Source organism: Vibrio sp. D173a, from assembly GCF_030248475.1.
Window position 1 is genome coordinate 1 of sequence record NZ_JAHGAH010000021.1, and the last position, 57,671, is coordinate 57,671.

General features: G+C 46.0%; 55 protein-coding genes and 2 tRNA genes. 42 read left to right on the forward strand and 15 right to left on the reverse strand.

Annotation, left to right across the window (positions count from 1 at the left end):
* Positions 1–74: 74 nt before the first annotated feature.
* The 5 genes from KIV40_RS03125 (at position 75) to KIV40_RS03145 (ending at position 2,668) form a co-directional block, all read left to right on the forward strand.
* Positions 75–151 (forward strand) — tRNA-Asp (locus KIV40_RS03125).
* Between the two features lie 35 nt (positions 152–186).
* Positions 187–263, forward strand: a tRNA-Trp gene (locus tag KIV40_RS03130).
* 574 nt (positions 264–837) lie between these two features.
* On the forward strand, positions 838–1,170 hold the full coding sequence (locus KIV40_RS03135; RefSeq protein WP_134977890.1) for a DUF1904 domain-containing protein: 333 nt from the start codon (positions 838–840) through the stop codon (positions 1,168–1,170).
* 12 nt (positions 1,171–1,182) lie between these two features.
* Positions 1,183–2,022, forward strand: coding sequence for a penicillin-insensitive murein endopeptidase (gene mepA / locus KIV40_RS03140; protein ID WP_285347953.1), 840 nt, complete (start codon positions 1,183–1,185; stop codon positions 2,020–2,022).
* Between the two features lie 337 nt (positions 2,023–2,359).
* Entirely contained in the window at positions 2,360–2,668 is a 309-nt protein-coding gene (locus KIV40_RS03145; RefSeq protein ID WP_103413558.1) for a hypothetical protein, read from the forward strand.
* A gap of 41 nt (positions 2,669–2,709) precedes the next feature.
* Here KIV40_RS03145 and KIV40_RS03150 read toward each other — a convergent pair whose 3' ends face one another.
* The 3 genes from KIV40_RS03150 to rdgC all read right to left on the reverse strand — a co-directional run bounded on the left by KIV40_RS03150 (position 2,710) and on the right by rdgC (position 5,449).
* Positions 2,710–2,964 (reverse strand): YfhL family 4Fe-4S dicluster ferredoxin, encoded by a 255-nt coding sequence (locus KIV40_RS03150; protein WP_005445273.1) that lies wholly within the window; start codon positions 2,962–2,964, stop codon positions 2,710–2,712.
* A 2-nt stretch (positions 2,965–2,966) separates the two neighbouring features.
* On the reverse strand, positions 2,967–4,367 hold the full coding sequence (gene yegQ / locus KIV40_RS03155) for a tRNA 5-hydroxyuridine modification protein YegQ (protein WP_005424818.1): 1,401 nt from the start codon (positions 4,365–4,367) through the stop codon (positions 2,967–2,969).
* 167 nt (positions 4,368–4,534) lie between these two features.
* Positions 4,535–5,449: a recombination-associated protein RdgC gene (gene rdgC, locus KIV40_RS03160; RefSeq protein WP_134977892.1), complete on the reverse strand. Its 915-nt coding sequence runs from the start codon at positions 5,447–5,449 to the stop codon at positions 4,535–4,537.
* A 224-nt stretch (positions 5,450–5,673) separates the two neighbouring features.
* Here rdgC and phoB point away from each other — a divergent pair, with 224 nt between their 5' ends.
* Genes phoB through KIV40_RS03175 form a run of 3 tightly spaced genes read left to right on the forward strand, consistent with a single transcriptional unit; the run spans position 5,674 to position 8,667 of the window.
* Positions 5,674–6,363 (forward strand): phosphate regulon transcriptional regulator PhoB, encoded by a 690-nt coding sequence (phoB, locus tag KIV40_RS03165; RefSeq protein ID WP_005424836.1) that lies wholly within the window; start codon positions 5,674–5,676, stop codon positions 6,361–6,363.
* 40 nt (positions 6,364–6,403) lie between these two features.
* The gene (gene phoR, locus KIV40_RS03170; RefSeq protein WP_005445279.1) at positions 6,404–7,702 is read left to right on the forward strand and encodes a phosphate regulon sensor histidine kinase PhoR; all 1,299 of its coding nucleotides are present in this window, start codon (positions 6,404–6,406) and stop codon (positions 7,700–7,702) included.
* Positions 7,702–8,667 (forward strand): phosphate ABC transporter substrate-binding protein PstS family protein, encoded by a 966-nt coding sequence (locus tag KIV40_RS03175; protein WP_285347934.1) that lies wholly within the window; start codon positions 7,702–7,704, stop codon positions 8,665–8,667. Before phoR ends, KIV40_RS03175 begins: the two co-directional genes overlap by 1 nt.
* 50 nt (positions 8,668–8,717) lie before the next feature.
* Here the strand turns inward: KIV40_RS03175 and ppx are convergent, their stop codons facing one another.
* Positions 8,718–10,223 (reverse strand): exopolyphosphatase, encoded by a 1,506-nt coding sequence (gene ppx / locus KIV40_RS03180; protein ID WP_228175288.1) that lies wholly within the window; start codon positions 10,221–10,223, stop codon positions 8,718–8,720.
* Entirely contained in the window at positions 10,207–12,297 is a 2,091-nt protein-coding gene (gene ppk1 / locus KIV40_RS03185) for a polyphosphate kinase 1 (protein WP_285347935.1), read from the reverse strand. Before ppk1 ends, ppx begins: the two co-directional genes overlap by 17 nt.
* A gap of 211 nt (positions 12,298–12,508) precedes the next feature.
* Between ppk1 and KIV40_RS03190 the strand changes: the two genes are divergently transcribed.
* Genes KIV40_RS03190 through phoU form a run of 4 tightly spaced genes read left to right on the forward strand, consistent with a single transcriptional unit; the run spans position 12,509 to position 17,965 of the window.
* Positions 12,509–14,713 (forward strand): ABC transporter permease subunit, encoded by a 2,205-nt coding sequence (locus tag KIV40_RS03190; protein ID WP_285347936.1) that lies wholly within the window; start codon positions 12,509–12,511, stop codon positions 14,711–14,713.
* Between the two features lie 27 nt (positions 14,714–14,740).
* The gene (pstA, locus tag KIV40_RS03195) at positions 14,741–16,414 is read left to right on the forward strand and encodes a phosphate ABC transporter permease PstA (RefSeq protein ID WP_285347937.1); all 1,674 of its coding nucleotides are present in this window, start codon (positions 14,741–14,743) and stop codon (positions 16,412–16,414) included.
* Positions 16,415–16,416: 2 nt separating this feature from the next.
* The gene (gene pstB, locus KIV40_RS03200; protein ID WP_005424834.1) at positions 16,417–17,235 is read left to right on the forward strand and encodes a phosphate ABC transporter ATP-binding protein PstB; all 819 of its coding nucleotides are present in this window, start codon (positions 16,417–16,419) and stop codon (positions 17,233–17,235) included.
* A gap of 31 nt (positions 17,236–17,266) precedes the next feature.
* Positions 17,267–17,965 carry a phosphate signaling complex protein PhoU gene (gene phoU / locus KIV40_RS03205; protein ID WP_005424791.1) on the forward strand — a complete coding sequence of 233 codons (699 nt, stop codon included), beginning with the start codon at positions 17,267–17,269 and terminating at the stop codon, positions 17,963–17,965.
* A gap of 2 nt (positions 17,966–17,967) precedes the next feature.
* On the opposite strand, the gene KIV40_RS03210 is transcribed toward phoU, so the two are convergent.
* The 6 genes from KIV40_RS03210 to KIV40_RS03235 form a co-directional block, all read right to left on the reverse strand.
* Positions 17,968–18,447 (reverse strand): hypothetical protein, encoded by a 480-nt coding sequence (locus KIV40_RS03210; RefSeq protein WP_105064825.1) that lies wholly within the window; start codon positions 18,445–18,447, stop codon positions 17,968–17,970.
* A 57-nt stretch (positions 18,448–18,504) separates the two neighbouring features.
* A complete protein-coding gene (locus KIV40_RS03215) occupies positions 18,505–19,143 on the reverse strand; it encodes a YadA C-terminal domain-containing protein (RefSeq protein WP_134977894.1) in 639 nt (212 codons plus the stop codon).
* Between the two features lie 151 nt (positions 19,144–19,294).
* A complete protein-coding gene (locus KIV40_RS03220; protein WP_285347938.1) occupies positions 19,295–20,230 on the reverse strand; it encodes a LysR family transcriptional regulator in 936 nt (311 codons plus the stop codon).
* Between the two features lie 9 nt (positions 20,231–20,239).
* Complete coding sequence (ppk2, locus tag KIV40_RS03225) at positions 20,240–21,016, reverse strand: polyphosphate kinase 2 (RefSeq protein WP_005424773.1); 777 nt, start codon at positions 21,014–21,016, stop codon at positions 20,240–20,242.
* A 66-nt stretch (positions 21,017–21,082) separates the two neighbouring features.
* Positions 21,083–21,826: a copper homeostasis protein CutC gene (locus KIV40_RS03230; RefSeq protein ID WP_134977897.1), complete on the reverse strand. Its 744-nt coding sequence runs from the start codon at positions 21,824–21,826 to the stop codon at positions 21,083–21,085.
* A gap of 275 nt (positions 21,827–22,101) precedes the next feature.
* Positions 22,102–22,710 carry a peroxiredoxin C gene (locus KIV40_RS03235; RefSeq protein ID WP_005424820.1) on the reverse strand — a complete coding sequence of 203 codons (609 nt, stop codon included), beginning with the start codon at positions 22,708–22,710 and terminating at the stop codon, positions 22,102–22,104.
* A gap of 206 nt (positions 22,711–22,916) precedes the next feature.
* Between KIV40_RS03235 and KIV40_RS03240 the strand changes: the two genes are divergently transcribed.
* The 3 genes from KIV40_RS03240 to aceA all read left to right on the forward strand — a co-directional run bounded on the left by KIV40_RS03240 (position 22,917) and on the right by aceA (position 27,538).
* Entirely contained in the window at positions 22,917–23,822 is a 906-nt protein-coding gene (locus KIV40_RS03240; protein WP_005424789.1) for a hydrogen peroxide-inducible genes activator, read from the forward strand.
* 606 nt (positions 23,823–24,428) lie between these two features.
* Positions 24,429–26,057 carry a malate synthase A gene (gene aceB / locus KIV40_RS03245; protein WP_181145874.1) on the forward strand — a complete coding sequence of 543 codons (1,629 nt, stop codon included), beginning with the start codon at positions 24,429–24,431 and terminating at the stop codon, positions 26,055–26,057.
* A gap of 167 nt (positions 26,058–26,224) precedes the next feature.
* Positions 26,225–27,538, forward strand: a complete 1,314-nt coding sequence (aceA, locus tag KIV40_RS03250) for an isocitrate lyase (protein ID WP_005424793.1) — start codon at positions 26,225–26,227, stop codon at positions 27,536–27,538.
* Positions 27,539–27,642: 104 nt separating this feature from the next.
* Here aceA and KIV40_RS03255 read toward each other — a convergent pair whose 3' ends face one another.
* Positions 27,643–28,089, reverse strand: coding sequence for a CBS domain-containing protein (locus tag KIV40_RS03255; RefSeq protein ID WP_306431768.1), 447 nt, complete (start codon positions 28,087–28,089; stop codon positions 27,643–27,645).
* A 234-nt stretch (positions 28,090–28,323) separates the two neighbouring features.
* Complete coding sequence (locus tag KIV40_RS03260) at positions 28,324–28,545, reverse strand: hypothetical protein (protein ID WP_043882818.1); 222 nt, start codon at positions 28,543–28,545, stop codon at positions 28,324–28,326.
* A 366-nt stretch (positions 28,546–28,911) separates the two neighbouring features.
* Between KIV40_RS03260 and queA the strand changes: the two genes are divergently transcribed.
* From queA to KIV40_RS03290, 6 genes are all read left to right on the forward strand, one after another.
* Positions 28,912–29,964 (forward strand): tRNA preQ1(34) S-adenosylmethionine ribosyltransferase-isomerase QueA, encoded by a 1,053-nt coding sequence (gene queA / locus KIV40_RS03265; protein ID WP_285347940.1) that lies wholly within the window; start codon positions 28,912–28,914, stop codon positions 29,962–29,964.
* 205 nt (positions 29,965–30,169) lie between these two features.
* The gene (tgt, locus tag KIV40_RS03270; RefSeq protein ID WP_005424899.1) at positions 30,170–31,306 is read left to right on the forward strand and encodes a tRNA guanosine(34) transglycosylase Tgt; all 1,137 of its coding nucleotides are present in this window, start codon (positions 30,170–30,172) and stop codon (positions 31,304–31,306) included.
* A 177-nt stretch (positions 31,307–31,483) separates the two neighbouring features.
* Positions 31,484–31,813 (forward strand): preprotein translocase subunit YajC, encoded by a 330-nt coding sequence (yajC, locus tag KIV40_RS03275; protein ID WP_005424903.1) that lies wholly within the window; start codon positions 31,484–31,486, stop codon positions 31,811–31,813.
* A gap of 21 nt (positions 31,814–31,834) precedes the next feature.
* On the forward strand, positions 31,835–33,691 hold the full coding sequence (gene secD / locus KIV40_RS03280) for a protein translocase subunit SecD (protein ID WP_285347941.1): 1,857 nt from the start codon (positions 31,835–31,837) through the stop codon (positions 33,689–33,691).
* 14 nt (positions 33,692–33,705) lie between these two features.
* A complete protein-coding gene (secF, locus tag KIV40_RS03285; protein WP_038890720.1) occupies positions 33,706–34,653 on the forward strand; it encodes a protein translocase subunit SecF in 948 nt (315 codons plus the stop codon).
* A gap of 193 nt (positions 34,654–34,846) precedes the next feature.
* Complete coding sequence (locus KIV40_RS03290; RefSeq protein ID WP_230674902.1) at positions 34,847–35,296, forward strand: hypothetical protein; 450 nt, start codon at positions 34,847–34,849, stop codon at positions 35,294–35,296.
* Between the two features lie 71 nt (positions 35,297–35,367).
* On the opposite strand, the gene suhB is transcribed toward KIV40_RS03290, so the two are convergent.
* Entirely contained in the window at positions 35,368–36,171 is an 804-nt protein-coding gene (suhB, locus tag KIV40_RS03295) for an inositol-1-monophosphatase (RefSeq protein ID WP_005424885.1), read from the reverse strand.
* Between the two features lie 231 nt (positions 36,172–36,402).
* Between suhB and trmJ the strand changes: the two genes are divergently transcribed.
* From trmJ to KIV40_RS03400, 21 genes are all read left to right on the forward strand, one after another.
* Positions 36,403–37,122, forward strand: a complete 720-nt coding sequence (trmJ, locus tag KIV40_RS03300) for a tRNA (cytosine(32)/uridine(32)-2'-O)-methyltransferase TrmJ (RefSeq protein ID WP_005424881.1) — start codon at positions 36,403–36,405, stop codon at positions 37,120–37,122.
* 125 nt (positions 37,123–37,247) lie between these two features.
* A complete protein-coding gene (iscR, locus tag KIV40_RS03305) occupies positions 37,248–37,754 on the forward strand; it encodes a Fe-S cluster assembly transcriptional regulator IscR (protein ID WP_005381720.1) in 507 nt (168 codons plus the stop codon).
* Between the two features lie 28 nt (positions 37,755–37,782).
* Entirely contained in the window at positions 37,783–38,997 is a 1,215-nt protein-coding gene (locus KIV40_RS03310) for an IscS subfamily cysteine desulfurase (RefSeq protein WP_038890722.1), read from the forward strand.
* Positions 38,998–39,034: 37 nt separating this feature from the next.
* On the forward strand, positions 39,035–39,418 hold the full coding sequence (gene iscU, locus KIV40_RS03315; protein WP_005424883.1) for a Fe-S cluster assembly scaffold IscU: 384 nt from the start codon (positions 39,035–39,037) through the stop codon (positions 39,416–39,418).
* A gap of 73 nt (positions 39,419–39,491) precedes the next feature.
* Entirely contained in the window at positions 39,492–39,815 is a 324-nt protein-coding gene (gene iscA / locus KIV40_RS03320; RefSeq protein ID WP_005440317.1) for an iron-sulfur cluster assembly protein IscA, read from the forward strand.
* A gap of 55 nt (positions 39,816–39,870) precedes the next feature.
* Positions 39,871–40,386: a co-chaperone HscB gene (hscB, locus tag KIV40_RS03325; protein WP_285347942.1), complete on the forward strand. Its 516-nt coding sequence runs from the start codon at positions 39,871–39,873 to the stop codon at positions 40,384–40,386.
* Positions 40,387–40,407: 21 nt separating this feature from the next.
* Positions 40,408–42,261, forward strand: coding sequence for a Fe-S protein assembly chaperone HscA (gene hscA, locus KIV40_RS03330; RefSeq protein ID WP_285347943.1), 1,854 nt, complete (start codon positions 40,408–40,410; stop codon positions 42,259–42,261).
* A gap of 13 nt (positions 42,262–42,274) precedes the next feature.
* Entirely contained in the window at positions 42,275–42,613 is a 339-nt protein-coding gene (fdx, locus tag KIV40_RS03335) for an ISC system 2Fe-2S type ferredoxin (RefSeq protein WP_005424889.1), read from the forward strand.
* A 44-nt stretch (positions 42,614–42,657) separates the two neighbouring features.
* Positions 42,658–42,852: a Fe-S cluster assembly protein IscX gene (iscX, locus tag KIV40_RS03340; protein ID WP_005424887.1), complete on the forward strand. Its 195-nt coding sequence runs from the start codon at positions 42,658–42,660 to the stop codon at positions 42,850–42,852.
* Positions 42,853–43,024: 172 nt separating this feature from the next.
* Complete coding sequence (gene pepB / locus KIV40_RS03345; RefSeq protein WP_005424879.1) at positions 43,025–44,323, forward strand: aminopeptidase PepB; 1,299 nt, start codon at positions 43,025–43,027, stop codon at positions 44,321–44,323.
* A 100-nt stretch (positions 44,324–44,423) separates the two neighbouring features.
* A complete protein-coding gene (gene ndk / locus KIV40_RS03350) occupies positions 44,424–44,849 on the forward strand; it encodes a nucleoside-diphosphate kinase (protein WP_005532589.1) in 426 nt (141 codons plus the stop codon).
* Positions 44,850–45,059: 210 nt separating this feature from the next.
* On the forward strand, positions 45,060–46,187 hold the full coding sequence (locus KIV40_RS03355) for a bifunctional tRNA (adenosine(37)-C2)-methyltransferase TrmG/ribosomal RNA large subunit methyltransferase RlmN (protein ID WP_005532587.1): 1,128 nt from the start codon (positions 45,060–45,062) through the stop codon (positions 46,185–46,187).
* 417 nt (positions 46,188–46,604) lie between these two features.
* A complete protein-coding gene (gene rodZ / locus KIV40_RS03360; RefSeq protein ID WP_038890725.1) occupies positions 46,605–47,570 on the forward strand; it encodes a cytoskeleton protein RodZ in 966 nt (321 codons plus the stop codon).
* 5 nt (positions 47,571–47,575) lie between these two features.
* Positions 47,576–48,694 carry a flavodoxin-dependent (E)-4-hydroxy-3-methylbut-2-enyl-diphosphate synthase gene (ispG, locus tag KIV40_RS03365; RefSeq protein WP_285347944.1) on the forward strand — a complete coding sequence of 373 codons (1,119 nt, stop codon included), beginning with the start codon at positions 47,576–47,578 and terminating at the stop codon, positions 48,692–48,694.
* Positions 48,695–48,749: 55 nt separating this feature from the next.
* On the forward strand, positions 48,750–50,018 hold the full coding sequence (hisS, locus tag KIV40_RS03370) for a histidine--tRNA ligase (RefSeq protein ID WP_010648375.1): 1,269 nt from the start codon (positions 48,750–48,752) through the stop codon (positions 50,016–50,018).
* A gap of 125 nt (positions 50,019–50,143) precedes the next feature.
* Positions 50,144–50,758, forward strand: coding sequence for a YfgM family protein (locus KIV40_RS03375; protein WP_005424701.1), 615 nt, complete (start codon positions 50,144–50,146; stop codon positions 50,756–50,758).
* 12 nt (positions 50,759–50,770) lie between these two features.
* Entirely contained in the window at positions 50,771–51,931 is a 1,161-nt protein-coding gene (gene bamB / locus KIV40_RS03380; protein WP_005424650.1) for an outer membrane protein assembly factor BamB, read from the forward strand.
* Positions 51,932–52,112: 181 nt separating this feature from the next.
* Positions 52,113–53,609 carry a ribosome biogenesis GTPase Der gene (gene der / locus KIV40_RS03385; RefSeq protein WP_012127091.1) on the forward strand — a complete coding sequence of 499 codons (1,497 nt, stop codon included), beginning with the start codon at positions 52,113–52,115 and terminating at the stop codon, positions 53,607–53,609.
* A gap of 94 nt (positions 53,610–53,703) precedes the next feature.
* A complete protein-coding gene (locus KIV40_RS03390) occupies positions 53,704–54,573 on the forward strand; it encodes an alanyl-tRNA editing protein (RefSeq protein ID WP_285347945.1) in 870 nt (289 codons plus the stop codon).
* Between the two features lie 294 nt (positions 54,574–54,867).
* Positions 54,868–55,872: a sensor domain-containing diguanylate cyclase gene (locus tag KIV40_RS03395; protein ID WP_079402550.1), complete on the forward strand. Its 1,005-nt coding sequence runs from the start codon at positions 54,868–54,870 to the stop codon at positions 55,870–55,872.
* A gap of 70 nt (positions 55,873–55,942) precedes the next feature.
* Positions 55,943–56,167, forward strand: coding sequence for a zinc ribbon domain-containing protein (locus tag KIV40_RS03400; protein WP_010446190.1), 225 nt, complete (start codon positions 55,943–55,945; stop codon positions 56,165–56,167).
* Here KIV40_RS03400 and xseA read toward each other — a convergent pair.
* Positions 56,160–57,491: an exodeoxyribonuclease VII large subunit gene (xseA, locus tag KIV40_RS03405; RefSeq protein WP_285347946.1), complete on the reverse strand. Its 1,332-nt coding sequence runs from the start codon at positions 57,489–57,491 to the stop codon at positions 56,160–56,162. The two genes, KIV40_RS03400 and xseA, sit on opposite strands and share 8 nt — an antisense overlap.
* Positions 57,492–57,671: the final 180 nt, after the last annotated feature.

A 57,671-nucleotide genomic window follows, 5' to 3' on the forward strand; every position in this document is an offset into this window, starting at 1 on the left:
CCAGGCTTGTATTTTATTTTCACTTTTTATGAAAAAGTGAAGACAAAAGCTTAGACTTTAGGTCTAACCAGTGCGGAGCGGTAGTTCAGTTGGTTAGAATACCGGCCTGTCACGCCGGGGGTCGCGGGTTCGAGTCCCGTCCGCTCCGCCACTTATTCGAGAGTCGTCTCATTAAACACGAATTACAGGGGTGTAGCTCCAATTGGCAGAGCAGCGGATTCCAAATCCGCGTGTTGGGAGTTCGAATCTCTCCACCCCTGCCATATTTAAGGCTCTAGCAGAAATGCTAGAGCCTTTTTCGTATATGAAGGAAAGAGTACCAGTCTAGTTGGAAGATCTACGGATTCCCTTAATGCCCAAATAGTGCGTGTTGGGAGCTGAGCCGCCAGCCTGCTTGGTAGCAAGCCATATCGAATCTCCGGAGTGCCGGTCTAATCCACCCCTGCCATATTCAAGGCTCTAGCAGAAATGCTAGAGCCTTTTTCGTATTTGAAGAAAAGAGTACTAATCTAGTTGGACGGCTGGAGCGTCAACCCGCTTGGTTGCAAGTCTTATCGAATTTCTAGAGTGCTGGTCCAATCCACCCCTGCCATTTTCTAAAGCCCCAGCAGAAATGCTGGGGCTTTTTTACGTTTGAACAAAAGAGCATCAACCTAGTTAAAAGAGTAGCGGATTCCCCTTATACCAAAATAGTAGTGTTGGGACGAAGCTTTCGAATCACCGCTATGGCTTTACGGTATCCACCAGTTTTGTGGCGGATAGCTTGCGCTCAAAGTGATTAGAAGGTGACTTCCTGTTATTATCGGCGCTGAATTCTAATAATTAGGAAGCAAGTCTATGCCACATCTTCGATTTAGAGCGGTAGAACCTCAAACGGTTCAAGCACTGTCAAAACCTCTTACTGATGAATTACTGCCATTAATGGACTGCCCTCGTGAAGATTTCACGTTTGAGTACATTTACACCACTTTTTTCAGTGAAGGTGAAGTAAGCAGCGCTTATCCTTTTGTTGAGGTGTTGTGGTTCGACCGTGGACAAGATACTCAGGACGAAGTTGCCAAAGCGATTACTAAGCAAGTACGTGGCATCGTAGGTGAAGATATCGACGTTGCGGTAATTTTCTCTGCACTCTCTCCTAAAGGCTACTATGATAATGGTGAGCACTACTAAGGAATGAGCGTGATGAAGCTGAGTCTTTCTTTTTGTTTAAGTTTTTTATTCTCAGCTTCACTCTATGCATCCCCGTGGGAGCAGGTCTCTGGTCCCACAAAAAACATTTCTTCTTCTATTGGCAGTTATGCAAACGGCTGCTTAGATGGCGCTTCTCCTCTCCCTCTTGATGGTATTGGTTATCAGGTACTACGAAGTAAAACGAAACGTTACTATGGGCACCCCCATACAATAAATTTCGTTGAAGAGTTAGCGCTGAAAGCAAACCAAGATCTGAATACAACGTTACTTATTGGTGATTTGTCACTAGCAAGAGGTGGGCGCTTCTCTTCTGGCCATTCTAGCCATCAAACAGGATTAGACATTGATATTTGGCTGCGTTTGGCTGATCAACCGCTTTCCTATAATGAGCTTCAACTTCCTAAGCCAATGAGTGTCGTGGATCTCAAGAAATACAAGATCCTAGAGCATCGCTGGGAGGCTCGGCATTTTGAGCTTATTCGTAGTGCGGCACAAAGTGAGGACGTGGCTCGTATCTTTGTTCATCCAGTGATTAAGGAGCAGCTATGTAAGCAGGAAGGAGATAATGACCGAGCTTGGTTGCGTAAGGTGCGTCCGTGGTGGGGACACCACTACCATTTTCATGTCAGGTTAACTTGCCCTGAGTCGAGCTCTAATTGTGTAAACCAAGCACCTCCTCCTGTGGGTGATGGCTGTGGTACTGAATTGGCTAGTTGGAAGCCTAAAGCGACGCCGCCTCCAGTGTCGAAGAACAAGCCTAAGGTGACACCAAAGCCGAAAAAACAAAAGGTGATACCAGCACAGTGTCAATCGTTGATCACTAAGAACTAAAGACCTTTGCCCCTCATTAATCTATAAATATGCCCTTTCCAGTTCTTTTCATGAAACTGGAGAAAGATCATTCTTTTGTCTACAGTGAATAATACCAGTATAAAAACTAACCTGATTAGTTTTGGTGGCATATTATAGAAATCTAACATAAACAAAAGGTTGCGTCAGTTCTCCTTACTCGCAACTTTAATTTCAAGAAAGATCTTTTCGTCGCGATTCTCTGATTTCTTAGCAATATGTCTGTTGGTTGGTGAAGGACAAACGACAACGCAGACTACTGTATTAAGGTGGGAAAGGAGGCGGTCTCCCCACCAAAGAGTTAATCAAGGACAAAACCATGACTATGATTTGTGCAAAAGAATTTGCAGAGTGGTTAAGACACAGATTTAGCAGTGATACTAAAGGGGTCTATTTGACTCGAGAGGATATTAATCACCTGACAGGGCGTCAGCGCCTTGATCCAGGTTTTGTTAATGATGTGCATTACGAACTGATGCAATACGGAATAGCTTTCGTTACTGATACGAGCCGTGAAAATTTTTATTTAATACCGGTATCTCAAGCTGAAAACTGGCGCGAAAAGTTAGAGTATCATTTCGAGAAAGAACTATTTTGCAACATCATTCCTATCGAAAAATCGGGTTAAAAAAAGGTTCAACTTTGGCTGCAAAGTTGAACCCCTTTTGATTACGCTAACCCTTGAATAATCACAAACTTCTCTAGCAATTGCTCTTCAGTCTCGACATGATTTGGGTCGGTAATAATGCACTTCGTAATTGGACACACCGACTGACATGTTGGTTTTTCGTAGTGACCCTTACACTCAGTGCATAGAGCAGGATCAATTTCGAAAATGCTGTCACCCATAGTAATTGCACCATTAGGGCACTCAGGGTCACACATGTCACAGTTGATACACTTGTCAGTAATAAGTAGTGCCATGATTACTTACCAGTTGGGTTACGGGTATCCTGACCAGCATTTAAGTTACGCATTAACAGACCGTATTCTAGATCCATATCTTCTGGAACTGGGATAAATACGAAGTGACCGTTACCTTTTGCGTCTTCAATTGATTCTGACTTACGGTTTTCCATTGCTTCTAGCGTGAAGATTACGTTGCCTTTTGGCGTCATTAGTTCAAGGCTGTCACCAACGATGAACTTGTTCTTCACTTCAACTTCAGCCATGTCACCACGACGTTTGCCAGTGAATTCACCAACGAACTGCTGAGCATCAGATACAGAGTAACCGTAATCATAGTTTTGGTAGCTGTCGTGAGTATGGCGACGTAGGAAACCTTCTGTGTAGCCACGGTGAGCTAGGCTTTCTAGCGTACCCATTAGGCTTTCATCAAATGGACGACCAGCAACTGCGTCATCAATCGCTTTGCGGTATACCTGAGCAGTACGAGCACAGTAGTAGAATGACTTAGTACGACCTTCGATCTTCAATGAGTGAACACCCATCTTAGTTAGACGTTCCACGTGTTGGATTGCACGCAGGTCTTTCGAGTTCATGATGTAAGTGCCGTGCTCATCTTCGTAAGCTGCCATCTTCTCTTCTGGACGGTGCGCTTCAGAAAGCAGAACGACTTCATCGGTTGGTTTGCCGCGACCGATGGTTGTCTCAGGGCGCTCGTCAGCAACTTCGATTGCTTGCGCTTCCGTTGGGTCAAATTTTTCTACGATATCGCCAGTGTCGTTTTCTTTGCCTTCTTCAACTTTGTACTCCCAACGACATGCGTTAGTACATGTACCTTGGTTAGGGTCACGTTTGTTGATGTAACCAGAAAGTAGGCAACGGCCAGAGTAAGCCATGCATAGAGCACCATGAACGAAAACTTCTAGTTCAGTTTCAGGACAGTGCTCGCGAATTTCTTCGATTTCTTCTAGAGAAAGCTCACGAGAAACGATCACACGCTCAACACCGTTAGCAGCCCAGAACTTCACTGTTGCCCAGTTTACTGCGTTCGCCTGTACAGACAGGTGGATTGGCATTTCTGGGAACGCTTCGCGAACCATCATGATAAGACCTGGATCAGACATGATAAGTGCGTCTGGGCCCATTTCTACCACTGGTTTAAGGTCACGGATGAAAGTTTTAAGCTTAGAGTTGTGCGGTTGGATGTTACATACCACGTAAAGCTTTTTGCCTAGGGCATGTGCTTCGTTGATACCGATTTGTAGGTTTTCGTGGTTGAACTCGTTGTTACGTACGCGAAGGCTGTAGCGAGGTTGGCCAGCGTATACTGCATCTGCGCCGTAGGCGAATGCGTAACGCATGTTTTTAAGGCTACCTGCTGGAGACAGTAGCTCTGGTACGAATGCTTTCTCTGTTGTCATTGCTCAATTCTCTTAATATCTGATCACAAGTCAGGCCAATTCCACCTCATGGAAATGGGGCGAAAATTTTACGTCAAAATGTGACCTGTGACTAGGAGAATTATGGTTTAGATAAACAAACGCCCTCAAAAAAAAGTGAGGGCTTTATGGTTAATCTTTGTACTAAATTAAGCGTTAGGGTTTGGCAGGCCGCCCAATGCTTCGTATAGATTTGGTAGGAAAGCGCTGAACTCGCCACACATTAGAGAGAAGTCTGCGTCGAAGCGAGCAGCTTGATCTTCGCGTGGGATGTCATCGTTTTGATCTTTTAGTTCATCAGAGAACTTCAGACGTTTGATGCCAGAATCTTCTGTCATGATGAATTCGATACGATCTTGCCAGTTCAGTGCTAGCTTAGTCACTACTTTATCTGCAGCGATGTGGTTGCGGATTTCATCGGTTGTCAGCTCTTGCTTCTTACAACGAATCACGCCGCCTTCTTCTAGCACAGACTTAAGCTCAGCTTCGTCCATCATAGAAATGCCTTGTGGCGTATCACCGCTTTTCACCCATTCCGTTAGCGTCGTTTCGATAGCCACTTCTGGGATTGCTGGTACAACAGGTAGGCTACCCATTGTTTTACGCAATAGTGCTAACACGTCTTCTGCTTTTTTGTAGCTGCTTGCATCAACAAGGATGAAGCCTTCTTTTGGCATGATAAGTACGTAAGTGTGGCTGCTGCGGCTGAATGCACGAGGCAGCAGATCCATTACGATGTCATCTTTAAGGTTGTCTTTTTCTTTCTTTTTAAGAGGACGACCTTCTTGTGCTTCCATTGCTTCTACTTTCGCGTTTAGTGAATCTTTGATCACTGAAGCTGGCAGCATTTTCTCTTCTTTCTTAGCGCAAATCAGAATGCGGTTTTCAGAAACGTGCGTCATCATGTCGCCATTTCTACCCATCGCGCTAACCCAACCAAACTTTTGCTTATCTTGGCTGCCACAAGGGGTGAATCGGAACTCGGCTAGTTGAGTTTCCAGTTGATCGGCGTTGAAGTTAACCTCGCGGTTAACGCGGTATACCAGACAGTTTTTAAACCACATAAATCTTCTCTAGGCTTGATGACAAGGGACTAATCATAGGGAATTTTCCCGCCGTTGTCCTAATTGAATTGAAAAAGATCATGATGAACCTCAAAAGAAACTTATATGAAAATTTGTTTTCAAAGGTCACAAAAGTGTCATAATTGGTAGTAATAATGCTTATGCATAGAGGGGCGCTTTGTCCTTTAAATTCATTAGCTCAACTCACATAAGGTTATTCAATTATGTCTAGAAGGATTCTGGTTGTTGAAGACGAAGCTCCGATTCGCGAAATGCTATGCTTCGTGCTTGAACAGAAAGGTTATCAAGCAGTAGAAGCAGAAGATTACGACTCTGCGGTAACCAAACTGGCTGAACCCTTCCCGGATTTAGTGCTACTAGACTGGATGCTACCAGGTGGTAGTGGTATTAACTTCATCAAACACATGAAGCGCGAAGAGTTAACTCGCAATATCCCCGTTGTGATGCTGACAGCTCGTGGTGAAGAAGAAGACAAAGTGCGCGGCTTAGAAGTTGGCGCGGATGACTACATCACCAAACCCTTTTCACCAAAAGAGTTGGTTGCTCGTCTTAAAGCCGTTATTCGCCGCGTAACACCGACTGCGCTTGAAGATGTGATTGATGTACAAGGTCTGAAGTTGGATCCTGTTTCTCACCGCGTGACTGCAAATGATGAAGCTGTAGATATGGGTCCAACTGAGTTCAAAATGCTGCACTTCTTTATGACGCACCAAGAGCGTGTTTACAGTCGTGAACAACTGCTAAACAACGTTTGGGGTACCAACGTGTATGTAGAAGACCGTACCGTTGACGTACACATTCGTCGCTTGCGTAAAGCGCTTGAGGCGGCAGGTCACGACAAACTAATCCAAACCGTTCGTGGCGCAGGATACCGTTTCTCGACGAAGGCATAACATCACTAGCAGCTTATCAATACCATTTATGGAGTAATGAGTGGTTGAAAGATTAACTTGGAAAAAGCTGGCCTGGGAGCTGGCTTTTTTTTACACCCCTTGGGTGATAATAGGTTGGATATTCGGTTACATGCCGTGGTTGCTTTTGGCGGCCACGGCTTTGCAGCTTGTATGGCATTTGCATAATCAGGTGCGCTTGTCGGCTTGGTTGTGGGATGAAAAGCGTCTTACGCCACCGTCAGGCAGTGGCAACTGGGAATCGTTATTCAACGGCTTATACCGATTGCAACAACGTCAGCGTCGTAAGCGTAAAGAGCTTACCAATTTGATTCGCCGTTTCCGTAATGGTGCTGAATCGCTGCCGGATGCGGTGGTGGTGTTTCGTGCTGAAGGTAACATCGTATGGTGTAACAAGCTCGCACAACACCTTTTGGGTTTCCACTGGCCGGAAGATTCTGGGCAACCTATTTCTAACCTCATCCGTACTCCAGACTTTATTAAGTACATCAATAAACAAGACTTCTCAGAGCCGCTAGAAATGCGTTCACCATTGAATGTCGAGCGAATGTTGGAATTGCGTATCGTACCTTACACCGAAGGGGAACATCTGATGGTGGTGCGTGATGTGAGCCAACTTAAACAGCTTGAAGGTATGCGTCGTAACTTCTTCGCTAACGTATCTCATGAGCTTCGTACACCGATGACGGTACTGCAAGGCTATCTTGAGATGACGGAAGACCCAGACATGATTGTTGGCCCGATGTGGACGAAAGCGCATGGGGTGATGACAGAGCAGCTCAACCGCATGAACAGCTTGGTTAATCAGCTTCTGACGCTGTCTAAGATTGAGGCGGCACCAATGCATGAGTTGGAAGATGTGGTCAATGTCCCTAGCATGTTAGAAGTGCTAGAGAAGGAAGCGGTAAGCTTAAGTGGTGATGATCAGCATCAGTTGAAGTTCGATGTTGATTCTAGTCTGCGCGTGCTTGGCGATGATGACCAACTGCGTAGTGCGATCTCTAACTTGGTGTACAACGCGGTGAAATACACACCACCCGGTGCACACATTAACGTTCGTTGGTATCAAACCGCACAAGGTGCTTGTCTAGAGGTTGAAGACAGCGGTGACGGTATTGAACCACAACACTTACATCGATTGACCGAACGTTTCTATCGCGTCGATAAAGCTCGTTCACGTGATACTGGTGGTAGTGGCCTAGGCTTAGCCATCGTTAAGCACGCGTTGAGCCACCATGACTCTCACCTCGAAATTTACAGTGAAGTTGGTGTCGGCAGTAAGTTCTCCTTCATCCTACCAAGTCGTTTGGTGGTGAAGTAATGAGTGTCGTATCCAAAGCAATCAAGAACATCACTCTAGCCACGTTAGTGCTTTCCAGCATGGCTGTTGCACAAGATGAACCGCTGCCGAATTATCAAAAGACAACGGGTATTGCGGGCAACTTATTGTCGGTCGGCTCGGATACACTGGCGGGCATGACCACGCTTTGGGTGGAAGAGTTTAAATCTATCTACCCGAACATTAATGCTCAGGTACAAGCTTCTGGCTCATCGACTGCGCCACCGGCGTTAACGGAGCAAACTGCGCAATTCGGTCAAATGAGTCGCTCAATGCGTATGCGTGAGATCGAAGCATTTGAGCGGGTGCATGGTTACAAGCCAACGGCGCTTCGTGTTGCGATTGATGCTATTGGTATTTTTGTGCACCAAGATAATCCAGTCAAAGGGCTTAACTTCCATCAGCTGGACGCGATGTTTTCCGCGACATTGCGCTGCGGTGAAAGTGAGTTCATCACTAACTGGCGTGAGTTAGGCATCAAAGCTGAATGGGCAAAGCGTAACTTGCAGCTGTTTGGGCGTAACTCGGTATCAGGTACGTACGGTTACTTTAAAAGTAATGCCTTGTGTGGTGGTGATTTTAAAACTCGCGTGAATGAGCAACCAGGATCGGCATCAGTAGTGCAGTCTGTAGCATCAACGATCAGTGGTGTTGGTTACTCTGGTGTGGGTTATCGCGTGGCGGGGGTTCGTTTAGTTCCTATTGCGAAAACAGGCACCGATTACGTTAGCCCAGTGCGTGAAAATATTATCTCGGGTAAGTACCCACTATCGCGTTACCTCTATGTATACGTGAATAAACATCCGGATTATCCGCTAAGCCCAATTGAAGCTGAGTTTATTCGCTTTATGTTCTCTGCCCAAGGGCAAGCGCTGGTTGCGAAAGACGGTTATGTTCCGATTACTGCTGATTTCGCTGCCGAGGAACTAAAAAAGGTCGGTTTATAAGCCGACCTTTTTCTTTGTCTCACTGAGTTCATAGTTAACTGAGTTTATAGTTAGAAACTCAATGCCCATCCTGCGCTTTCCCAGCGTTGTTGTTCTTCCTGCAAATCGGCATCGAGTAGTTTGTTACTCTCCAACCAATCTTCTTCTACGCAGGTAAGTACCCACTTCTCTTCTTTTATCGACAGTGTCAGCTTTGGTAGCGGGTCATCATTGCGTTGACCGTTGACCACAATGGCTAGACGTAGAATCTTAATTAAGTTGATGATGTCACTCTCTTTGTAGAGATTGAACTCTGGGAACTCATTCAGCTTAAGGGATTTACGTTGGAAGCGAGCTAAGGTCGCCAATACCAATTGCTGCTCGCGGTTAAAGCCCGGTAAGTTGGAATGCAGCAGAATGTAGAACGAGTGACGATGGAAACCGCGCAGACTGATACTCAAGCCGACTTCATGTAGCAAAGCCGCCCATTCCAGTAAATCAAACAGCTCACTCTTCTTCTTGATACCAAGTTCAGAACGAACATGGCACAGCATCTCTCTTGCATGACCTTTTACGCGTGCCGCGTGTTCGATATCAACGCGATGTTTTTTCGCTAGGTTTTCTGTGGTGCGCATACGAATATCAGAACGAGCGAAACGTTCTTCCATCTCGTAGAGCAGACCTTCTCGCAACGCGCCATCCGAGAAAAACATCTGGTTGATTTTTAGCGATTGGAAGATGGCAGCCAAAATGGCTACACCTGCTGCAAAGACTGGCTTGCGTTCATCGGTCAAACCAATAAGCTCGATATCATCAATGGACTCAAACTCGCACAATGTGTCGATGAGCTTACCCAAACGCTTGTTGGTGATCAGTCCATCTTCATGACCTAAACCAATCAAGACTTCGCGAATCGCTTTAATCGTACCAGAAGAGCCTAGGGCAATATCCCAACCTTTCTTGCGGTATTTTACAGAAATGGATTCAATACGCTGCTCTGCGGCGAGAATTGCTTTGCTGAAGTTCTTCCGTGACAGTTTGCCATTATTGAAGAACTGTTCGGTAAAACTCACACAACCCATTTGTTTACTGTTGAGAAGCTCTGGCTCAAACTCTTGACCAATGATCATCTCGGTACTGCCGCCACCGATATCGACAACTAACTTGGAGTTAGACTCCGCTTGGGTGTGCGCGACGCCGAGATAGATGAGGCGAGCTTCTTCTTCGCCCGGAATGATTTCAATTGGGAAAGGCAGCACCTTTTTTGCTCGTTTGATAAACAGATGAGCGTTGTTGGCACGCCTTAAGGTATGGGTCGCTGCAATTCTTACGTTTGACGTTTTAAAGCCTTGCAGGCGCTCGGCGAACATCGCGAGGCACTCAAGGCCTCGCTCCATCGCGGCGTGACTGAGGTTTAATTCTGAATCGAGCCCGGCAGCTAAGCGCACTCGCTGTTTATGGCGGCTGACTAATTGCAGGTCACTTCCAACAACTTTCGCCACCACCATATGGAAGCTGTTCGACCCAAGGTCAATGGCTGCAATATGGCGTACATCTTGTTCAAGTATCTGAGGCATCTGCTTTTTGTTTTCTTGTTTGTTTCTCTATATTTTTAAGATAGTCGTAGATGGCAACTTGTGATCGAACTTTTTTACGATTACCTCGCGGTACGTAGCTGTTGCTCATCTCTTTATCTATCAAACGAGCCTTTACTGTATCGGTAAAGTGAATGTTAGTTATATCAATAATACGTTGTTTCAAACGTGGGTCACGAACTGGAGCTGCAACTTCAATACGATGATCGATATTTCGTGTCATCCAGTCCGCCGATGAGATGTAAACTTGTGGATCACCATCATTGTGAGTGATGACGACGCGAGGGTGCTCAAGGAATCGGTCAACAATACTGATGATGCGAATGTTCTCGCTCACGCCTTCAATACCCGGTACGAGAGAACACATACCGCGGATAATCATATTGATTTTCACCCCGGCATTGCTCGCCCCATAGAGTTTATTGACGATGCCTTTGTCGACCAAGTTATTCACTTTGATCGTCAGCGCTGCTTTCTTGCCAGCTTTTGCGTTGGCAATCTCACCATCGATTAGACGATATAGCTGTGTTCGAGAGTTACGTGGAGAAACAATCAAATGGTTAAACTTAACTGGGCGGTACGGGTTTTCGATATATCCGAACACATTGCGTACCTCGTCGGTGATCTCCTGATCGGCTGTGAGTAAGGAAAAATCGGTGTAGATGCGTGCGGTTTTCTCGTGGAAGTTACCTGTACCGATATGCGCGTAACGTACGATTTCACCTTCTTCGCGGCGGCTAATCAAGAGCAGTTTTGAGTGAATTTTCAGACCAGGTGCACCAAAGATAACGTGCACGCCCGCATCGGTGAGAACTTTTGACCACTCGATATTGGCTTCTTCATCAAATCGGGCTTGCAGTTCCACCACCACAGTGACGCTTTTGCCATTGTGTACCGCATCGATCAATGAGTTCATCAAGCGCGAATCTTTGGCAACGCGGTAGATATTAATCTTAATTGCCAATACTTTAGGATCGAAGGAAGCTTGGCGAACCAGTTCAGAGATGTGATCAAAGGTGTGATAAGGGTAGTAGAGCAAAATGTCTTTGGCTTTGATCGCATCGAAACTGTTGGCGTAGCCTTCGAAGTCGGCACACTTCATCGGTGGCATGGGCTTGTTTTCTAAGTACTCACGACCAACATTTGGGAACCCAATGAAGTCTTTAAAGTTGTGGTAACGACCACCGGGAATCAAACTATCGTAGTTGGAGATTTGCAGTTTACGGCACAAGAAATCGAGCATCTCTTGCGGCATTTCACGCTCGTAAACAAAGCGCACTGGCATAGCGGTTAATCGTTGGTTCACTCCTTCAGACATCTGTTCGAGCAAGCTGTATTCGATCTCTAGGCGTAAATCGTATTCGGCATCGCGGGTCATTTTCATCGCGTAGCCATTTAGTTCGTCATAATCGAAGAAGCCTTTAAACAGCTCATCCAGACAGTAACGGATAATATTGTCGAGCAGAATGATGGTTTTGCGGCGTTTGCCTTTTTGCTCCGGTACCATAACGAAGCGAGGAAGGTGGTCAGTTGGTATTTCGAGTAAAGCATATTGAGAATGATCGTCTTTGCGCAGATCGACGGTAATGTAGGCGTATTCGTCTTTAAGAAACTGCAACACATCGATGTCATCTTTAATCAATAGCGGAGTGATGTGTGGCATGACTTCTTTGCGAAAGTACTTGGTGATCCAGCGTTTCTGCGTGTCATCCAGCTGGTTTTCGTTAACCAAGAAAATGCGGCGTCGTGCCATCTCTCGGATCAAATCACCGTACAGCTCGTCAAATTGTTCGTTAAGCTTCAATGCTTTGGTTTGCATCTTAGTTAACAAGTGCTTAGAGTTATCGCTTCCACCTCGTTCTTGGCTGATCAAGATCCGACGTTTTACATCTGCAAAGCGTACCTTGTAGAACTCATCTAAGTTATTGGAAAAGATCCCCAGAAAGCGAATACGTTCGATTAAAGGGACTGTTTTATCGGCGGCTTCTTGCAGTACTCTTTCATTGAAAGACAACCAACTAAGTTCTTTTTCTATATAGAGTTTTTCTGCGCTCATAACCTTACCTAGCCTAAAATGAAGTAAATCCGCACTCATCTGTGGGATAAAAAAGATGAGCCTGAACACTATGAGGTTTACGTTACAGTTTTATTTCATAACACGGCCTGCATAAGAGTTGTATTCTTTTCAGTTGTTTAATGTGATCTGTAATATAATTGTCATCTTAACGACATATTCTAGTACTAAGTCAAAAAGGGTAGAGAGATCAATGGCACAAGCCGAGTTTTCATTGCAGGAAAAAGATAAAAAACGATTGATCAAAGATCGTTTGGTTCGTTTTGCAGTGACATCAGGTGGTGTAGGCGTTCTTGCTGCTCTTGTGTTGATCTTCGTTTACCTTGCGATGGTGATCATTCCTCTGTTTTCTGATGCAGAGATCGAAACCAATTATGCCGCTCGTGCGACCCAAAGCGGGAAGCCACTCGCAATTTCCGTTGATGATTACTCCCAAATCGGTTTGGTTTTAACTCAATCCGGTGAAGTGCGTTTTCTACCTCTTGATGATTCTAGCAAGCCCGCGCTTTACACTCAGCAGATAGCTAATAACCCAGTGGCATTTTCTCAGTCTGCTCCAGGATTGGGTTGGTATGGTTTAGTCGATGGCCAAGGTAAAGCGCACATCTTCAAGCCGGAGTTTAACGCGACGCTGCGCGAAAACACTCGTCCACCAGAAGTGGTGCCGTTTAGAAACTCAATAGACATGCAACTGACAGATGCATCTGATCCAGTTAAGACATTTGTTTTTAGTACTTCCACACAAGCTCCAACCCTTGTTTGGCAAACACAAAGCGGCGTGCTAAAAGCACGTTGGCAAGTCCCTCAACTATTAGATGCATCACCTGTTAACCATGACTTCACCTTCTCTTCGGGCTTTGATGCGCCAGACCAAATGCTGCTGACGCCAGATGGTAATAACCTTTATTTGCGACATGGATCAGAGCTGATTGTTTTGGTGAAAGGTGACAATAAATTCTCAGTGCGCGAGGTTATCGATCTGACTCAGGGTGATAAAAAGCACTCAGTGAGAACGATGGATTTGCTGGCGGGGGCGTATTCTTTGCTCGTTACGCATAACGATGGTCGTGTATCACAATGGTTTGATACGTTGCAGGGCGACAAGCGTACTTTGACTCACATTCGCGACTTTAAGTTGGCGTCTGAGCTGAAGTATTTACTTCCCGATTCACACCGCAAAGGTTTCTACAGCTTTTACACCAACGGTACTTTGCAAAGCCACTACACCACCAGTGAGAAATTGGTACTGTTTAAGCGTGCCTATAAACAAGCGCCAGCGATGGCTGCAATGTCGAATAATGAGCGCTATCTGATTACGTGGCAAAACGACAAACTGACGGTCGCATTTGTTGATAACCCATATCCAGAAGTCTCTCTGTCCTCCTTGTGGCAGAAGGTTTGGTATGAAGGTTACCCAGAGCCCGAATTTGTGTGGCAATCCACCTCAGCTAGTGACGATTTTGAAGCGAAGTTCAGCTTAGTGCCAATTGCGTTTGGTACCATCAAAGCGGCGATGTTCGCGATGCTGTTTTCGGTACCACTGGCAGTTTTAGGCGCAATTTATACCGCCTACTTTATGTCGCCACGTATGCGTCGTGTGGTGAAGCCATCAATCGAGTTAATGGAAGCTTTGCCTACGGTTATCATTGGTTTCCTTGCCGGGCTCTGGTTCGCTCCGATTGTGGAAGACCATCTAATTACCGTTGTGGTGATGCTGTTTGTTTTGCCTTTGAGCACTATGGTGATGGGCGGCCTATGGGCACTGATCCCACAACCGATACGTAATCGCCTGCCAAACGGGTGGCATGCTTTGGTTTTAATGCCTTTGATTTTGCTACTGATCGGTTTGGGTGTGTGGGTATCACCAATGCTTGAGCAAGCCTTCTTTGGCGGGGACATGCGTTTGTTCCTGACTGACCATGGCATTGGCTTTGACCAACGTAACGCGCTGGTGGTTGGCTTGGCGATGGGCTTTGCGGTTATTCCAACGATTTTTACCATTGCAGAAGATGCGATTTTCTCTGTACCTAAGCACTTATCAGATGGCTCATTAGCGCTGGGTGCGACGCCATGGCAAACCCTGATTTATGTGGTCCTACTGACAGCCAGTCCGGGTATCTTCTCGGCAATCATGATGGGGCTTGGTCGTGCTGTAGGTGAAACCATGATTGTATTAATGGCGACGGGTAATACGCCATTAATGGATTGGAACGTACTAGAAGGCTTGCGTAGCTTGTCGGCGACCATTGCGGTTGAATTGCCAGAGTCGGAAGTAGGCAGTTCGCACTACCGATTGTTGTTCCTATCGGCATTAATTTTGTTTGTCTTTACCTTTGCGGTGAACGCCTTGGCGGAATGGGTTCGTCAAAGACTAAGAGATAAATATCGTGCGTTGTAATCAGTTAACGAAAGAGCGAGTAATAGCGTGTTAAATTGGATTCGTTCTGGCGCACCTTGGATTTGGTTAACCGGGGGAGCAGTAAGCATCAGTCTGCTTTCTGTCCTCGGTTTATTGCTATTGATTGGCTGGAAGGGGCTGACTTACTTCTGGCCTGCGCCACTTTATCAATGGAATGTTGCTGCGCTGACCCCGGTGCAGGGCGAAGTGCTGCATGAAAACTCGATTCTGGTTGGTCAGGTTTACGAGCGTAGTTTTGTGCCAAGAAGTTACCTACCAGAAGAAGCGGCGAATAAACTCGCGGATGACGAAGAATTTGCGACACGTTTGAACATCAAAATTGCCAACCGTGAGTTGTATCCAGCTGACTTTATCTCGGTTCTGAAAATGCAGTTGGATGAGCCGACGACACCCGGTGAATGGGCGGTGATTGAACGCAGCAGCGGTGGCTACTTCTTCGGTAAGTTTGTTGCTTTTCAAGATGGCGAAACGCGCTATGAAAACAACATTCCAGCGTTTTTGGACCAGAAGCTCGATGATGCAGAAACCTTGCACCATGAAATTGATATGCTGGTGGATGATCAAGTAAAAGACTTAGGTTGGAAGCTAGAACAGCTTCGCTTAGACAAGCGCAAGCATGAGCTTAATGACACCATCATTGAAGAGTTTTTGGCAAATAACAGCCAACGCAAAGCAGAAATTGAAGCAGAGTTAGCCAAGCTAGACATGCAACTTGACGGGTTGCGCCTAGGCTTCTCGGATTATGCTCTCATTGTTGAAGACATGACTGGGACTCAAGTTTCGATTCCATTAGAAGACATTTTGGACTACTGGTACCCAAACCAAATGTCACTGCCTGAAAAGGTTGCCCATTGGGGGAAGCAGGTTTGGAAGTTCTTATCCGAAGACCCTCGTGAGTCGAACTCAGAAGGTGGTGTTTTCCCCGCGATTTTCGGTACGGTTTTCTTGGTTATCATCATGTCGATCATCGTGATGCCATTAGGTGTAGTTGCGGCGATCTATTTGCATGAATACGCCAAGAATAATGCTCTAACTCGGGTGATCCGTATTGCTGTGATTAACCTTGCAGGTGTTCCTTCTATCGTTTACGGCGTATTTGGTTTGGGCTTCTTTGTTTATACCATTGGTGCCTCAATCGATAACCTGTTTTATGCCGAGCGATTACCCGCTCCAACCTTTGGTACGCCGGGCTTGTTGTGGTCTGCATTGACGCTAGCGGTCTTGACTCTACCAGTGGTGATTGTTACCACAGAAGAAGGTTTAACCCGCATTCCAAGCTCTGTTCGTCATGGTTCGCTAGCCTTGGGGGCAACACAGTTTGAAACGCTTTGGCGAGTGGTTTTGCCTATGGCAACCCCTGCGATAATCACTGGTTTGATTCTCGCAATTGCTCGCGCTGCGGGTGAGGTAGCCCCCTTGATGTTGGTGGGGGTCGTGAAGTTAGCTTCGAGCTTACCGGTGGATGGGCAATTCCCTTACGTGCATTTAGACAGAAAGTTTATGCACCTAGGCTTCCACATTTATGATGTTGGATTCCAGACCTCGAATATCGAAGCTGCGCGTCCGTTGGTTTACGCGACTTCCTTCTTACTCGTGACGGTTATTGTCGGGCTAAACTTAACAGCAATCAGTATTCGTAATAATCTGCGAGAGAAATACCGAACTTTAGGACAAGATTAAGCATGTTTAACTTTGATAATACATTAGGTTATGAGCCACCATTGGATGTGCATAACCTGACGGATGAACAAACGGCTATCTCGATCGAGAACCTTAATCTTTTCTATGGTCAGGCTCAGGCGCTGCATGATATCTCCATGCGTATCCCGAAAGGGCGCGTAACCGCATTCATCGGACCGTCAGGTTGTGGTAAATCCACATTGCTGCGCTGTATCAACCGCATGAACGATTTGGTCGAAGGTTGTAAGGTGACGGGGAAAGTACGTTTGCACGGTAAGAATGTTTACAACCCAAGTGTGGATGTGGCAACACTGCGCCGCCGAGTAGGTATGGTGTTTCAGCGCCCAAACCCATTCCCCAAGTCGATTTACGAAAACGTGGTTTACGGTCTTCGTTTACAAGGTGTGAAGAACAGTCGCATGTTGGACGATGCGGTCGAGCGTTCACTGCGTTCTGCGGCATTATGGGACGAAGTAAAAGATCGTCTACATGAAAATGCATTCGGACTTTCTGGAGGCCAGCAGCAGCGTTTGGTGATTGCTCGCGCCGTCGCGATTGAACCTGAAGTACTATTATTGGATGAACCAACATCGGCTTTGGATCCAATCTCAACTTTAACTATTGAAGAGCTTATCAACGAGCTCAAGACTCAATATACTGTGGTTATCGTTACCCATAACATGCAGCAAGCGGCGCGCGTCAGTGACCACACGGCATTCATTCATATGGGTAAACTGATTGAATACTCGGATGCGGATTCGATCTTCACCTCTCCAATGAAGAAACAAACCGAAGATTACATTACCGGTCGTTACGGCTAAGCCGCGATCTTTCAAGGATTAAAGGAAAGCCATGCACTTTGGACGTCACATCTCAGGACAATTTAACGTAGAGCTAGAATCGATTCGTACCCATGTACTCACCATGGGAGGCTTGGTAGAACAGCAGTTGTCGTATGCTATTCAAGCTTTGCACAAAGAAGACATCGAACTAGCGCGTAAAGTTGTGCGTGATGATCACAAAGTTAATGCGATGGAAGTGTCGATTGATGACGCTTGTACTCGCATCATCGCCAAGCGTCAGCCTACGGCAAAAGACTTACGCTTAATCATGGCGATCATTAAGACCATCACAGATCTTGAGCGCATTGGTGATGTTGCAACGCGTATTGCCTATGTGGCGATTGAAAGCCCGTCATCGCAAGAGCGTCAATTCCAAGTCTCATTAGAGCCTTTATGTCGTCAAGCGATTCAAATGCTGCACCAAGTGCTCGATGCGTTTGCGCGTATGGATGTCGAAGCAGCAGCAGAAGTGCACAAGCTGGATGATAAGTTGGATGCTGAATACGAAGCGGTGATTCGTCAGTTGATGACTTACATGATGGAAGATCCGAAAAACATCCCACACATTCTGCAAGTGATGTGGTCAGCGCGTGCCATTGAACGCGTAGGTGATCGATGCCAGAACATTTGTGAATACATTATCTACTTCGTGAAAGGGAAAGATGTACGCCACCTTGGCGATCAAAGCATTGATGACGTACTGAAGTAACCTTATAAGCGCAGACCAAAACCCACAGAGAAGTTGACGGCTGTATCGGTAAACGTGTGGGTTTTGTCGTCTTTAAAGATATCCAAATCCGCCCCCGCTCTGACCGAGAGAATCGGATTTACCTGATACACATAAGCACCACCGATACTCAATCCTGTGGTATCTCTTTTTTCCTCTCTGTAAGTGCCATCATAGCTGGCTATACCAAGACTGGCTTGAAAGCCCATTTGTGGCTGGTGGTCAAACATATGCTGAAAGCCAACGCGATAGGCATCGATAGTTTCGTCAAAGTTTCCACTGGTGTAGGTCACTCGTGAGTAATCAAAATAGAGGGCATCAAAACCAGCGACGTCATTAGTGCCAAGCTGAATACCAGCACCGCGAAATGAGCCAACTTTCACTTCTGGAGAAACAAATACACCAGAAGCTTGGGCTGAAAGCGGCGCGATAATCAGGGCAATAAGAGAGAGGGTGTGTTTCATAGGTCTACCTAAAATGATGCCTTCCTTGGCAAATGGACTTACTAACTGAACTTGTGTTTACTTAAAGCTGATTTGAACACCAACGCCGCCAGCAACGTCAGAGGAAGAGTACTTACCCGATGATTCGTAGTGGAAGGTGCCTGATAAGCTAACTTGGTCTGTTAGGCCGTAAGCACCGCCAACCGCGACCGCTTCTTTGCTACCTGAGAAGCCAACACCTGCACCGATGGCCAGTTCACCATGAGTCGCATAAGGACGAGCGTTGGTGACAGCGTGTAGACTTGCGCGAATACCATCCATTTGTTCTGCTTGTTGACTTAGGCGGTAATCGTATTCAGCTGCCAAGCCTTCTAAATGGTTGAGACGATCATCCGTCGGATTATTTTCAATAGGGTTCGATGGCAGTTGCGGTGTTGGACGCTCTGGGACTTCAGGAATCCCGTTGTCTGGTTCAGGAAGCGTTGGATGTTCTGGTGCTGCTTCGATTGGTGGCGTTGGTGATTGATCTGGGCGTGGACGATCTGGCACACCAGGAACACCATTATCAACTTCAGGCAGAACAGGTTGCTCTGGCACACCTTGAATTGGGTTGGTTGGAATGCCAGGGTTTGGACGATCTGGGACGACTGCTGCAATTGAGCTAAAAGAAACAAGTAGGGTGCTAGCAGCGGTAAGCTTTACAATTTTTTTAATCATGTCTGAACTCTCAATAAGTAAACGAGGAACAGCATCCTTACTGTAAGCAATCGCTCTTTCTAAACTCCCTTAAAAGCAGGGCTATCTTATTGAGAAGTAAGGTTTATGACTAAATGGTTATCATTATCTAGGTGATAACTAAAACTTATCGTTAAGAGACCTTGTCAGCTTGCTGTACTAGGCCTTGTTGAATTAAATCGACCAGCCATTTTACAAGTGGGTTGTTTCGATTTCTAACATGTATATGAGCATGGACAGACTTCATTTGTGGCTGTCCATCAATCGTGACATCGACAGCTCTTAGTCCTTGAAATTGCTCTATTGGGAATAAGTCGGAGTGTGGAAGGTACATATCAGTATGTTTCACCACATCTATGATTGCCATGACTAACTCAGAACGAAATCCAACAGTATGCTCGATCCCTAAATCAGTCAGTAACTGCGAAGCATAGCTGAATTTGTCGTTCCAGCCAGGGGAAATCAAAGATGCGATAGGGTAGCCACTCAAGTCATGCGGTTTTACGTGAGACTGTTTGATTGGGTGGCCTTCACGAACAAGAATCCGTCCCTTTAAATCGATTAGCTTAGGCGTGTAGATCTCTTTATTTGCTAGAAGTAACTCGTAATTTACCCCTATCAGCGTTTCGCCTTTCAAGATTTCATCAACCGTGCTGTTCGACCAACTGACTAATTCAAGTTGCGCGTTAGGGGCTAACGCTCTCAGTTGTTCGAAGAGGAAACCGGGCAAGCAAGTCATTGTGATTGGTGCAAGTGCAATTCGAATTTTGTTGTCCACTTCGGCAGGATCAAACTGATGAGAGCGGTTAACCGCTGCCGCTAAACCATCGAGGTGGGGCGTAATATCGTTGGCGAGAGATTCTGCGAAAGGTGTCGGTTCAAGACCTGTTTTAACCTTTACAAACAGCTCTTCATCGAAGTGATTACGTAGCTTTTGTAACGCTTGACTGATGGCGCGTTGAGAGACAAATAAGCGCTGAGAAGCTTTACGCATGTTTTTCTCTTGCATCAAAACCATAAAGGTTTTGAGCAGATTTAGGTCAAGGGTATGAAACAGGTCTTTCGCCATGGTACATCTCTAGTATTTATCAGGAACGAAGGTTTGGTCGTCTATGGGTGCTCGGACGTAGCCTTCCTTATTCAGCTCTGGCAATTCGATAACTGGATGCTCAAGTTCTTCGTATTCGACTTGACTGAGCAGATGGCTGATACAATTCAAACGTGCTTTCTTTTTATCATCAGAAGGCACTACCCACCAAGGGCAGTTTTTTGTATCTGTGTAAGCAAACATTTTGTCTTTTGCTTGTGAATATTCCGCCCAGCGATTACGTGACTCTAAATCCATCGGGCTGAACTTCCAGCGTTTGATAGGGGTATTGATGCGCTCCAGAAAGCGCTTTTCTTGCTCTTCATCGGAGACCGAAAACCAATACTTAATTAAGATAATGCCAGAGCGTTGCAGCATGCGCTCGAACTCTGGGCAAGAACGGAGAAACTCCTCATATTGTTCCGGGGTACAAAAGCCCATGACTTTCTCGACGCCAGCACGGTTGTACCAACTGCGGTCAAACAGCACTATTTCCCCAGCAGCAGGCAGATGTGCCACGTAGCGCTGGAAGTACCATTGTGTTTTCTCTTTCTCTGTCGGGGCAGGAAGAGCCGCGATACGGCAGACACGAGGGTTGAGTTTTTCAGTGATGCGTTTGATGGTGCCTCCTTTGCCAGCGGCGTCACGTCCTTCAAACAGTACCACGACTTTAAGCCCTTTGTGTTTAACCCACTCTTGGAGCTTAACCAACTCAATTTGCAGCTGTTCTAGTGCTTCTTCGTATTCCTTTTTCTTTAGTTTCGCCATGTTTCCTCCCGTCCTTAGTTATCAATATGTTAGCACTCAATAACCCAAGACGGGATTTGAAAGCGCTTAATTGAGAGCTGTTACCATGTTCGCGATAGCATCGGTGTTAGTGACAGGAATCGAGAAATCATCCACATCGGCAGCGCCCATTTTGCTTTGCTCGGCAATAAAGGTCATGTGACTTGGGCGAGTTGTCTTGCCAGATAAATGCACTTCGGTGACTTTAGCTTGCTCAACGATCTGACCAACACTGTCTGCATTTACACCGGCGCCTGCCATGATCGCAATGCGTCCTTGCGCTTGTTCAACTAAGGCTTTAAGCACATCGATCCCTTGCGGTGCAGAAGGTGCAAGGCCGGAAGTCAAAATACGCTCACAGCCTAAATTGATCACTTCTTCTAACGCTTTTTCAGCGTCACGACACTGGTCAAAGGCACGATGGAAGGTCACGCCTAAGCCAAGCGCTTGAGCAAATTCACACAGCGCAGTTGCGTACGGCATATGAATATCGCCGTCTTGAGTGAGCACGCCGAGCACGACACCGTTCAAGCCCGCTTGCTTGGCAGCTTCAATATCCCAGTGCATCATTTCGATTTCTTCCTCACTGTAGAAGAAGTCGCCTTGGCGCGGGCGAATCATCGCGTAAACCGGAATAGTAGAGCGTCTAGCTGCTTGCTGCATAAAGCCATAGCTTGGCGTTAAGCCCCCCAAAGCAAGTGAAGAGCAGAGTTCGATGCGGGTTGCACCACCAGCAATCGCGTTATGGAGAGATTCAATGTTATCAATACAGACTTCAAGTTGAGTGTTCACGAGGTTGTCCTGAATTATTGTAATTACAGCAAATACTAGCAGGACGAAAGGGGAGAATCTGTACTGAGGGCGAAGAAAATAGAGGTAAACTTTTTGCGCGATGCTTGCCTCTTTTGCTTTTCAAAACCGCAGATAAAAAGAAAGCCCAGAGCGAACTCTGGGCTTTTTTATGACTTTACTTAGACTGATTGGCGTTTGCGGTTTTTCCGCTATAGCTTTTTGCTTTATATATACATCCAACCAACACGCCCGTTGAGCTTGGGCGGCAGTGTCTATTACTTGCTTAGGTCGTCTGCGTGCTCAGATAGGAACGCTGCAACACCTTTTGGAGATGCGTCCATACCTGCTTTACCTTCTTCCCATTGTGCCGGACATACTTCGCCGTGCTTCTGGTGGAAGTTTAGTGCATCAACCATGCGTAGCATTTCGTCGATGTTACGACCTAGTGGTAGATCGTTAACTACTTGGTGACGTACAAGACCGTCTTCGTCGATTAGGAAAGAACCACGGAAAGCAACGCCTGCTTCTGGGTGCTCTACATCGTACGCTTTGCAGATTTCGTGCTTAACGTCAGCAACTAGAGGGTATTTAACTTGACCGATACCGCCATCTTCGATAGCAGTGTTACGCCATGCGTTGTGAGAGAACTGAGAATCGATAGAAACACCGATTACTTCAACACCTTTAGCTTGGAAATCAGCTAGACGGTTGTCGAATGCGATTAGCTCAGATGGGCAAACGAAAGTGAAATCTAGTGGGTAGAAGAATACTACTGCTTTCTTACCTTTAGTGAATTCTGCAAAGTTGAAGTTTTCAACGATTTCACCGTTACCTAGAACAGCTGCTGCAGTAAAGTCAGGGGCTTGACGACCTACTAGTACCATTTTTTTGCTCCTAAAAAATTTGGTTTGATCCAAACCTACATTCAGTTATTTAGGTTTGGTCCTTGTTTGTGCGAGACAAACTATAGTACAGATTGTAGTATTGAAAAAAGCGAAATAAATAGATTGAGTTCATCGAAAAAAGCGATAATAACGAAACTATTATCTCGATCACTGGAACAGCAATAGATACAAATACAAATAGAATTATGAATAAATGGCCTAGCTTGAAGCAGTTACACTATTTGGTCACTCTGCATGAAACTCGACATTTTAGTGATGCTGCTGAGCGTTGTTTTGTCAGTCAATCTACCTTGAGTAAAGGCATCCAAAACCTTGAAGAGTTGATTGGTTGTCCACTTTACGAAAAGAAAGATAAGAAAAGCCCACTGGTTTTCACTCAAGCGGGTGAAATGGTCGTGCAGCAAGGTCGCGAACTGCTCGCTAAAGGGCAAGATCTTGTTGAACTGGGTCGTCTATGCCAAGGCGATGATATGGAAGGGCAGCTAAAAGTAGGCTGTATTCCGACCATTGCTCCTTTCTTATTGTGCGACCTTGTCCAAGAGGTGAACTACCGCTTCCCTCAACTAAACCTTCTATTAAGAGAAGATACGACGACCAACTTGCTGCAAGCACTTCGCCACGGTGAGTTGGACGTGTTGATTCTGGCTCTGCCTGTAGAGATAGAAGGAATGGAAAGCCGAGTAGTCGGTCAAGACCCATTCCGCATGGTGATCAGCGCCAATCAAGCGGATTCCGTACCTGTGCCGATCCGTTATGCAGATTTGCCAGATGAATCCGTCTTCTTATTAGAGAAAGAACACTGCCTTACTGAGCACGCGGTTTCAGCGTGTAAGTTGACGGACAAAGAGAAGATCAACCCATTTACCGCGACCAGTCTTCATACCTTAGTGCAGATGGTGGCGAATGGTCTGGGCACCACGTTTATCCCACAAATGGCGATTGATCATGGTTTGCTACACAACCAGAACTTAGTGGTAATCGACCCTCCTGGTCAGCAAGCATATCGCGATATTGGTTTGGTTTGGCGTCCAAGCTCGTCACGATCAAACACTTTCAATCAATTGGCAGAAGTCGTCTCTGAACTGCTTTAGCTATTAGTATTAGCCTGCTACTCCCGATCTAATATCAAAAAGCGCACTAGAAACAGTGCGCTTTTTAGCATTTTATTCTGCGCGTGAACTTTGACTTGTAAAATTTTACAGATGAACTTTCATGAAGCTTTCATAAAATAGTGAAATTTCACAATGTTAATTTTACACAACTTCCTGTGTAACGCGTTTAAGTCGCGTTTGATTTCCTCTTCCTAGCCCTTGTAAATACAAGGAATTTTCTCCTGCCTCACTATTCATACGCTTGTTTGAATTCAAAAATAACCTGCAAAATTGATGTAATTAAATTACGTAATAACTTACAAATTGAACTCAAAAATCAAACACTTGTTTGATACCGAATAAAACTTTGAATTTAACGTTTTGTTTACTTGAGGGGTTTCGCTTAAACCTTTGTTGGGTTAGCTTAATTAAAGGCTTGTAAGACTTATGTCTAGATTGAAAAAGCAATTTAGGTTGCGCAAGGTATAGACACAACGAAGCGAAGTGAACACCAAATCGAAGGATGTAATTTGTTGTTCATAACTTACAAATGTAGCTTTAGGCTGACTGCCCAAGATGGATAAAGCACGTTAAGGATGAATGATTATGCTTGCTCAGACAGAACAAAAAACACAACAACTAAAGCAAACCCAAGGCATGCTTGAGGTGAATGGAGTCGTTGCTCCTGAACATCAAGCAATTTTCCCTGTTGAAGCCCAAACCTTTTTATCTCTACTGTGTGAAAAATTTGCCGGACGTGTTGAGCAGTTGCTGGAAGCACGAGAGGAGAAGCAAGCACGTATCGACGCAGGTGAACTGCCAGACTTTCTACCAGAGACACAAGATATTCGTGAAGGAAGCTGGAAGATCCTTGGAATCCCGCAAGATCTGCAAGATCGCCGAGTGGAGATTACGGGACCGACTGATCGCAAGATGGTGATTAACGCACTGAATGCGAATGTAAAAGTGTTCATGGCCGACTTCGAAGATTCGATGTCCCCTGCGTGGAGTAAAGTTCTAGATGGTCAAATCAACCTGCGCGACGCTGTTAATGGCAGCATCAGCTACACCAACCCTGGCAATGGTAAACACTATCAGCTGGCAGAAGACCCAGCGGTGTTGATCTGCCGTGTTCGCGGACTGCATCTAAAAGAAAAACACGTAACGTGGCATGGTCAGATCATTCCAGGTGCGCTATTCGATTTCGCTCTGTACTTCTACAACAACTACAAAGCGCTACTGAAAAAGGGAAGCGGTCCTTACTTCTACATTCCAAAACTGCAATCGCATCATGAAGCGAAGTGGTGGAGCGAAGTGTTCCATTTCACTGAAGAATATTTCGGTTTGGATACAGGCACCATCAAAGCGACTGTGCTGATTGAAACCTTACCAGCCGTATTCGAAATGGATGAGATTCTGTTCTCACTGAAAGAACACATAGTCGGTTTGAATTGTGGTCGCTGGGATTACATCTTTAGCTACATTAAGACACTGAAAAACCACCCAGATCGCGTACTTCCGGATCGCCAAGTGGTGACCATGGACAAGCCATTCCTCAACGCTTACTCAAGATTGTTGGTACGAACTTGTCATAAACGTGGCGCATTTGCGATGGGCGGCATGGCAGCCTTTATTCCGGCTAAAGACCCACAAGAAAACCAAAAAGTGCTGGATAAGATCCACAACGATAAATCGTTAGAAGCGAATAACGGTCATGACGGCACTTGGGTTGCTCACCCTGGTTTGGCAGACACGGCGATGGAAGTGTTCAGCGCCACACTGGGGCAGCGCAATAACCAATTGGATGTGAGCCGCTCAGAAGACGCACCAATCACCGCCGCTGAACTGCTTGAACCGTGCGAAGGTGAACGTTCAGAAGAGGGCATGCGCCATAACATCCGCGTTGCGTTGCAATACATCGAAGCTTGGATCTCTGGCAACGGTTGTGTGCCGATTTACGGACTGATGGAAGACGCAGCAACGGCAGAAATCTCACGTGCTTCTATCTGGCAATGGATTCAACACGGCAAGTCGCTCGACAACGGATTGAAGGTCACTAAAGAGCTGTTCGAACTGTATCTGAAAGAAGAGATTGAAGTCGTGAAGCAAGAAATTGGCGAGCAGCGTTACCAAGCAGGTCGATTTGAAGAAGCGGCAGACTTGATGGCAAGGCTCACCACCAGTGATGAGCTGACCAACTTTTTAACCATTCCAGGTTATGACTACTTGGATTAACCCAAAGATTTAGAACACTCCATTTATTTAACTAATACATGTTTATTTAACTAATACGTGTTTGTTTAACGACTACGTGAAAGATTCGAGGCAGATAAGGATGTACTGCCTGAGAACGGAAAACTCAACGCACATGCACAAGTGCACATTATAAGAGGGATAGACCAATGACTAACTTAACTCGCCGCCAACAAATTGAAGCTCTGGAAAAAGATTGGGCAACCAACCCACGCTGGAAAAATGTAAAGCGTACTTACACAGCAGAAGAAGTAGTAGAACTGCGTGGCTCTATGGTGCCTGCGAACACAATCGCACAACGTGGTGCTGACAAACTTTGGTCACTGGTCAATGGTAGTTCAAAGAAAGGCTACGTAAACTGTCTTGGTGCACTAACGGGTGGTCAAGCCGTACAGCAAGCGAAAGCGGGTATTGAAGCGATTTACCTATCAGGTTGGCAGGTAGCAGCGGATAACAACACCGCTTCTACAATGTACCCAGACCAATCTCTGTACCCAGTAGATTCGGTACCGTCGGTAGTAAAACGCATCAACAACTCATTCCGTCGTGCAGACCAAATTCAGTGGTCAGCAGGTAAGTCACCAGAAGACGAAGGCGGTATTGATTACTTCCTACCAATCGTAGCGGATGCAGAAGCAGGCTTTGGTGGTGTATTGAACGCCTACGAGCTAATGAAATCGATGATCGACGCAGGTGCGGCAGGTGTTCACTTTGAAGACCAACTGGCATCCGTGAAGAAGTGTGGTCACATGGGCGGTAAAGTACTGGTTCCAACTCAAGAAGCAGTGCAAAAACTGGTAGCAGCTCGCCTAGCAGCAGACGTTGCTGGCACGACAACACTAGTAATCGCACGTACAGACGCAAACGCAGCAGACCTACTAACGTCTGATTGTGACCCATACGATAAAGACTTTATTCAAGGAGAGCGTACGCCAGAGGGGTTCTACCGTGTACGTGCAGGTATCGACCAAGCTATCTCTCGTGGCCTAGCTTACGCGCCATATGCGGATCTAATCTGGTGTGAGACAGCAACGCCTTGTCTGGAAGAAGCACGCAAGTTTGCAGAAGCAATTCATGCAGAGTACCCAGACCAATTGTTGGCATACAACTGTTCGCCTTCATTCAACTGGGAGAAGAACCTAGACGCAGAAACCATTGCTAAGTTCCAACAAGAGCTGGCTAACATGGGCTACAAGTACCAGTTCATTACGCTAGCAGGTATCCACAACATGTGGTTCAACATGTTCGAACTGGCACACGCTTACGCACAAGGCGAAGGCATGCGTCATTACGTTGAGAAGGTTCAACGTCCTGAGTTTGAAGCGGCAGAAAAAGGTTATACGTTCGTAGCGCACCAACAAGAGGTTGGTACGGGTTATTTCGATAGAATGACCAACACAATTCAAGGCGGTAACTCGTCAGTGACAGCACTGACAGGTTCTACTGAAGAAGACCAATTCTAATCAGCACTGAGTCCACAATTACTACGTTAGTAATGACATCTTTGAGCGGCGATTGAGCCGCTCTTTTTTGCTTGCGATTTGAGAGAATGAAACCTAGTAGCGAATTAATCCGCTTCGATCTCTTCCGGCTCGGTCTCTTCTTGTAATTCCAGCAAGTTAATTGCAATAGTTACAAAATCGGTATCGGTGATGATGCCGACCAAGTGACCTTTATTGACCACTGGTAAACAGCCGACTTTGTGCTTTTGCATATAGGTTGCGCTTTCCTTTAAACCTGCTCTTGGTTCGGCAGTCATGATGTTGGTGTGCATCATTTGGTAAAGCGGAGTATCGAGGGTAAAAGATTGTTCAGCCTCATCTGGGTGCAAGCAGGATTCTTGTGCAGCAAGAATATCGCGTTGAGTCACCAAGCCTTTTAAGTGTTTATTGGCATCAACAACCGGAATATGTCGAATATCAAGCGCTTCCATCATGCTTTTTGCGTCACGTAATGTGTGCTCACGCAGCAAGGTATGAGGGTTGCGAGTCATCATGTCTTCAACCTTGATCATAGAGACCTCCAGCGGCATTGTCCTTCTCTTAAATATAGAGAATATTTTGCTGCATATCTGGGAGCTAACTCGTTTTTCACTAATAAAATAAAACGATTAGATGGAGATCAATCAGAGGTGAAAATGGACTGGTGTTTTCTATAATTCCAGCTACTCATTCGGGGTGAGTCTAGGATGTAAGCGCTATCATAAGTAACCAAAGCTAAGGCGTTTAAACCTTAGCTTTGGTTACTCTTAACTTTGCTTAAAATGCACACAGATAAGACCATAAGCTTTCGCATCGACACAGCGACCGATGTAGCTTTTATCCGGCAGGTTGACGGCACATAAGCGAGGAACCTGTTTTAGGTAACAGGCATCTTGCAACACTTTGAGTCGATCATTGCTGGAACTTGCGATTGCTCCAGATGAAAACGCGAGTACGGCAGCACTCAGCGCTAGAGTTAACATCTTCATACTTACCTCAATAAATGTCTAAAGAGCAAATGCTCACCTTCAATATAGTCTATAGCACTTGCTATTGATTAGTTTGTTTTTAGCTAAGGGGGCAAGAGAGTGTTGAGTTAGTCTTGGCTATATTTCTGACTGACCGAGTTAAATGCGTCGCACAAATTTGGACATTAAACTCCGCTACTTTTCTTATGTGTGTCTATTCTGCATCTTTCACGTTTTATTACACTCTTAATGAAAGCTTTTACAGTCAATCTAAGGGGATTTGCTTGCTATTGCAGCATGTAAACATATACTAGTCTGCTGCGAAAAACTCGTCGCAATTTTATCGTCGTCTTTGACGTGATTTGACCAATAGATAAGACAAGTAACATGCAAGTATCAGATTTCCATTTCGACCTTCCAGATGAACTCATCGCTCGCTACCCTCAATCAGAGCGTACCGCTAGCCGACTGCTGCAAATGGACGGCAATACTGGTGAACTTATTGATGGCACGTTTACCGATGTGCTGGAGCAAGTTCAAGCCGGTGACCTAGTGGTTTTCAACAATACTCGCGTTATTCCTGCGCGTTTGTTTGGTCGCAAAGAGTCAGGCGGCAAGCTAGAAGTGCTGGTGGAGCGTATGCTCGATGAGAAAAGCATCCTGGCACACGTTCGTTGCTCTAAATCGCCAAAACCAGGCACAACGATCTTGGTTGGTGAAAACGATGAATACTCAGCGCAAATGGTCGCTCGTCATGATGCACTGTTTGAACTGAAATTTAACTCTGATAAGACGGTACTCGAGATTCTGGAAGAAATTGGTCACATGCCACTTCCTCCATACATCGACCGCCCAGATGAAGACGCGGATAAAGAGCGTTACCAAACGGTTTATAACCAAAAGCCAGGTGCGGTTGCAGCACCGACGGCGGGTCTTCACTTTGATGATGTTCTGCTTGAGAAAATCAAAGCGAAAGGCGCTGAGTTTGCGTACGTTACTCTGCACGTAGGTGCAGGTACGTTCCAGCCAGTTAAAGTGGATGACATCAACGATCACCATATGCACGCAGAATACGTAGAAGTTCCGCAAGACGTAGTGGATGCGATTAGCGCAACCAAAGCGCGTGGCGGTCGTATCGTCGCTGTGGGTACTACGTCAGTGCGTTCACTAGAAAGTGCAGCGCAAGACGCGTTGAAGAAAGGGACAGAATTGGTTCCATTCTTTGGTGATACGGAAATCTTTATCTACCCTGGTTACGAGTACCAGCTGGTGGATTGCTTGATCACCAACTTCCACTTACCAGAATCAACGTTAATTATGTTGGTGAGCGCGTTTGCTGGTTACGAGAACACCATGAATGCTTACAAGCACGCGGTGGAAAACAAATACCGTTTCTTCTCGTACGGTGACTCAATGTTTATTAAAAAGAAGACAGCATAATGTTTTAAGCCCTCTCTAGCCCTCTTCCTTGTGACGGGGTCGGTTAGGAGGGGTTAGAAAGCTAACGATTTACGAGTGCTAGCAGTAGGCTAGGAAACAGAGCAGAACCTCTGCTTTGTCTCTCGCACGGAAGGCGACCGCTCCTTAAAGTGGGGGAAACCCCAAGATACATAGTCAGACTGTTTCTCTGACACTCGGAGGCATCGTGAAATTATCATTCGATCTTAAAAAGAAAAACGGCAATGCGCGTCGTGGTCAATTGACCTTCGAACGTGGCACTGTTCAAACTCCAGCATTCATGCCAGTAGGTACTTACGGTACGGTTAAAGGCATGACTCCGGAAGAAGTAAAAGGCACGGGTGCAGAAATCCTGCTAGGCAACACTTTCCACCTATGGTTACGTCCTGGTCAAGAAGTGATGAAAATGCACGGTGACCTGCACGATTTCATGAACTGGCACGGTCCTATTCTTACTGATTCAGGCGGTTTCCAAGTATTCAGCCTAGGTAAAATGCGCAAGATCACTGAGAAAGGTGTTCACTTCCGTAGCCCAGTAAACGGCGACAAGATTTTCATGGACGCTGAAAAGTCGATGGAAATCCAAAAAGACCTAGGTTCTGACATCGTAATGATCTTCGACGAGTGTACGCCATACCCAGCGACACACAACGAAGCGAAAAAATCGATGGAAATGTCACTACGTTGGGCACAACGCTCACGTGACCACTTCGATAAGCTAGAAAACCCGAACAACCTATTTGGTATCGTTCAAGGTGGTGTTTACGAAGATCTGCGTGATGTGTCTATCAAAGGCCTGACGGAAATCGGTTTTGATGGTTACGCGGTTGGTGGTCTTGCAGTAGGCGAACCGAAAGAAGACATGCACCGTATCCTTGAGCACACGTGTCCACAGCTTCCAGAAGACAAGCCTCGTTACCTAATGGGCGTAGGCAAACCGGAAGATTTGGTTGAAGGTGTTCGTCGTGGTATCGACATGTTTGACTGTGTAATGCCAACGCGTAACGCGCGTAATGGTCACCTATTTGTGACTGGTGGTGTGATCAAGATCCGTAATGCGAAACATAAAACGGATACAACTCCGCTAGATCCGCACTGTGACTGTTACACTTGTCAGCACTACAGCAAATCGTACCTTCACCACCTAGAGCGTTGTAACGAAATCCTAGGTGCTCGTCTGAACACTATCCATAACCTACGCTACTACCAGCGTCTGATGGAAAGTATTCGTAAGGCGATTGATGAAGATCGTTTCGATGAGTTCGTTACTGAGTTCTATGAGCGTCGTGGTCGTGAAGTGCCACCACTAGCAAAAGAGCAGTAATTAACAGATTAAAAGAATTAAAGCCTTTGGCATGTTGCCAGAGGCTTTTGCTAATAAAGTAGGCTAACGTACGTTATTTTTGAGAAGGTGATCTCTATTACTTAATCTCAAACTTGAATCTAAATTACGAAAGCCCAACTTGTTGGATTATCAATAAAATATAATGAGGATGTTTTAATGTTTATTTCTCAAGCTCACGCAGCAGCAGAAGGCGCACCAGCAGGCGGCGGTTTTGAAATGCTAATCATGCTAGGCATGTTCGCGGTGATCTTCTACTTCATGATCTACCGTCCACAATCTAAGCGTGTTAAAGAACACAAGAACCTAATGTCTTCTATGGGCAAAGGCGATGAAGTTCTAACAAGCGGCGGCCTAGTGGGTAAAATCACTAAGATTGCTGAAGACAACGATTTCATTTCAATTGAGCTAAACGCAAACAATGAAGTTGTAATCAAGAAAGACTTCGTAACTGCAGTGCTACCAAAAGGTACGCTGAAGTCTCTATAAAACAGCTAAAGGATCCTCGCTGTGCTAAACCGTTATCCATTATGGAAGTACTTGATGGTATTTTTTGCCATCATCACCGCTGCGTTATACGCACTTCCAAATATCTACGGTGAAGATCCGGCTATTCAAGTTACAGGGGCGCGTGGCGCCTCTGTAGATATGTCAACGCTGGATGCTGTCACCAAAGCTCTTGATAAAGAGCATCTTTCTCATAAATCCATTGCTCTCGAGAATGGATCAATCCTTGTTCGTTTCAATGACACTGACACTCAAATCAGTGCCCGCGATATCATCAGCGAAGCGCTTGGCAAAGATAAAATTGTTGCACTAAACCTTGCTCCATCTACGCCAGATTGGCTAGAAGCAATCGGTGCGTCGCCACTTAAGCTGGGTCTTGACCTACGTGGTGGTGTTCACTTCCTAATGGAAGTTGACATGGACGCGGCGATGGAGAAGTTAGTTGGTCAGCAAGAAGAAGCTTTCCGTAGCGAACTTCGTGAAGCTAAGATTCGTTACCGTGCAATCCGTCCTTCTGGTACAGAAGGTGTGGAAGTATTGCTACGTAATGAGGAGCAGCTAGCGGAAGCGAAAGCAACGCTAGAAAAGAATCACCCAGACATGAACTTTGTCGACTCTGATTCTAATGGTCGTTACGCGTTGATTGCCACCTTTACCGAGCAACGTTTACAAGAGATACGTAACTACGCAGTTGAACAAAACATCACGATTCTTCGTAACCGTGTTAACGAACTGGGTGTTGCTGAGCCACTGGTTCAACGTCAAGGTGCTAGCCGCATCGTAGTTGAACTACCAGGTGTTCAAGACACAGCTCGTGCGAAGGAAATTCTAGGTGCTACGGCAACACTAGAGTTCCGCGAAGTTGACGATAAAGCTGACCTATCAGCGGCGGCAAATGGTCGTGCGCCAGCAGGTAGCGAAATCAAGATGGACCGTGATGGTCGCCCAGTTGTGCTTAAGAAGCGCGTTATTCTTGGTGGTCAAAGCATTACGGATGCAAGTTCAAGTGTTGATGAATACGGTCGCCCACAAGTTAACATCTCGCTAGACAGCGAAGGTGGTAACAAGATGTCTGCGTTCTCTAAGAAGAACATCGGTAAGTTAATGGCTACCGTGTTTGCAGAATACAAAGACAGTGGTCGTCGTACGCCAGAAGGCAAAGTTATCCTTGATAAGCACGAAGAAGTCATCAACCAAGCAACGATTCAATCGGCTCTTAGTCGTAACTTCCGTATCACTGGTATCGACTCTGCAGCAGAAGCGCACAACTTAGCACTTCTACTACGTGCTGGTGCTCTAATCGCACCGATCTCTATCGTTGAAGAACGTACCATTGGTCCATCAATGGGTCAGCAAAACATCGATATGGGTATCCAAGCATGTATCTGGGGTATGGTTGCGGTAATGCTGTTTACGCTGCTTTACTACCGTGGCTTCGGTCTGATTGCTAACATTGCATTGATGGCAAACTTGGTTCTTATCATTGGTGTTATGTCGATGATTCCGGGTGCTACCATGACGCTGCCTGGTATTGCCGGTATCGTATTAACCGTCGGTATGGCGGTCGATGCGAACGTATTGATATTTGAGCGTATCCGTGAAGAGCTTCGAGATGGACGCAGTCCTCAGCAAGCGATTCACCAAGGCTACGCAAACGCATTCAGCACTATTGCCGATGCGAACATCACAACGCTTATCACTGCGATCATTCTATTTGCAGTGGGTACAGGTGCGGTGAAAGGCTTCGCAGTAACACTATCTATCGGTATCTTAACTTCAATGTTCACCGCTATTGTAGGTACACGTTGTATCGTGAACCTGATTTACGGTGGCAAACGCGTTGATAAATTGTCGATCTAAGGCTGGGAATTAATATGTTTCAAATTCTAAAAGCAGAAAACACGATCGGCTTTATGCGTTGGTCGAAAGTCGCGTTCGTATTCTCTATCTTTATGATCGCTGCTTCTATCTTCACGCTATCAACCAAATGGTTGAACTGGGGTCTAGACTTTACTGGTGGTACGCTCATCGAGGTAGGTTTTCAACAACCTGCAAACCTTGAAGAGATTCGTGCAGCGCTAGATTCAAAAGGCTTCGGTGATGCGACAGTACAAAACTTTGGTAGTGCTCGCGATGTAATGGTTCGTCTTCGTCCTCGTGACGATATGTCTGGTGAAACACTAGGTAACCAAATCATTGGTGCTATCAAAGAAGGTACGGGTGAAAGCGTAGAAATGCGTCGTATCGAGTTTGTAGGTCCAAACGTTGGTGATGAGCTAACAGAAGCGGGCGGTCTAGCGATCCTTGTGTCGCTGATCTGTATCCTGATCTACGTATCGATGCGATTTGAATGGCGTCTAGCGGCTGGTGCGGTAATGGCACTAGCACACGATATCATCATCACACTGGGTGTGTTCTCGTTCCTACAAATCGAAGTTGATCTTACCATCGTAGCGGCGCTACTAACGGTAGTTGGTTACTCGCTCAACGATACCATCGTTGTATTCGACCGGATCCGTGAAAACTTCCGTAAGATGCGTAAGGGTGAACCTTCAGACATCATGGATGCCTCAATCACTCAAACATTGAGCCGTACATTGATTACGTCTGGTACGACATTGTTCGTGGTTATTGCACTATTCATGCAGGGTGGTGCGATGATTCACGGTTTCGCGACCGCGCTTCTACTAGGTATCACTGTAGGTACTTACTCTTCTATCTATGTAGCATCAGCACTTGCGCTAAAACTGGGTATCCAGAAAGAGCACTTGATGCCACCTCAAGTAGAAAAAGAAGGTGCAGAGTTCGACGAGATGCCATAAGGCAGATTGAGAACCGAAAACAAAAACCGCTGAGCAGTCAGCGGTTTTTTTGTATCTAAAATTCTGCCTTTCAATTTTCTTTGAACTGTTTCGAGGCTCTGGTGACCTATTTTGAACGGTGAAATAGGAATCGCTATGTTGCTTTATTTCAAGGCCAATAGGAGAGTTGGGCTTCTTAAAGCTCGATATGAAAATGATGATGAAGTTCGGATTGTTTTCTTTCTGCTTGGTTACCATGAATGCACCTGCTGTTTCCGGGCAGCTTTATGATACCTACCTAACGATTAGAAACGACTTGTATCAGATGCAATATGCCGAGGTGTTGAAGGTGGTTGCAGAGCTAGATCTTTCTGCCAAAGAAAAACGAGAAATTCAGTCTCATCCAATAAAATTTGGTCATCAATTCCCATTTTTATCATCCATCCCATCAAGTTTGGTTACGGAGCTGTCTTACTTTGAAGCATACAGTGAGAATGGAGGAGTTGGGTGTCTTTCCGTAAACGGCTTTGGTGATGTATACCAGCCAGTCACGGTTTCGTTGCAGTTTCTAATGAAAGAACAAGTATGGAAGGTTAAGCACGTAAAAATAGACCACTTACCTGACTACGACCGTTTCTATAAACAGGCAGATTGTTCGATATAAAAAAGCCCCGCTCAATGAGCGGGGCTATTCAAAAGTCATCAGCGTGACGGGCTTAGTATGACTTGAGAATCTTACTTAAGGATCGCGCTGTTGCCGTTTTCGCGAACGTGCTTAAGGATAGATTTCACGCCACGAGCGCTAGAAGCAACAATGTTACCAGACTTCATGTACTCAGTACCGCCAGCGAAGTCAGTTAGGATTGCGCCAGCTTCACGAGCGATAAGCTCACCAGCAGCCATTTGCCAAGGTTTTAGGCCTAGCTCAAAGTAACCATCTACACGGCCAGCAGCCACGTAACATAGGTCAAGAGCAGAACAACCGCTACGACGGAAGTCAGCACACTCAGTGAATAGAGAACCTACGATCTTGATGTAAGACTCAGAGTGTTGCTTCTGTTTGAATGGGAAACCAGTCGCTAGAACAGTACCGTGTAGGTCTTTAAGTTGAGTAACACGGATACGAGCGTTGTTTAGCTGAGCGCCAGCACCACGTTGTGCAGTGAATAGCTCGTTTTGCATTGGATCGTATACACAAGCCACTTCAGTTTTACCTTTGAAGCGAACCGCGATAGATACTGCGAAAGTAGGGTAACCTTTTACAAAGTTATTAGTGCCATCCATTGGGTCGATGATCCATTGTACGTCTTTATCTTTACCTTCGATAAGACCAGCTTCTTCAGCAACGATGCAGTGCTCTGGGTAAGAGTGCTTGATAGTATCGATGATGATAGCTTCTGCTTCTTTGTCTACATTAGTAACAAAGTCATTAGTGCCTTTTAGCGTAGATTCAATTTTATCTGTGTTTTCTAATGATTTAGCAATGTGATTGCCTGCCTTTCGCGCAGCGCGAATAGCAATGTTTAGCATTGGATGCATACGAATTTCCCAACGGATGTTAAAGAACAATTTAAAGCGGCGGCGAGTATACCAGAGTCAAAGCAAAAGGGAAGTGGTTATTTTTTGCTCGTTAGAGAAAGGCGTTGTGATAGCTCTCTCGATAGAGAGGAAAACAATTGATGAGAATGCGAATAGAAACCTGCTTCGCTATAGGGTGTATTAGAAAATTATGATAATATCCCTCGGTTTTAATTCAGGTAGCAAACACAGATGTTGGATCAAGTAAAAATCGTACTCGTCGGGACTTCTCATTCAGGCAACATTGGCTCGGCTGCACGAGCAATGAAAGTCATGGGTTTAAGCCAACTTGTATTGGTGGATCCGCAATGTGAAGTGGATGACCAAACTCTTGCTCTTGCCGCTGGTGCTGGTGATATTGCTCAAAACGCAACAGTCGTAAGTACGCTAGAGGAAGCCATTGAAGACTGTGGTCTTGTCGTCGGTTCTAGTGCTCGTTCACGCACACTTGAATGGCCAATGCTTGAGCCACGCGAATGTGGTGAGAAATTTGCTGTTGAAGGCCAAAAACACCCTGTTGCATTAGTCTTCGGCCGTGAGAGAACTGGCCTAACTAATGACGAATTGCAGAAGTGTCATTACCACGTTTGCATTCCAGCTAATCCTGAATACAGTTCACTCAACTTAGCGATGGCGGTACAAACGCTGAGCTATGAAGTTCGTGTTGCACACCTCAACCTAGAGCAAAGCCAATACGCGCCAAGTGAACCTGAAGAGTACCCACGCCATAAAGAGCTAGAAATGTTCTTTGAGCACCTTGAAAAGGTGATGATTGATACCCAATTTATCAACAAAGAGCAGCCAGGTCAGGTGATGAACAAACTACGTCGTTTGTACTCACGTGCACGACCAGAGGCGCAAGAATTGAATATTCTGCGTGGTGTTTTGACAGCGATCGAAAAGAAACTCTGAACAAATAATAACCATCTTAGGTGTAAGGATGAATACCTGACTAAAATAGTCAAATAAATACTTGACCGTTTTAGTCGGGTATGGAAAAATCCTAATCATTACAAACCATGTGGATACGGTGTGGTATGAAACTTACATCTAAAGGAAGATATGCGGTGACAGCCATGCTGGATGTGGCACTGCATTCGCAACAAAACCCAGTACCTCTTGCAGATATCTCAGAGCGTCAGGGTATCTCGCTCTCATACTTAGAGCAGCTTTTTTCAAAATTGCGTAAAGCAGGCCTTGTAGCCAGCGTTCGTGGTCCTGGTGGTGGTTACCGACTTGGTGCAGACGCGCACAGCATTGCCATTGGCACTGTGATTGCTGCGGTTGATGAGTCAGTAGACGCAACCAAATGCCAAGGTAAAGGCGATTGCCAAGGTGGCACTCGTTGCTTAACTCACACACTATGGCGTGACCTGAGCTCTCGTATTAGCGACTTCTTGAACAACATTACGCTCGGTGAGCTAATGACAGACAACGAAGTTTTAGAAATTTCTGACCGTCAGGACATTGATCTGGCGGTAACTCATGGGCTTTCAAACAAAAATACAACCGCCGCGCCCATCGGTGTAAACGTCCGCTCTTAGCGGTCAGCATTTTACATTGGAGTAGAGAATGAAACTGCCGATTTATCTTGATTATTCCGCTACATGTCCAGTAGATCCACGTGTTGCTGAAAAAATGGTTCAGTACATGACAATGGATGGCACATTTGGCAACCCAGCTTCGCGTTCGCACCGTTACGGCTGGCAGGCAGAAGAAGCTGTAGATACTGCTCGTGAGCAAATTGCTGACCTTCTAAATGCAGATCCTCGCGAAATCGTATTCACATCTGGTGCGACAGAGTCTGACAACCTTGCTATTAAAGGTGCAGCACATTTTTACTCTAAAAAGGGTAAACACGTAATCACTTGTAAAACAGAGCACAAAGCGGTACTTGACCCATGTCGTCAACTAGAACGCGAAGGCTTTGAAGTGACTTACCTAGAGCCAGAATCAAACGGTCTGGTTGATCTAAACAAACTTCAAGCAGCAATGCGTGAAGACACTGTTCTAGTTTCAATCATGCACGTCAATAACGAGATAGGTGTCATTCAAGACATCGCAGCAATTGGCGAGCTATGTCGTGAACGTAAGATTGTGTTCCATGTGGATGCTGCACAGTCTGCGGGCAAACTGCCAATCGACGTTCAAGAAATGAAAGTTGACCTAATTTCACTGTCTGCGCACAAAGTATACGGTCCTAAAGGTATTGGCGCACTTTACGTACGTCGTAAGCCTCGTATCCGTCTTGAAGCGCAAATGCACGGTGGCGGTCATGAGCGTGGCTTCCGCTCGGGCACACTTCCAACCCACCAAATCGTGGGTATGGGTGAAGCGTTCCGCGTAGCGAAAGAAGACATGCAAAAAGATTACGATCACGCGCTAGCACTTCGTAACCGTCTTCTAGATGGCGTTAAAGATCTAGAAGCTGTAACGGTGAACGGTGACCTAGAGCAGCGTGTTCCGCACAACTTAAACGTGAGCTTTGCATTCGTAGAAGGCGAATCTCTACTGATGTCACTGAAAGACCTAGCAGTATCTTCTGGTAGTGCTTGTACATCAGCGAGCCTAGAGCCATCTTACGTTCTTCGCGCTCTTGGTCTAGACGACGAATTAGCACACAGCTCAGTACGTTTCTCATTTGGTCGTTTCACGACTGAAGCAGAAATTGATTACGCAATTGAACAAATCCGCGTTGCAGTGACTAAGCTACGCGACATGTCTCCTCTATGGGATATGTACAAGGAAGGGGTTGATCTGAGCACTGTTGAATGGGCTCACCATTAATCTCACGGACTGAATAGAGGATTCGAGGTAATTTATCATGGCATACAGCGAAAAAGTAATTGATCACTACGAGAACCCACGTAACGTTGGTTCGTTCGATAAAGAAGACCCATCAGTAGGTAGCGGCATGGTTGGCGCACCAGCTTGTGGTGACGTAATGAAGCTTCAAATCAAAGTGACACCAGAAGGCATCATTGAAGACGCGAAATTCAAAACATACGGTTGTGGTAGTGCAATCGCTTCAAGCTCACTAGTAACTGAGTGGGTAAAAGGCAAGTCTATCGACGAAGCGGCATCCATCAAAAACTCTGAGATTGCAGAAGAGCTAGAGCTTCCACCAGTGAAAGTACACTGCTCAATCCTAGCGGAAGATGCAATCAAAGCAGCCGTTGCTGACTACAAGAAAAAACACCAGGAATAATTATTCCGTATATAATGGGAGCCCTTAAAATGCTCCCATTCCAAAACGTAATTTAGACAGACTAAGGTGCAGTATGGCCATCACAATGACAGAATCAGCGGCAAGTCGCGTAAAAGCATTCCTAGATAACCGAGGCAAAGGTATCGGTTTGCGTCTTGGAGTGAAGACGACAGGCTGTTCAGGCATGGCTTACGTTCTTGAGTTTGTGGATGATCTAAACGAAGAAGACGAAGTTTTTGAACTGTCTGAAGTGAAAATCATCATTGATAAGAAAAGCTTGGTATACCTAGACGGTACTGAGTTGGATTACGTTAAGGAAGGGTTGAATGAAGGTTTTGAATTCAACAACCCTAACGCAAAAAGTGAATGTGGTTGCGGTGAAAGCTTCAACGTCTAATTGACTGTCCTTCTGGACAAACGAGTCCAGAAGGCTTTACTAGGACCCGATCTTAATGAATCACTTTGAATTATTTGGGCTACCAAGTCAGTTTCAGCTGGATGGTAGCCTTCTTTCTTCTCAGTTCCGAGAACTACAAAAACGCTTCCACCCAGACAATTTTGCGACCGCCTCTGAGCGCGACCGCTTGATGGCTGTCCAAAAAGCAGCGCAAATCAACGATGCGTATCAAGTACTTAAGCATCCTATCTCTCGCGCTGAATACATTCTGGCAGAAAACGGCACAGAAATTCGTGGTGAGCAACAAACCATGCAAGACCCGATGTTCTTAATGGAGCAAATGGAATTGCGTGAAGAACTGGAAGACATTGCTGACAGCTCTGATCCTGAATCAGCGCTTTTTGACTTCGATTCTAAGGTCAGCAAAATGTACAAACAGCATTTGGCGAGTGTAGAACAAGAACTTGACCAAGGTCTTTGGGCGGAAGCTGCAGACCGAGTTCGTAAACTCAAATTCATTGCCAAGCTAAAGAACGAAATTGAACTGGTTGAAGATAAACTCCTCGACTAGTTAGCGCGACAAGGACCCATCATGGCACTACTTCAAATCGCAGAACCGGGCCAAAGCTCGGCACCTCATGAGCACAAGTTAGCAGCAGGTATCGACTTAGGTACCACCAACTCTTTGGTTGCATCTGTTCGCAGCGGCGACGCAAAAACACTGACAGATGACCAAGGTCGTAGCATTTTGCCGTCTGTGGTGAACTACGCACAAGATACGGCGTTAGTTGGTTACGAGGCTAAAGCAAAAGCAGAGCAAGAACCAGAAAACACCATTATTTCGGTAAAACGTCTAATTGGTCGTTCATTAAAAGACATTCAAGCTCGCTACCCATCTTTGCCTTACCAATTTAAAGAAAGCGACAACGGTCTGCCTATTCTGCAAACTGCGCAAGGTGACAAGAACCCGATTGAAGTGTCTGCTGACATTCTTAAATCACTAGGCAAACGTGCAGAAGAGACTCTAGGTGGCGAGTTAGCTGGTGTCGTTATTACTGTTCCTGCTTACTTTGATGATGCTCAACGTGCTGGTACAAAAGATGCGGCGAAATTGGCGGGTCTTCATGTACTGCGTCTGCTTAACGAGCCGACAGCTGCAGCGATCGCTTACGGTCTAGACTCTGGTCAAGAGGGCGTGATTGCGGTTTACGATCTAGGTGGTGGTACATTCGATATCTCTATCCTACGTTTGTCGAAAGGTGTATTTGAAGTATTAGCAACAGGCGGTGACTCTGCGCTAGGCGGCGATGATTTTGACCACCTATTAGCGGATTACCTAATGGAGCAGGCTGGTCTAGAAGCGCCGCTTTCTGCTGAGAAAAACCGTGCACTACTGAACATTGCAACAGCAACTAAGATTGCTTTTTCTGAGCAAGACAGCGTTGATGTTGATGTATTTGGCTGGAAAGGCTCAGTGACTCGCGAACAGTTCGAAGATCTGATTCGTCCGCTAGTGAAGAAAACCCTAATGTCTTGCCGTCGTGCGCTGAAAGATGCGGATGTGGATGCGGAAGATGTACTTGAAGCGGTCATGGTCGGCGGTTCAACACGCACATTGCTTGTACGTGAAATGGTCGGTGAATTCTTCGGTCGTACACCACTGACAAGCATTAACCCAGATGAAGTAGTTGCAATCGGCGCAGGTATTCAAGCAGATATCCTGGCGGGCAATAAGCCTGACTCGGAAATGTTGCTTCTGGACGTTATTCCTTTGTCCCTTGGTATTGAAACCATGGGTGGTTTGGTTGAGAAAATCATTCCACGTAACACCACCATCCCTGTAGCTCGCGCACAAGAATTTACGACGTTCAAAGATGGTCAAACAGCAATGAGCGTTCACACCGTACAAGGTGAGCGTGAAATGGTGGATGACTGCCGCTCATTGGCTCGTTTCTCATTGAAAGGCATTCCACCAATGGTGGCAGGTGCTGCGCACATTCGCGTGACGTACCAAGTGGACGCTGATGGTCTATTGTCTGTCACCGCGATGGAAAAGAGCACGGGTGTTCAGGCTGAAATCCAAGTGAAACCTTCTTACGGCCTAAGCGATGATGAAGTCGCAAACATGCTGCGTGACTCGATGACTTACGCGAAAGAAGATATGCAGGCTCGTGCATTGGCTGAGCAGCGCGTAGAAGCGGATCGTGTGATTGAAGGCTTGATTGCAGCGATGCAAGCTGATGGTGATGAACTACTATCAGACCAAGAGAAACAAGACCTAGTTAAAGTGATTGAAGCGCTGATTGAACTGCGCAACGGCGAAGATGCAGACGCCATCGAGCAAGGCATCAAAGACACCGACAAAGCAAGCCAAGATTTTGCGTCGCGCCGTATGGATAAATCGATTCGAGCTGCACTGTCAGGTCAGTCAGTTAATGATATATAAGAGATAAGTAGTTATGCCTAAGATTATTGTATTACCACACGAAGATTTGTGCCCAGAGGGTGCCGTGTTGGAAGCAAACACTGGTGACACCGTTCTAGACGTAGCGCTAAAAAATGGCATTGGTATTGAACACGCATGTGAAAAGTCATGTGCATGTACGACTTGCCACGTGATCATTCGTGAAGGTTTTGATTCGCTAGAAGAGAGTGAAGAGCTAGAAGATGACATGCTAGATAAAGCATGGGGTCTTGAGCCTGAATCTCGTCTTGGTTGCCAAGCAAAAGTAGCGGATGAAGATTTGGTTGTTGAGATTCCAAAATACACGCTAAACCACGCGTCGGAAGATCACTAATACTATCTCCCCAATATAGGGGCGAAGCAAAAGGAAGACGAGCAATGAAATGGACAGATTCTCGCGATATCGCGATTGAGCTTTGTGACAAGTTTCCCGACTTAGATCCTAAAACCGTACGTTTTACCGATCTTCACCAATGGATCATGGAATTGGATGAGTTTGACGATGAGCCAAACCATTGTAATGAAAAGATTCTAGAAGCGGTCATCTTGTGTTGGATGGACGAAGCGGATTAATGCTCGATTCGGCGGTAAAACGCAGCAGAGTTAACAATTCTCACTAAAAAAAGCGGACCTTAAGGTCCGTTTTTTTATCAAGTTGACATTTTTACCCTACATAATGCTAACATCCGGTAGTTATTAAAAAAGAAGAGGCGTAGGCAACGCCGTTATAAGACAAGGAGAAACCATGTCTACACAGATGTCTGTATTTCTAAGCCAAGAACCAGCGGCACCACATTGGGGCGACAAAGCACTGCTTTCTTTCGCTGAGAATGGCGCAACCATTCACCTAGGTGAAGGTCACGATCTTGGTGCGATTCAACGTGCAGCGCGTCAACTCGATGGCCAAGGAATTCGTTCAATTTTACTTGCTGGTGATAACTGGGATTTGGAGAGCATTTGGGCATTCCACCAAGGTTACCGCAACCCGAAAAAACACGGCACGCTAGAGTGGGTTGCGCTATCTGAGCAAGACCAAGCAGAGCTGCACGCTCGTATCACTTCTACGGACTTTACTCGCGATATCATCAACAAAACAGCTGAAGAAGTGGCGCCACGTCAATTGGCAACCATGGCGGCTGAATTCATCAAATCAATCGCACCACAAGGCACAGTAACGGCTCGCATCGTTAAAGATAAAGACCTGTTGTCAGAAGGTTGGGAAGGCATTTATGCAGTGGGTCGCGGCTCTGAGCGCACATCAGCAATGCTGCAACTTGATTACAACCCAACAGGCGATGAAAACGCACCAGTGTTTGCGTGTCTAGTGGGTAAAGGCATCACCTTTGATTCAGGCGGTTACAGCCTTAAGCCATCAAACTTCATGACAGCAATGAAAGCGGATATGGGCGGTTCAGGTACGATTACCGGCGGTCTTGGTCTTGCTATTCTTCGCGGCCTTAACAAGCGTGTAAAACTGATCCTTTGCTGTGCAGAAAACATGGTTTCGGGTCGTGCACTTAAGCTTGGCGACATCATCACTTACAAAAATGGTAAGACAGTAGAAATCATGAACACTGACGCAGAAGGTCGTTTGGTTCTTGCTGATGGTCTTATCTACGCTAGTGAACAAAACCCTGAGCTGATCATTGACTGTGCAACCCTTACGGGCGCAGCGAAGAATGCACTAGGTAATGACTACCATGCACTGATGAGCTTTGATGATGAGCTTTCTCATCAAGCGCTAACGGCGGCAAACCAAGAGAAAGAAGGTCTATGGCCACTGCCTCTTGCTGATTTCCACCGTGGCATGCTGCCATCAAACTTTGCTGACCTATCTAACATCAGTTCTGGTGATTACTCGCCAGGCGCAAGTACAGCGGCGGCATTCTTGTCTTACTTTGTTGAAGATTACAAGAAAGGTTGGTTGCACTTTGACTGTGCAGGCACGTACCGTAAGTCAGCGTCTGATAAATGGGCTGCTGGCGCGACAGGCATGGGTGTCCGCACACTTGCTCGTTTCCTGAACGAACAAGCCGCAAAATAACACTTTTACCAGTGCAGACACCCTGTCTGTACTGGTATAACTTAGAGAGACGCAAGTCACTCATATAAAACTATTATTACAAGTACAAAAAGGAAACCTTATGGCTCTAGAAAGAACGTTTTCAATTGTTAAGCCTGACGCTGTAGAACGCAATCTGATTGGTGAAATCTACCACCGTATCGAAAAGGCGGGTCTGCGTATTGTTGCTGCAAAAATGGTTCATCTGACAGAAGAACAGGCGAGCGGTTTTTACGCAGAACATGAAGGCAAACCTTTTTTCCCTGCACTGAAAGAGTTCATGACATCTGGCCCTATCATGGTTCAGGTTCTTGAAGGTGAAGATGCAATCGCTCGTTACCGTGAGCTAATGGGCAAAACAAACCCAGAAGAAGCGGCATGCGGTACAATCCGTGCAGATTACGCACTGAGCATGCGTCATAACTCTGTTCATGGTTCAGACAGTCCTGAATCAGCGGCTCGTGAAATCGAGTTTTTCTTCCCAGAGTCAGAGATTTGCCCTCGTTAATCTTGTACTAGTTTGATTACCAAGCCTCGTTTTTTTCCGGGGCTTTTTATTATCCGTTACTCAGAAAGAGTGAAGAAGAATGATTGGCTAAAATTTAATCATTAAGATTTTAATGCCTTAGCGAAGTCAGGGTCTTACAGCCCTTGTTGTAGCTGCATAAAGGCTGTACAATTCGCGCCCTTATTCTTGTTTCAGTCATTGAGAGGCAACATGACCACTGAAAAAATCAATCTACTCGACTTTGATCGCAAGGGCATGCGTCAATTTTTCGCGGATGAGCTAGGCGAAAAAGCGTTCCGTGCTGATCAGGTTATGAAGTGGATCTACCATTTCGGTGTTGATGACTTCGACAACATGACGAACATCAACAAGAAGCTACGTGAAAAACTGCAGCACAAGTGTGAAATCAAAGCACCTACCGTGGCAGAAGCTCAGCACTCTTCAGACGGCACAATCAAGTGGGCGATGAAGGTTGGTGACCAAGACGTAGAAACGGTTTACATCCCAGAAGATGACCGAGCAACCTTGTGTGTGTCTTCTCAGGTAGGTTGCGCGTTGGAATGTAAGTTCTGTTCAACAGCACAACAGGGCTTCAACCGTAACCTAAAAGTATCTGAAATCATTGGTCAGGTATGGCGTGCAGCACGTGAAATCGGTTTGCAGAAAGAAACAGGCCGTCGTCCAATCACTAACGTAGTGATGATGGGCATGGGTGAGCCACTTCTTAACATGAAGAACCTAATCCCAGCACTAGAAATCATGCTTGATGATCTGGGTTTCGGTCTTTCTAAACGTCGTGTAACCGTATCAACTTCAGGTGTGGTTTCTGGTCTTGATCAGATGACGGGCAAAATCGACGTCGCATTGGCGATTTCTCTACACGCGCCAAACGACGAACTACGTAGCCAAATCATGCCAATCAACGACCGTTGGGATATCCAAGACTTCCTAGCGTCTGTTCGTCGTTACATTGCGTCTTCAAATGCGAACCGCGGTAAAGTAACCGTTGAGTACGTACTGCTTGATCATGTGAACGATGACATGGACCACGCACGTGAATTGGCTGAATTGATGAAAGATACCCCATGTAAGATCAACCTGATTCCGTTTAACCCGTACCCGGGTTCTCCTTACAAGAAGCCAAGTAACTCGCGCATTGACCGTTTCCAGAAAACGCTAATGCAATACGAGCACACAGTAACGGTTCGTAAAACGCGCGGTGATGATATCGATGCAGCATGTGGTCAGTTGGTTGGTGATGTTATTGACCGCACAAAACGTACCGCAGCTTTAAAAGCAGCACGTGGTGCAGAAACCATCGACGTAAAAGCGGTGTAATTCGCAAAGAATAGAAAAATAGCCAGAGCCTTTTGCTCTGGCTATTTTGTTTTTCGAAGGTGGAATGTAATCTGACACTGACAATCGTATCGGCGATAATTTCGCGTTACTGTGTCAATTTTTGGACAAAAGCTTGAGCTATCTGTTAATTTGAGAGCAAAGAGTTTTTGTCTTCGTTAAACATTCGCTTATCATGGTAAGTGAAATAAAACTACGACTCTGACTATTCTCAGTATTTTTCCAATACGTTTTGCTGAACCATTGCAAAACGAGCATTCTTACTCTGACTACTGAGAATTTCTAAAAGATTATTTTGGTTAACGCGTTTAGGCTAGCTATCTTTAAGTAAGGCTTAATTAGAACAAAAACGAAAATAAATAACTGCGTTAGCCACCAAACAGATTAAATACCGCCATTATGACAGAATACGAAAAAACCAATGAAGTGCCACTTTCGATGGAAGCGGGCACGTTACTTAAAAACAAACGCGAATCTCTAGGCATGACTCAGAAGCACGTTGCTGATCGCCTTAGACTTCGCGTTTCTGTTATTGAAGACATTGAAAACAATCGATTTGAAGAGCAACAGGTGACAACGTTTACACGTGGGTACTTGCGTTCTTATGCCAAGCTTGTTGGCCTTGATGAAAAGATTGTTTTGGCAGCTTTAGAGCAGACATCTGAAGTGCATGTTAAGCCACAAGAGACAGAGATGCAGAGTTTCTCTCGTAAAACCAAACACGAGAAACACAACAGCCGCATCATGTTACTCACTTGGGCGATTGCTATCGTGATCACCGGTATTTCGGGGGCATGGTGGTGGCAGAACCAACAAGAAAACAGCCTTGCGCAGTTAAGTGCAGAAACTGCGGAAACAGAGCAAGTTGCTGATGATGCAGACATCGACCAAATGAGTGCCGATGAGCTTATTGCTAGCACTCCTGCTGAGATTGCGCCAGTATCGGCTGCGCTAACCGTGGTTTCTGAAGCTGATACGGCGATGAGTGCGGCGGGTGATGTGACAGAGCCAGTCGTTGCTGCAGTAGCGGCAGAAGTGACAGAAGAAGCCACTCAAGAACCTGTCGCGGTGATTGAAGACGCGCAAGAGGCAGAAGAACCAGCAGCCCCAGTTGTGCCAGAAGGCATGACACTGCTAACTATGAAATTCAAAGCGGATTGCTGGATTCAAGTCAAAGACGCGAATGGCAAAACGTTAGTAAGCGGTACTCGTAAACCGGGCCAAGACGTAGAACTTGCCGGAAAAGCACCGTTTAAAGTGATATTAGGCGCACCTGAAGGCGTCACAATGACATTTGCAAGTGAACCTGTCGACCTTTCTGGGTATACTTCAGGCAAAGTAGCTAGATTCACTTTACCGTTATAAATATTATGCAACACGAATCTCCAATTATTCGTCGTAAATCGACGCGTATTTATGTGGGTGATGTGCCAATTGGTGATGCTGCACCAATTGCAGTACAGTCAATGACAAACACTCGCACGACTGATGTGGAAGCCACAGTCGCACAAATCCGAGCATTAGAAAAAGTGGGTGCAGACATTGTACGTGTTTCTGTTCCTACTATGGATGCTGCGGAAGCCTTTAAGCTCATCAAACAGCAAGTGTCTGTGCCGTTAGTTGCGGACATTCACTTTGACTACCGTATTGCCCTGAAAGTGGCCGAGTACGGTGTTGATTGTTTGCGTATCAACCCAGGCAATATCGGTAACGAAGAGCGTATTCGCTCTGTTGTTGATTGTGCCCGTGACAAAAACATCCCTATCCGTATCGGTGTAAACGGCGGTTCTTTGGAAAAAGATCTGCAGATGAAATACGGTGAGCCAACGCCAGAGGCATTGGTCGAGTCGGCGATGCGTCACGTGGATCATCTAGACCGTCTTAACTTTGACCAGTTCAAAGTCAGTGTGAAAGCGTCAGATGTGTTCCTAGCGGTGGATTCATACCGTCTATTGGCCAAACAGATTGACCAACCTTTGCACCTTGGTATCACCGAAGCGGGTGGTGCTCGCGCTGGTGCAGTGAAATCATCGGTTGGTCTTGGTATGCTTTTGGCTGAAGGCATCGGTGATACGCTGCGTATCTCGTTGGCGGCAGATCCGGTAGAAGAGATCAAAGTTGGCTTTGATATTCTTAAGTCTCTGCGTATTCGCTCACGAGGTATCAACTTTATTGCTTGTCCAAGCTGTTCACGTCAGGAATTCGACGTGATCAATACAGTGAACGCACTAGAAGAGCGCCTAGAAGACATCATCACACCTATGGATGTGTCTATCATCGGCTGTGTCGTAAACGGCCCTGGTGAAGCTGAGGTTTCACACCTAGGCCTAGCTGGCAGCAACAAGAAGAGCGCATTCTACGAAGACGGCAAACGTCAGAAAGAGCGTTTCGACAACGATGATCTAGTGAACCAGCTAGAAGCGAAAATCCGTGCGAAAGCGTCTGTATTAGACCAAGCTAACCGCATCGATATCAAACAAGAAGATTAATCTCATAGCTTGAGCACGCTAAGTGTGCTCGGGTTACTAAGCGACGGTAATAATTGTGGCAAAGAAAATCCAAGCAATCCGAGGCATGAACGACTGCCTTCCAACTCAGTCTCCGCTGTGGCAGAAACTTGAAAACGCAGTAAAAAGTACTGTGAGCGCATACGGCTACAACGAAGTGCGCATGCCAATCGTTGAAGAAACAAACCTATTCAGCCGCGCGGTTGGTGAAGAGACTGATGTCGTTTCAAAAGAAATGTACACCTTTGATGATCGTAACGGAGACAGCCTAACTCTTCGCCCTGAAGGTACGGCGGGCTGTGTACGTGCATGTATTCAAAACAGCCTGATTAACCGTGATGAACAACGTCTATGGTACATGGGCCCTATGTTCCGCCACGAGCGTCCGCAGAAAGGTCGTTACCGTCAATTCCACCAGTGTGGTGTTGAGGTGTTCGGTCTAAATGGTCCAGATGTTGATGCTGAGCTTATCATGATGACAGCACGTCTATGGCGTGAGCTGGGTATCAATGAACATGTTCGTCTTGAGCTTAACTCTATCGGTTCTCAAGAAGACCGCGCAGACTACCGCACGGCACTGGTTGCATTCCTTGAGCAACATATCGATGTGCTAGACGAAGATTGTAAGCGTCGCATGCACACGAACCCACTGCGAGTTCTGGATACGAAGAACCCTGAAGTTCAGGCTATTTTAGGTGATGCACCTCGTCTTTCTGAGTACTTAGGTGAAGAATCTAAAGCACACTTCGCAGGTCTATGTGAACTTTTAGACGCTGCAGGTATCGAATACACAGTTAACGAGCGTCTAGTTCGTGGTCTGGATTACTACAACCGCACGGTATTTGAGTGGATCACTGAGAGCCTAGGTGCTCAAGGCACAGTATGTGGCGGTGGTCGTTACGATGGTCTTGTAGAGCAATTAGGCGGCAGTGCAACACCAGCTGTGGGCTTTGCTATGGGTCTAGAGCGTCTTGTACTGATGCTAGAAACACTAGAGCTAACAGACGTTCGTCGTAGTGTCGATGTTTACGTAGTGACAGCAGGCGAAGGCACAATGATGGTGGGTATGAAGCTAGCAGAACAGCTTCGTGAAGCAATCCCAGGCGTTCGCGTGATGAGCCACTTCGGTGGTGGTAACTTCAAGAAACAGTTTAAGCGCGCAGATAAAGTGGGTGCTGTAGTAGCATTGGTTCTGGGCGAAAATGAAGTTGCAGAAAACACCGTAGTACTAAAAGACTTGGTGGGTGGTGAGCAAGAGACTTACAACCAAGCAGAAGTTGCTGAGAAGATCGCAGCACTGATTTAAGTCTTTTAATAAGCTAAAGATTAAACCCTAATTCGTAATAGTAAGGCTCCCAAGATAGGAGCCTTTCGCCGAAATAGGAACAATGGCAGCCTCGCTGTCATTTACATGTTTTAAGAGGACAGGAAGTGGAACTTTACGATACTGAAGAACAACAAGTTGAAGCCATTAAAGACTGGTGGAAGGAAAACGGCAAAGCCGTCATCATCGGTGCGGTTGTTGGTTTAGGTGGTCTATTTGGCTGGCGTTACTACCAGGATTCTGTGATTCAGGCGAGTGAAGCAGCTTCTCAAAGCTACACAACAGTAATGAACGCTCTGCAAACCAAAGGTGCAGACGCACAAGCGGATATTCAAGCGTTCATCGACTCAAACGAAGTTAAAGAGTACTCAGTACTTGCAGCACTTCAACTAGCGAAAGTACAAGTGGATGCGAAAGATCTTTCTGCTGCACTTGAGCAACTGAAATGGGCTCAAAGCAATACCAAAGATGCCGCGCTATCTCCACTTATCAGCTACCGTATTGCGCGCATTGAAGCAGAAATGGGTAACTTTGACGCAGCAAACGCTGAGTTAGGCAAAGTGACTGATGCAGCATGGACTGGTCGTATTGCTGAGCTGCGTGGTGATATCGCTCTTCGTCAAGGTGACAAAGAAGCAGCATACGCGGCGTACACTGAAGCTCAACAAGCTGCAGACGCTAGCCCAACGCTACAAATGAAATTGGACGACTTGGCGAAATAAGGACCGCATTGGATGAAAAGAGTCTTTAAGAAAGCCTTGTTAGGGGCATTAACAGTGGGAATCTTAGCTGGTTGTGCTGGCGAGGAAGATACCATTGTCATGGCTCCACTACCTCAGGTAGACAGCGAGTTTACGCCAAGCGCGAAATGGTCGACGTCGATTGGTGATGGCGTAGGGCACTATTTCTCAAAACTGTCGCCTGTTGTGGCAAATGACACTTTGTTTGTTGCAAGCCGTGATGGTCTAGTTAAAGCGCTGGATCCAGAAAACGGTAAGCAAAAATGGCAAATTGACCTAGAAGAAGATGTGATTGCGCGTCTTTCTGGTGGCATCACTGCCGCTTACGGTAACCTGTACATCGGTTCTGAAAATGGTGAAGTCATTGCACTTAGCCAAGAAACCGGTGAAATCATTTGGCGTATCGAAGTTGGTGGTGAAGTTCTAGCACGACCGGTTGCGGATTCGGGCATGATCATCGTAAACACGAGCCGTGGCACGTTGATTGCGTTAGATGAAAGCACGGGTGAACAACGCTGGGCACTGAGTACCGAAGTACCAAACCTAACGCTACGTGGCGATAGCACGCCAACGGCGATCGGTGGTGGTGTATTCTGGGGTACGGCAAACGGCCGACTGGCAGCAGCGATTGTTGAACGTGGTCAGCTTATTTGGCAACAACCAGTAGGTACACCAAAAGGTGCAACGGAAATCGATCGTCTGGTAGACGTAGATTCTTCACCGGTTGTTCTAGGTGGCACTCTTTTCACCATCGGTTATAACGGTCAGCTTATTGCTATCGACTTGCGCAGCGCAAACCCAATTTGGAAGCGCAACTACTCATCGGCGAACGATATCGCGACAGATGGTAGCCGTATTTTCGTGATCACTGAGAAAGATCATGTAGTGGCAGTCGATGCGCGCAGTGGTACTGAACTTTGGGAAAACAGCAAGCTGGAATACCGTCAGCTTACTGCACCAGTTATCGTTGATAACTACCTAGTGGTGGGTGATACATTGGGTTACCTACACTGGATCGATCGCTCTACAGGCGAATTCGTTGCACAACAATATGTCGATGACAGTGGTTTTGCTGTTGGTCCGACGTTATTGTCTGATGGTTACGTGATTACAACTCGCAATGGCGATGTAAAGAAACTAACCATTAACGAATAATATCGTGATATAATTCACATTCGGCTCCTGGCTGGTAACAGTTAGGAGCCGTTTTGTTGTTTGAAATTATTATTTATTAACCGTTATTCCTGACGTGGTTATAGGTAAAAAGCTGGTTTGATTTGGCATCGAGCAAGTCGTTACCTATAACTACAGAAGAAAGATTATTGTAGAGGTTGTTATGGTACCTGTTGTTGCTCTAGTAGGGCGTCCGAACGTAGGTAAATCTACACTATTTAACCGATTGACACGCACACGTGACGCGTTGGTTGCGGACTTCCCTGGCCTAACGCGAGACCGTAAATATGGCCAAGCTCGCCTTGGTGAAGAACACGAATTCATCGTTATCGATACCGGTGGTATTGATGGCACAGAAGAAGGCGTAGAAACGAAGATGGCAGAACAATCGCTCGCTGCGATTGATGAAGCTGACGTAGTACTGTTCCTTGTTGATGGTCGCGCTGGCTTAACGCCATCGGATGAAGCGATTGCTGCGCACCTGCGCAAAATCGAAAAGCCAGCAATGCTGGTAGTAAACAAGATCGATGGTATTGATGCCGACGCAGCTTGTGCCGACTTCTGGCAACTTGGTGTTGACGATATGTACCAAATTGCTGCAGCACACGGTCGTGGTGTAACTGCGCTACTTGAGCGTGCTCTAGCGCCATTCTTTGATGATCTACTGGCAAGTGAATCAGAAGACGGTGAGATTGAAGATCTAACTGAATTCGAAGATGAAGAGCTAGCGGTTGAAGATTACACCGAAGAAGACGCAGAAGCAGAGTTCAAACGTCTACAAGACCAGCCAATCAAACTGGCGATCATTGGTCGTCCAAACGTTGGTAAATCGACACTGACAAACCGTATTCTTGGTGAAGAGCGTGTTGTGGTATACGACATGCCGGGCACTACGCGTGACTCAATCTACATTCCAATGGAACGTGATGGTCGTGAGTACGTATTGATCGATACTGCTGGTGTACGTCGCCGTGGTCGTATCAACGAAACAGTAGAGAAATTCTCTGTTGTTAAAACACTGAAAGCCGTAGAAGATGCAAACGTGGTTCTATTGGTTATCGACGCACGTGAAAACATTTCTGATCAAGACCTGAGTCTACTTGGCTTCGCATTGAATGCTGGTCGTTCAATCGTACTAGCAGTGAACAAGTGGGATGGTCTAGATAACGAAGTGAAAGAGAACGTGAAGAAAGAACTCGACCGCCGTTTAGGTTTCGTTGACTTCGCTCGCATTCACTTTATCTCTGCGCTTCACGGTACAGGTGTTGGTCACTTGTTCGAATCGATTCAAGAAGCGTACAAGTCGGCAACGACACGTGTTGGTACTTCTGTTCTGACTCGTATCATGAAGATGGCAACAGACGATCACCAACCGCCAATGGTTCGTGGCCGCCGTATTAAGCTGAAGTATGCGCACGCGGGTGGTTACAACCCACCAATCGTGGTTGTTCACGGTAACATGGTTCGCGATCTACCAGATTCGTACAAGCGCTACTTGATGAACTACTTCCGTAAGTCTCTGGAAATCATGGGTACACCAATCCGTATTAACTTCCAGAACAGCGACAACCCGTACGAGAACCGTACAAACAAGCTAACGCTATCTCAAGAGCGTAAGCGCAAGCGTATGATGTCTGCAGTGAAGAACCGCAACAAGTAATCGCCTAAGATTTTATGAATACCCAAGTTTCGACTTGGGTATTTTTTTATCAGCAGAATTTTGCTCTAAGCAATGTATTAGAAGTATGAAGACCATGACCATCACAGCTACCAAGACGCGCTTCTGTCATCAAACTTGGCGACTGGAAGCGCCAGTGCAACTTGTTCACTCTACAGAAGAAGTGACTTATGTACTTACAGAAATCACACCTTTCCATCCTGTCAGCCACATTTGGCCTGATCATCCAGCAGACAAAGGTACGCTCACTATCAAGGGCATAAGCTATGAAGTAGCGGATTGCCAAGTTGGAGCGGTAGAGCTTGCAAGTGGAGAATTGCATGTCGGTACAGCAATTCCTGTAAAACGCGATACGGAAGGCTGGGCATTTGTGGTGGTGCACGTATTGTCACGAACTGATGCTATTAAGGCTGGTGATACTGCATTATTGGAAGTCGACAAAGAGTACCAGTTGTCGTTAAGCCGTGGACATAGCGCAGGGCACATTGCATACCTTGCGCTCAATAAAGTGCTGGCGCAAAACTATTGGCGTAAAGACGCTGACCGCAAAGACCCACACGGTAATTACGATTTCAATAGCTACGCCCAAGAGACCAGCTTTGTTACCCCGGATAAATGTCTGGATACCTATCGTTTAGGCAAAACTCTTCGTAAAAGAGGGCTAAACAGTGCAGATATGCTGTCTGACTTGAAAAGCATCGAACAACAGGTGAATGTTCTGTTGAAAGATTGGCTAAAAAGAGACATGGCGATCACCATCGATTGTCATGGTGAACACCTTACCGATTCACGTTACTGGCAGTGTGATTTAGGTGAAGGTGAAATCGCGGTCATCCCTTGTGGGGGAACGCATGCGAGCCATTTAAGTGACTTTGGTTCTATCCAAGTAACACTGGTGGAAATAGACCCACAGACAATTGAAATGCACACCGATGTAATACGCTAAATTTAGATTTTGATCTTTTTATTAAATCCCGTATGTCTTGGTTTTTTATTGGGTGTGCGGTTTTTAGTTCCGTTTTAAATTGAAAGGCAGAATATGTAACTTATGCTTTCGGTATGTGGTTATATAAATATTCTTTTAAGGGGTGATCGCTGATCAAAAGGGAAATATCCGAAGATCAGCATACGATCTTTTATAGTGTCGCGTTCGTATAATGTAATTTAGTTACCTGTGCCATATTTATAGATTTATTATATTGCAGGCTAACAAACATAATAACGATGTGAATACACCACAATGGACAAAGATAGACTGTTAGATGCTCACCGAGCAGTCAATCGTCTTTTAGGTAAGCTTGCTCTGGGAATGGAACGCGATAGTCTCAATCATGAAGTTATCAAGTTAAGTGAACGCCTATTTGGGAAGAGGCAAGCTTCCATTTTACGATTGCACCCCGATACCAACACATTGCATTTGGAATTTGCCCCGCATTTACCTGATTTCTACAATCAAGCGATTGAAGGGGTTGCGATTGGGCCGCAAATAGGATCATGCGGCGCTGCTGCGTTTTTGAAGCAAACCGTCGTTGTCAGCGATATCGATCACCATGTTAACTGGGCACCTTTCCTTGAACTGACTCAGCAGGCTCAACTCCGTGCATGTTGGTCTGTTCCGATCATTGCTTCGGATGGCTATGTGTTGGGGACATTCGCTGTATACAGCAATACGCCTTCTGAGCCGCATCCCTATGAGCTCGAAGTGCTCGAAATGTTGGCTGCTTTGTATGCGGTAGCATTAGAGAAGTATCGTTTAGAAGAACAACTGCATTTTCATGCCAGTCGAGATCCACTCACGCACTGTTTCAATCGACGAGCGTTATTGACGGAAGTTGACCGAAAAATTAACGGTAAATGTGGTCGCAATGCTGTGGTTGGATGTTTTTTTGTTGATATTGATGAGTTTAAGTACATCAATGATCGTTTTGGTCATGAGACTGGTGACCAAGTCTTGGTGCTAGTGGCTGAGTACTTGAAGCAGGCGTTTCGTTCATGTTCCGTAATAGGGCGGTATGGTGGCGATGAGTTTGTTGGTTTCTGCTGTTTCCCAAATCAGCATACTTATCAATCTTTTGTCGAGCGCTTAGAAGATGAGCTTAACCAAGTGTGTCAACTTGAAGAGTATAAAGTAAAAGCCAGTATTGGTGCGGCTTGCAGTACTGCCAGTGAGCGAGCAGTATTACAGCAGCTTATTCAACAAGCCGATGTTGCTATGTATCAGAACAAACGCGCCAAACGAGCGTGATTAAGATCAAGGCACTAAGCTGGCTTATGATTAGACTGTAAGTCAATGAATTGCGTTTTTAGGGGTAACCATGCAACCGAATATTTGCCCAACATGCGACATCGAATTGGAATGGACAGGGCAATACCATTGCAATAAGTGTGAGTCGGATTATAAGAAAGTGGGATTTTGTCCAGATTGCGATGCTGAGTTGGAGAAACTACAGGCTTGTGGCGCGGCAAACTACTTTTGCAACAGTTGTAATGAACTCAAATCGAAATCACGAGTTCGATTTGAGTTTCAAAAAATCAGTTAACGGTAGAGCGAAGCTCACCATCAGATAAGCGGGTGACCAATACGTCGCCCGTTTTCACATCTTTCGCCTGGGTAACAACCTGACCTTGCTCAGTTTGAGTAATCGAGTAACCACGTTTTAGCGTTGCCAGTGGGCTTACCGTATCTAGCTTCTCTGCCGCAATTGCCAGTTGATGGCGCATGGTCAGTAACTTACGGTCCATCGCATCCAGCAATTTTTGCTCAACTCGGTCAAGCTTCGACTTCTGCTCAGCCAAGCGCTTTACTGGTGAGTTCAGTTGTAGGCGATGATGTTTGCGCTCAACGGCTTGTTGGCGCGTTGTGATAAATCGTTGCATTGCGCGTTGCAGGCGCATCTCCAGCTCATCAAGTTGTTGTGTCTGGCGCTGCAATTGATAGCTTGGATGCTGGCGCTCTAAACGGTGCATCAGTTGAGCCGATTGCTGTTTTTGTTGCGCTAGGTAGTAACGCATTGCACTGGCTAGCTTATGTTGACGAGTCACCAAAGCTTGATCTTTGTGGCTGTTATCGCGGCTTACCAATTCAGCCGCCGCTGATGGCGTCGGAGCTCGAATGTCCGCAACAAAGTCAGCAATTGTTACGTCAACTTCATGACCAACTGCACTGATGATCGGAATTTGGCTTGCAGCAATAGTGCGAGCAAGGATTTCGTTGTTAAAGCACCAAAGGTCCTCTAACGAACCGCCACCACGACCAACAATCAATACATCACATTCATCACGACTGTTTGCACGGCCGATTGCCTGCGCCATTTGAATGGCTGCTTCTTCACCTTGCACCATGGTTGGGTAAACCACCACGGGTAGAGAAGGATCTCGGCGTTTCAATACATCTAGGATATCGTACAGTGCGGCACCGGTTTTCGAGGTGATCACACCAACGCGTTTTGGGTGCTCAGGTAAAGGCTGCTTATTAGTTTGAGCAAACAAACCTTCTGCTGCCAGTTTCATCTTAAGGGCTTCGAACTCTTGCTGCAGACGACCATCGCCTTCTGGCTGCATGCTTTCAATGATCAATTGATAGTCACCACGCGGCTCATACAGAGACAGACGTGCTTTAACTAGAACTTGATTGCCGTTAGCAGGTTTGAAAGTGACGCGACGATTGTTACCACGAAACATGGCACATTTAACTTGAGCGCGAGAATCTTTAAGAGTGAGGTACCAGTGACCAGAGACTGGAGCTGAGAAGTTGGATATCTCTCCGACAAGCCAGACGATCCCCATTTCGTTTTCGAGCAGCAGACGCACTTCGGCATTGAGGCGAGAAACAGTGAAGATGTTTTGATTGGTCTGGGAGAGCACAGCTAATTCCGTAGACGTGAGTATGGAAATTAGCGGCAATATAATACATATCAAGGGGGTAATTGCAAGAAAAAAATTAAAAAATTTGTGGTCAAGCGATTGCGTTAACCGTATAATCCCTCCGCAATATCTAATCCAAATGTAGCCAACAACCTAAAATTGGTTACCCTCATTATGCGA

Bases quoted from the DNA above. Each gene is read 5' to 3' on its own strand.
- KIV40_RS03135 (WP_134977890.1), top strand. From the start codon at position 838: ATGCCACATCTTCGATTTAGAGCGGTAGAACCTCAAACGGTTCAAGCA.
- mepA (WP_285347953.1), top strand. From the start codon at position 1,183: ATGAAGCTGAGTCTTTCTTTTTGTTTAAGTTTTTTATTCTCAGCTTCA.
- KIV40_RS03145 (WP_103413558.1), top strand. From the start codon at position 2,360: ATGACTATGATTTGTGCAAAAGAATTTGCAGAGTGGTTAAGACACAGA.
- KIV40_RS03150 (WP_005445273.1), bottom strand. From the start codon at position 2,964: ATGGCACTACTTATTACTGACAAGTGTATCAACTGTGACATGTGTGAC.
- yegQ (WP_005424818.1), bottom strand. From the start codon at position 4,367: ATGACAACAGAGAAAGCATTCGTACCAGAGCTACTGTCTCCAGCAGGT.
- rdgC (WP_134977892.1), bottom strand. From the start codon at position 5,449: ATGTGGTTTAAAAACTGTCTGGTATACCGCGTTAACCGCGAGGTTAAC.
- phoB (WP_005424836.1), top strand. From the start codon at position 5,674: ATGTCTAGAAGGATTCTGGTTGTTGAAGACGAAGCTCCGATTCGCGAA.
- KIV40_RS03175 (WP_285347934.1), top strand. From the start codon at position 7,702: ATGAGTGTCGTATCCAAAGCAATCAAGAACATCACTCTAGCCACGTTA.
- ppx (WP_228175288.1), bottom strand. From the start codon at position 10,223: ATGCCTCAGATACTTGAACAAGATGTACGCCATATTGCAGCCATTGAC.
- ppk1 (WP_285347935.1), bottom strand. From the start codon at position 12,297: ATGAGCGCAGAAAAACTCTATATAGAAAAAGAACTTAGTTGGTTGTCT.
- KIV40_RS03190 (WP_285347936.1), top strand. From the start codon at position 12,509: ATGGCACAAGCCGAGTTTTCATTGCAGGAAAAAGATAAAAAACGATTG.
- pstB (WP_005424834.1), top strand. From the start codon at position 16,417: ATGTTTAACTTTGATAATACATTAGGTTATGAGCCACCATTGGATGTG.
- phoU (WP_005424791.1), top strand. From the start codon at position 17,267: ATGCACTTTGGACGTCACATCTCAGGACAATTTAACGTAGAGCTAGAA.
- KIV40_RS03210 (WP_105064825.1), bottom strand. From the start codon at position 18,447: ATGAAACACACCCTCTCTCTTATTGCCCTGATTATCGCGCCGCTTTCA.
- KIV40_RS03215 (WP_134977894.1), bottom strand. From the start codon at position 19,143: ATGATTAAAAAAATTGTAAAGCTTACCGCTGCTAGCACCCTACTTGTT.
- KIV40_RS03220 (WP_285347938.1), bottom strand. From the start codon at position 20,230: ATGGCGAAAGACCTGTTTCATACCCTTGACCTAAATCTGCTCAAAACC.
- ppk2 (WP_005424773.1), bottom strand. From the start codon at position 21,016: ATGGCGAAACTAAAGAAAAAGGAATACGAAGAAGCACTAGAACAGCTG.
- KIV40_RS03235 (WP_005424820.1), bottom strand. From the start codon at position 22,710: ATGGTACTAGTAGGTCGTCAAGCCCCTGACTTTACTGCAGCAGCTGTT.
- KIV40_RS03240 (WP_005424789.1), top strand. From the start codon at position 22,917: ATGAATAAATGGCCTAGCTTGAAGCAGTTACACTATTTGGTCACTCTG.
- aceB (WP_181145874.1), top strand. From the start codon at position 24,429: ATGCTTGCTCAGACAGAACAAAAAACACAACAACTAAAGCAAACCCAA.
- aceA (WP_005424793.1), top strand. From the start codon at position 26,225: ATGACTAACTTAACTCGCCGCCAACAAATTGAAGCTCTGGAAAAAGAT.
- KIV40_RS03255 (WP_306431768.1), bottom strand. From the start codon at position 28,089: ATGATCAAGGTTGAAGACATGATGACTCGCAACCCTCATACCTTGCTG.
- KIV40_RS03260 (WP_043882818.1), bottom strand. From the start codon at position 28,545: ATGAAGATGTTAACTCTAGCGCTGAGTGCTGCCGTACTCGCGTTTTCA.
- queA (WP_285347940.1), top strand. From the start codon at position 28,912: ATGCAAGTATCAGATTTCCATTTCGACCTTCCAGATGAACTCATCGCT.
- yajC (WP_005424903.1), top strand. From the start codon at position 31,484: ATGTTTATTTCTCAAGCTCACGCAGCAGCAGAAGGCGCACCAGCAGGC.
- secF (WP_038890720.1), top strand. From the start codon at position 33,706: ATGTTTCAAATTCTAAAAGCAGAAAACACGATCGGCTTTATGCGTTGG.
- KIV40_RS03290 (WP_230674902.1), top strand. From the start codon at position 34,847: ATGATGATGAAGTTCGGATTGTTTTCTTTCTGCTTGGTTACCATGAAT.
- suhB (WP_005424885.1), bottom strand. From the start codon at position 36,171: ATGCATCCAATGCTAAACATTGCTATTCGCGCTGCGCGAAAGGCAGGC.
- trmJ (WP_005424881.1), top strand. From the start codon at position 36,403: ATGTTGGATCAAGTAAAAATCGTACTCGTCGGGACTTCTCATTCAGGC.
- iscR (WP_005381720.1), top strand. From the start codon at position 37,248: ATGAAACTTACATCTAAAGGAAGATATGCGGTGACAGCCATGCTGGAT.
- KIV40_RS03310 (WP_038890722.1), top strand. From the start codon at position 37,783: ATGAAACTGCCGATTTATCTTGATTATTCCGCTACATGTCCAGTAGAT.
- iscU (WP_005424883.1), top strand. From the start codon at position 39,035: ATGGCATACAGCGAAAAAGTAATTGATCACTACGAGAACCCACGTAAC.
- iscA (WP_005440317.1), top strand. From the start codon at position 39,492: ATGGCCATCACAATGACAGAATCAGCGGCAAGTCGCGTAAAAGCATTC.
- hscB (WP_285347942.1), top strand. From the start codon at position 39,871: ATGAATCACTTTGAATTATTTGGGCTACCAAGTCAGTTTCAGCTGGAT.
- hscA (WP_285347943.1), top strand. From the start codon at position 40,408: ATGGCACTACTTCAAATCGCAGAACCGGGCCAAAGCTCGGCACCTCAT.
- fdx (WP_005424889.1), top strand. From the start codon at position 42,275: ATGCCTAAGATTATTGTATTACCACACGAAGATTTGTGCCCAGAGGGT.
- iscX (WP_005424887.1), top strand. From the start codon at position 42,658: ATGAAATGGACAGATTCTCGCGATATCGCGATTGAGCTTTGTGACAAG.
- pepB (WP_005424879.1), top strand. From the start codon at position 43,025: ATGTCTACACAGATGTCTGTATTTCTAAGCCAAGAACCAGCGGCACCA.
- ndk (WP_005532589.1), top strand. From the start codon at position 44,424: ATGGCTCTAGAAAGAACGTTTTCAATTGTTAAGCCTGACGCTGTAGAA.
- KIV40_RS03355 (WP_005532587.1), top strand. From the start codon at position 45,060: ATGACCACTGAAAAAATCAATCTACTCGACTTTGATCGCAAGGGCATG.
- rodZ (WP_038890725.1), top strand. From the start codon at position 46,605: ATGACAGAATACGAAAAAACCAATGAAGTGCCACTTTCGATGGAAGCG.
- ispG (WP_285347944.1), top strand. From the start codon at position 47,576: ATGCAACACGAATCTCCAATTATTCGTCGTAAATCGACGCGTATTTAT.
- bamB (WP_005424650.1), top strand. From the start codon at position 50,771: ATGAAAAGAGTCTTTAAGAAAGCCTTGTTAGGGGCATTAACAGTGGGA.
- der (WP_012127091.1), top strand. From the start codon at position 52,113: ATGGTACCTGTTGTTGCTCTAGTAGGGCGTCCGAACGTAGGTAAATCT.
- KIV40_RS03390 (WP_285347945.1), top strand. From the start codon at position 53,704: ATGACCATCACAGCTACCAAGACGCGCTTCTGTCATCAAACTTGGCGA.
- KIV40_RS03395 (WP_079402550.1), top strand. From the start codon at position 54,868: ATGGACAAAGATAGACTGTTAGATGCTCACCGAGCAGTCAATCGTCTT.
- KIV40_RS03400 (WP_010446190.1), top strand. From the start codon at position 55,943: ATGCAACCGAATATTTGCCCAACATGCGACATCGAATTGGAATGGACA.